We start from the raw sequence: 55,903 nt of genomic DNA on the forward strand, positions 1-55,903 counted from the left end.
CTCGCTTAACCCACGCATGACGATCGGCCAGATCATCGAGGAAGGGCTGGTCGTCAACGGCATCGGCGCAACGCGCCGCGAGCGGGTCGAACGGGTGCGCGAGGCGTTGGTCAGCGCGGGCATGCCGGGCGATATCCTGTCGCGGTTTCCGCATGAATTTTCCGGCGGCCAGCGGCAGCGCATCGCCATCGCCCGGGCCATCGCGCTCGAACCCGAATTCATCCTGCTCGACGAGCCGACATCGGCGCTGGATCTCTCCGTCCAGGCGCAGATCATCGACCTGCTGCGCAAGCTGCAGGACGAGCGTGGCTTGAGCTATCTCTTCATCTCGCACGACCTGAAGGTGATGCGGGCGCTCTGCCACCGCGTCATCGTCATGCAGCACGGCAAGATCGTCGAGCAGGGACCTGTCGACCAGGTCCTCACCCATCCCAAGACCGCCTACACCGAACGGCTCGTCAGGGCCGCTTTCGACGTGGCCTGAACATATGCCGGAGGTTAACGTGGCAAGACATCCCAGGATCACTTTCATCGGCGCCGGCTCGACGGTGTTCATGAAGAACATCGTCGGCGACGTGCTGCAGCGCCCGGCGCTTTCGGGCGCCACGATCGCGCTGATGGACATCAATCCGCAGCGGCTGGAAGAAAGCGCCGTCGTCGTCAACAAACTGATCGCCACACTCGGCGTCAAGGCGATGGCCGAGACCTACACGGACCAGCGCAAGGCGCTGGCGGACGCCGATTTCATCGTCGTCGCCTTCCAGATCGGCGGCTATGAGCCCTGCACCGTCACGGATTTCGAGGTGCCGAAGACATATGGCCTGCGCCAGACCATCGCCGATACGCTCGGCGTCGGCGGCATCATGCGCGGCCTCAGGACCGTGCCGCATCTGTGGAAGATCTGCGAGGACATGCTTGCCGTCTGCCCGCGGGCCATCATGCTGCAATATGTCAACCCGATGGCGATCAACACCTGGGCGATCTCGGAGAAATATCCCGAGATCAGGCAGGTCGGGCTGTGCCACTCGGTGCAAGGTACGGCGATGGAACTGGCACACGATCTCGACCTTCCCTATGACGAGATCCGCTACCGCTCGGCCGGCATCAACCACATGGCTTTCTACCTGCAGTTCGAGCATCGCCAGCCGGATGGATCCTATCGCGACCTCTATCCCGATCTCGTGCGTGCCTATCGCGAAGGCCGCGCGCCCAAACCCGGCTGGAATCCGCGCTGTCCGAACAAGGTGCGCTATGAGATGCTGACGCGGCTGGGCTATTTCGTCACCGAGAGCTCGGAGCATTTCGCCGAATACACGCCCTATTTCATCAAGGACGGCCGTCCCGATTTGATCGAGAAATACGGCATTCCGCTCGATGAATACCCCAAGCGCTGCGTCGAGCAGATCGAGCGTTGGAAGGACCAGGCGCAGGCCTACCGCTCGGCCCAGCGCATCGAGGTCGAAGAGTCGAAGGAATATGCCTCCTCGATCATGAATTCGGTCTGGACCGGCGAACCGTCGGTCATCTACGGCAATGTGCGCAACAATGGCTGCATCACCTCGCTGCCGCGTGATTGCGCCGCCGAAGTGCCGTGCCTGGTCGATGCGTCCGGCATCCAGCCGACCTATATAGGCGACCTGCCGCCGCAATTGACGGCGCTGATCCGCACCAACATCAACGTACAGGAACTGACGGTGCGGGCGCTGATGAGCGAAAACCGCGACCACATCTATCACGCGGCGATGATGGATCCGCACACCGCGGCCGAACTCGATCTCGACCAGATCTGGTCACTGGTCGATGATCTCCTGGCCGCACATGGCGACTGGCTGCCGGCCTGGGCGCGCGTCAAACGCAAGAACGAAGCCGCCTGACCGGCGCTCGTCTACTTCGGCTCGTCGGCGTCCGGTTCTTCCTCGTCGTCGCGGGCCGAGATGACATAGGCACCCTTCAGCCAGCGGTTGAGGTCGATGTCCTTGCAGCGCGTCGAGCAGAATGGATAGGTCTCGCGCGCCGATGGCTTGCCGCATTCCGGGCACGGGCGCTTGGGCCGCAGGGGCGTGACCTTGTCGTCGAGGCTCATGGTCGCGCGGACAACCAGTTTTGATGCGTCTTGAAACCTTCGCCCGACAGCAGCGCCACCGTCTCGTAGAGCGGCAGGCCGACAATGTTGGTGTAGGAGCCGACGAGCTTGACGACGAAGGCGCCGGCCAATCCTTGCACGGCATAGCCGCCGGCCTTTCCGCGCCATTCGCCGGACGCGACATAGGCGTCGATCTCCTCGCGCGGCAGCCGCTTGAAACGCACCCGCGTCTCGACCAGTCGCTGGCGCAGTTTGCCGCCCGGCGTGATCAGGCAGATGCCGGAATAGACCCGGTGCGAACGTCCGGACAACAGCCCGAGGCAGTTGGCGGCGTCATCCAGCGTCTCGGCCTTGGGCAGGATGCGCCGCCCGACGGCGACCACCGTGTCGGCCGCCAGCACGAAGCTCGGCGCATGGTCCGTCTCGGACTTCAGCGACGCGAACGCCTTCTCGGCCTTTTCCTTCGACAGCCGTTTGGCCAGCGAGCGCGGATGCTCGGCACGCAGCGGCGTTTCGTCGATATCGGCTGGCAGGATGCGGTCCGGCTCGATGCCGGCCTGCTGCAGGAGTTCGATGCGGCGCGGCGAACCCGAGGCAAGCACCAGCTTTTGCAAAATGCTCATCGCTTTACCGGCCGGGTCTTGATCTTACTTGAAGCGGTAGGTGATGCGGCCCTTGGTCAGGTCGTATGGCGTCATCTCGACCAGAACCTTGTCGCCGGTCAGCACGCGGATGCGGTTCTTGCGCATGCGGCCGGCGGTATGGGCGATGATCTCGTGTTCGTTTTCGAGCTTCACCCTGAACATCGCGTTGGGCAACAATTCCGTGACGATACCCGGAAACTCGAGGACTTCTTCCTTCGGCATTCGATACCTTTGCTTGGATGGCAGTTCCAGCGCCCCGGCTGGAATTTCGGCGGAACCTATATGATAATCTGTCGCTTGTGAACACGCTTAATCGCCAGGCCTCGGAACGGTGAACCGGCTGTAGATCCGGGCTTTCAGCCGCTCGCGCACGTCGCGATAGCTGGCCATGATGTGTTCGCGCGTGCCGCCGGCATCGGTCGGATCCGGCGTCGGCCAGTATTCCACCTCGACGGCAAGCGAGCGCGTGAGTTCGAGCGCGGCATGGTGGGCCTCCGGCGCCAGTGTCACGATCAGGTCGAAATAGTCGTCCTCGAGATCGTTCAGCGTCCTTGGATGACGCTCACCCAGCGACAGCCCGTCCTCGGCAAGCACGGCATCGACGAACGGGTCGCGCTCGCCGGCGCGCACGCCGGCCGAGGCGACGAAGACGGTGGTGGGCAGCATCCGGCGCGCCAGCTGCTCGGCCATCGGCGAGCGCACGGCATTCATGCCGCACAGGAACAGAACCGAGCGGGGCAGGGCGCCGGGGGCCAGGATCAGCCCCGCCAGTGCAGCACGCAGACCAGCGTGAACAGCCGTCGCGCCGTGTCGAAGTCGATGTCGATCTTGCCGGAGAGCCGATCCATCAGCGTCTGCGAGCCCTCATTGTGCAGGCCACGGCGGCCCATGTCGATCGCCTCGATATGGCTCGGCGTCGAGGAGCGGATGGCGTCGTAATAGCTCTCGCAGATCATGTAGTAATCCTTGACGATGCGCCTGAGCGGCGTCAGCGACAGGATGTGGGTGACGACGGCGGTGCCGTCCTCGCGTGCCACGGCAAAGACCAGGCGGGACTCGGCCAGCGACAGCTTCAGCCGGTAGGGACCCGCACCGCTGTCGTTGACAGGCTGAAAACTATTCTCCTCGATCAGGTCGAAGATCGCCACCGCCCGCTCATGCTCGACATCGGGCGTCGAACGGCCGATCGACTCATCGAGTTCGACATCGATCAGTTTTGCGCGGGTTTGACCGGAGCCCGTCATACTGGCCTACATGTTCAGCCGTATGGCGACAGAGCGGCCATGCGCGTCAAGCCCTTCCGCCTGCGCGAGTGCGATCGCCGCCGGTGCCAGCACGCGCAACTGCTCCGGTCCGAGTTTGAGGACCGAGGTGCGCTTGACGAAGTCGAGCACGGACAGGCCGGACGAGAAGCGCGCCGAGCGCGCCGTCGGCAGCACGTGGTTGGAGCCGCCGACATAGTCGCCGATGACCTCGGGCGTGTGGCGGCCGAGAAAAACCGCGCCCGCGTTGCGCATCTTCGCCAGGAAGCCTTCGGCATCCTCGATGGCCAGCTCGACATGTTCGGCGGCGATGCGGTCGACCAGCGGCAGCGCGGCCTCGACGGTCGGAACCACGATGACGGCGCCGAAATCGCGCCAGCTCTGGGCCGCCGTTTCCGCGCGCGGCAGGCTCCGCAGCTGGCGTTCGACCGCCCGTTCGACCGCCTTGCCGAATGCCGGGTCGTCGGTGATCAGGATCGACTGCGCCGACACGTCATGTTCGGCCTGGGCGAGCAGATCGGCGGCGATCCAGTCCGGATCGTTGTCGCCGTCCGCCACGACGAGCACTTCGGAAGGGCCGGCGATCATGTCGATGCCGACCGTCCCGAACACCTGCCGCTTGGCTGCGGCGACATAGGCATTGCCTGGACCGACGATCTTGGCGACGGGCTTTATCGTCTGCGTGCCATAGGCGAGTGCCGCGATCGCCTGCGCGCCGCCGACGCGGTAGATTTCGGAGACGCCCGATATATCCGCCGCCACCAGCACCAGCGGGTTGACGACGCCGTGCGGTGCCGGCACGACCATGACGATGCGCTCGACGCCGGCTACCTCGGCCGGCACGGCGTTCATCAGCACCGAGCTCGGATAGCTTGCCGTGCCGCCCGGCACATAGAGCCCGACCGCCTCGATCGCCGTCCAGCGCGAGCCGAGCTCGACGCCGGCGGGATCCGTGTAGCGTTCGTCCTGAGGCTTTTGCCGCTGGTGATGGGACCGGATGCGGTCGCGTGCGAATTTCAGCGCCTCGACCGTGGCCGGATCGGCCTCGGCATAGGCGCCGGCGATGTCTTCCGCCGAGACGGCAATGCCGAGCTTGGCGAGGTCGCCTCCGCCGAATTTCCGCGTGTAGTCGATCAGCGCCGCATCGCCCTCGGCACGCACGCGCGCGATGATGTCTCGCACCACGGCGTCGACGTCGGCCGACACCTCGCGCTTGGTCGTGAGAAACGCGGCGAAACGCTGCTCGAAATCGGCGTCGGACTGGGCAAGCGTGATGGCCATCGTATGCTCAAGCCCTGTGGATGGGGCGCGAGGTGGCTTCCCACGCACCGCCAATATCGGCAAGGCGGGCCTCGATGCATTCGACATCGAGCATGATCGTGCCGCCGCCCGAAAAGATCAGTTCGACGATGCCCGCGGGCTTGCTGATCTCGATAAAGCTGATCGCCAGCAAGGAAAGAATTTCGGCGGGCTTGTCGCGGGCGATGCCGTTGGTCTTGGCGCCCAGCACCCGGTCGAAATGCAGCACGGCCTGCCGTCGTTCGTTGTGCTGGCGAAACAGGCCGGATTTGGCCTCCCACACGAAACGGTTCATGGTCAGGACGAAGCGTTTGGCCTTGGGCAGGAATTCGAGGTCCGAGACCTTCATCACGGCGTCCTGGAGATGGGCCGAGACGATGCTCAGATCCTGGTCGTCGAGCGCGATAAGCTTGAGGGCGGTCATCCGGATTTTCGACCTACAGGTTGGTTTCAGCCTCTGTTAGGCGGTCTTTCCGGCCGGTGCAACCACCCCACGACGTCCGCCCGAGGCATTGCCTCGGGTTTGCGCTGCGGGCAGACGGGCGGCGGCGCTATGAGCCGCCCTTTGCTGGAAGCTGCCGCCGTCCGACCGTCAGGCGGAAATACGTTCGATCACCGCGCCGCAATTGGATAGCTTTTCCTCCAGCCGCTCAAAACCGCGGTCGAGATGGTAGACACGGTTGACCGTGGTTTCGCCTTCGGCCGCCAGGCCGGCGATGACCAGCGAGACGGAAGCGCGAAGATCGGTCGCCATGACTGGCGCGCCCTTCAGCTTCGCCACGCCGTCGACGATCGCCGTCTGCCCCGAGAGCGTGATGTGGGCGCCGAGCCGAGCCAGTTCCTGGACGTGCATGAAGCGGTTTTCGAAGATCGTCTCGGTGATGCGCGATTTGCCCTTGGCCATGGTCATCAGGCCCATGAACTGCGCCTGCAGATCGGTCGGGAAGGCCGGGAAGGGGGCCGTCGTCACGTCGACGGGTGAAATGCCGGCGCCATTGCGCTTCACGCGGATGCCGGAATTGGTCTGGGTGATCTCCGCGCCCGTCTGGGAAATCACGTCGAGCGCCGTCTGCAGCAGCTCCGGTCGTGCGCCTTCCAGCACGACGTCGCCGCCGGTCATTGCCACCGCCATGGCATAGGTGCCGGTCTCGATGCGGTCGGGGATGACACGCACGCGCGCGCCCGACAGGGCTTCGACGCCGTCGATGGTGATGGTCGGCGTGCCGGCGCCGGAAATCCTGGCGCCCATCGCGTTCAGGCATTCGGCGAGATTGACGATCTCCGGCTCGCAGGCGGCGTTTTCAAGCACCGTCTCGCCCTTGGCCAGCGACGCCGCCATCATCAGCACATGGGTGGCGCCGACCGAGACTTTCGGGAAGACATAGCGGTTGCCGACAAGGCGGCCGTTCCGGGTCTTGGCGATGACGTAGCCGGTATCGACATCAATGTCGGCGCCCAGCGCCTGCAGGCCTTCGAGGAACAGATCAACCGGGCGCGTGCCGATGGCGCAGCCGCCGGGCAGCGACACCTTGGCCTCGCCCATGCGGGCCAGCAGCGGGCCGATCACCCAGAACGAGGCGCGCATTTTCGACACCAGTTCGTAAGGCGCCGTCGTGTCGACGATGTTGCGGGCGGAGAAGTTGATGGTGCGCGAATAGCCCTCATTCTGCTTCTCACGGCGGCCATTGACCGAATAGTCGACGCCATGATTGCCGAGGATGCGGATCAACTGCTCGACATCGGCCAGATGCGGCACGTTTTCCAGTGTCAGCGTGTCGTCGGTCAGAAGCGAGGCGATCATCAGCGGCAGGGCGGCGTTTTTCGCGCCCGAGATCGGAATGCTTCCGGCAAGCTTGTTGCCGCCGACAATTCTGATGCGATCCATTGGAGACTGTCCCTCTCGGCCAGAAAAGGGCCGGTTCAATCGTTTGAGTATCGGCCCGTCTAGACCATTGACCAATTTGGTTCAAGAAATAGGATTTCGCCCACCCCGGCCTGAGAGTGGCCGATTTGAGTTAATCTTTCTTCATTTCCTTGGCCGCGCCGAGCCCGTCGGGCCGCTGGTCGGCCTCGCCTGTCCGGCGTGAGCGCGACTGCGCCTTGCGCTTCTGCAGGTTGGCCCGCAACTGCTCGGCGAGCCGGTTCTTGCGGATTGTTCCGCTGTTCTTCGGTTGATTTGTCTTGTCGTTCATTGTCCCGCCACGGCTGGCGCCCAGCCAACCGCTTTCAGGGATAGCCAACATTGTGGCGCCGCCATGTCAATAAAAGCTATCCGGCAAAGCCATTCACAGAAGCGTTGTTCTTGGCCTTGCGCTTGCCGGTTCGATATGGCAGAAGCCCCGCCATCAGCGGCTGCGGTAGCTCAGTGGTAGAGCACTCCCTTGGTAAGGGAGAGGTCGAGAGTTCAATCCTCTCTCGCAGCACCAGACACCCTGCAAACAACGCGGCCTGTGACACCGTCTTTCCGGCACGGACAGGCGATGAAGTCACGGCATGCGCCGGGCACCGGATCGCGCAGTCGGACAATTCCGTCGTGTGCCGGATAGCCCGTCTCTTCCTCTCGCTGAAGATGAGGAAATTCGGCATACAAATCCCCGTGGAGACCAGCATCGGCCATGGCTTCTACATAGGCCATGGCGGCCCGTGCGTGGTCCATCATACGGCAACGATCGGCAACAACTGCAACATATCCCAGTATGTGACGATCGGGGCGACGCTTGGCAAATCCGCGTCGATAGGGGACGAGGTCTATATCGGCCCAAACGTGTGCATCGTAGAGGAGGTCACGATCGGCAGCCGCTCGCTTATCGGCGCGGGTGCCGTTGTCACCAGGAATATTCCGGCGGGGAGCACCGCGGTCGGCGTCCCCGCGAGGCCGATCGACAAGGCGCGGCAGCACAATTTCATCACCAATCGATGGCCGCCGGCAATGTGAACAGGCCTATGGTGCTTGCCGGTGGCGCGCCCTCATCGGTCGAACGCATGCGCGGCATGACACGATTCGTTAACCAAGATGCTGTTCTTCGACATGTCGGGTTGTCGGACGGCTGCCTGTCCGGCTGGTTAAGTCATTGCCGGGGAGAGTGCCGAACGAAAGCTCCTCATCTGAGCGAAGACGTCAAATCGCCTGAAACAGGAACGATGTGCAAGGCATGAATGGGATTGAAAGCGAACAAAACCCGCTCGGCGCTTCCCGTCGTTGGACATGGTTGCCGGCCATTGCGATGGCGTTGCTTTGCATGTGTGTCACCGATGCGTTCGCCGAGACGCGCGCCTTGCGGATTCAGCATCTTCATACGGGCGAGAAGGCCGAGATCGTCTTCAAGCGCGATGGGCGCTACGATCAGGCGGGCCTGAAGAAGATCAACTTCATGCTGCGCGACTGGCGCCGCAACGAGCCGACCAGGATGGACCCGCGCCTGCTCGACCTGGTCTGGCAGGCTTACCGCGCCAGCGGCTCGACGGCCTATATCCATGTGGTCAGCGCCTATCGCTCGCCGGCCACCAACGCCATGCTGCGCGGTCGTTCGAAGGGCGTGGCCCGCGAAAGCCAGCACATGGTTGGCCGCGCCATGGACTTCTTCCTGCCTGACGTGCCGCTGAAGAAGTTGCGCGACATCGGCCTGAAGATGCAGGGCGGCGGCGTCGGCTATTATCCGACCTCCGGTTCGCCGTTCATTCATATGGATGTCGGCAATGTGCGGCATTGGCCTGGCATCAGCCGCCTGGAACTCGCCAGGGTCTTCCCGAACGGCAACACGCTGCATGTGCCGAGCGACGGCAAACCGTTGCCTGGCTACGAGCAGGCGTTTGCCGCCTACGAGTCACGCAAGGCCGCCGGCACGCCCAACATCGAACTGGCCAGCGCCGACCGCGGCCAACGCAGGCCAGCGCGCGGCCTGCTGGCGACGCTTTTGGGTGGGCGCGGCGCGGATGAAGCGGACGATGCCGCGGAAGCGGCGCCTGCGCCACGCAAGCCGACCAAGTCAGTTGAACCTAAAACGGCCGGTGATCCCAAGATGCCTGGCGACTCCAAGACGGCTGGCCAGGGCATTGCTATCGTGGCGCCGGAGGCAGCCCAGCGGGCGGACGTCCAGACCCCCTCCGCCGATCCGGCCGAAGAAACGCCTGCAAAGACGCCTGAAGCGATCGTCATGGCGATGCCGCCCGGCACGGTGCCGATACCTGCTTTCGCACCGCGCACCGGGTTCGCCACCACCATTCCAATCCCGCAAGCCGTGCCGTTCGGCGTAGCCAGCAGCGCATCCACCGCGCGGGTTGAACCGGCGACGACCGGTGCCGAAATTCCCGTGGCCAGGATGAATGCCGCCCCCGCGATTGCCGGTCCGGACATGCTGGCGCTCAACATCCCTGTCCCGAGATGGCGACCGCAAGACCAGACGGGCCCCGCGCGTCAACCGGAGGCGGCCAAATCCGCCGATGCAATCGGTGCCTTGCTGGCCACGCATCACGTCGATGACAGCCTCGATCCGCTGGCTGGACAGCGGATTGCAGTCCCTGCATCGAAACCTGAAGACCGTGTCAGGACCAGCCCCAAGGCCGACCGTGTCCAGCCACGTCTCGATCCCGAAGCCACCGCCGTCATTCTGCCAGCGGCGCCGACCGCCCAATCGCTTGAGACCGGGCGCCGCATCACCGGAACCGGCTCGACAGCGGCGACCGTCATTGCCGCCAATTTCATCCGCACGGCCCCGGAGCAGGTCTATCTCGATGGCTTCCAGCCACGAGGACAGACGTCCGATCACCGCCGCTTCACCGGCTCCGCTGTGAAATTCCTGCCCACCGCCAGGTTCAGATAGGTCGACGCGCAAGTCTGTAAGATATTTTCCAAATTTGACAATCTTGTATGAAATTGTAAGGTAATCGTCTTTCCGTTGGCGAGAGGCGATGACCATGTCGATCCGCGAAGAGTTGGCCAACACCACCTTGGCTTTCACGTCGGCGGAAGAAAAGATCGTTCAGGTCCTGCTCGCCGATTATCCGATGTCGGGGCTGGGAACGGCGACCCGGCTGGCGCGACGCGCCGGAGTCAGCGACCCGAGCGTGACCCGCCTGATGACCAAGCTCGGATATGTCGGCTTTGCCGATTTCCAGGCGCGGCTGCTGACGGAAGTCGAATCAAGACTGCATTCGCCGTTGCTGATGATGGAGGCCAAGCGTCCCGGCGGCTCCAGCGAGGGCACGGCACTGGCCTACTTCCATTCGGTTTCCGACAGTCTGGAGCGCACGCGCACGGCGGTCCCCCTGCAGGCCTATACACGCGCTGTCAATTTGCTGCTCGAGACCAAGGGCCAGGTCGTCCTGCTGGGCGGCCGCTTCAGCCGCCACATCGCCTCCATGCTCGCCGGCTATCTCCTGCAGTTCCGCTCCGGCGTGCGCGACATCGGCTCGTTGAGCCCGGCGGATTTCGACTTGCTGATCGACCTCGGCAAGCGCGACCTTCTCGTCGTGTTCGACTATCGGCGCTACCAGTCGGACGTGGTTAGCTTTGCGCGGCAGGCGAAGGAACGCGGCGTCTCCCTCCTGCTGTTCACCGATGTATGGCTGTCGCCGATCGCTGACATCGCCGACCTGACGATGGTCGCGGCGATCGACGCCAACTCGCCCTTCGACACGCTGGCGACCGCCGTGGCCCAGATGGAGACCGTTTTCGCCCATGCGCTGGAAGGCCATGGCGCCGGGGTGCGCAAGCGCATCGAGGACATCGAGAAGATCCGCAGCGCCAATGCCGTCACCCTAGATGCCGCCTTGTCGCCGTCCGACAACGAAACCGCCAAACCAAGAGCCACCAGGAAATAGCATCGATGCGCCCGGCGCGGCGGTGCGAGGAAGGAATAACCATGGCTGACGCCCAGACGATCATCGATGCCGTGCAGGCTGAAATCGAGAGAGACCGCGACTGGCTGATCGGGCTTGTCCGCGACATGGTCCGAATCCCTTCGGTCAATCCTAAATTCGAAGCCAATCCGGCGATCAACCGCGAGGCGGATGTCCAGGCTCTGCTGGAGCCGATCCTCAAGCACGATGGCTTCAGGACCGAACAGTGGGACGCCTTGCCCGGCCGGCCCAATCTGGTCGGCGAATGGGCTGGAAACGAGGAGCGCAGCCTGATCCTGTGTGGGCATATCGATGTCGTGCCGGTCGGCGAGATGAAGGACTGGTCGGTCGATCCGTTTGGCGGTGAGATCACGAATGGCCGGCTCTATGGCCGGGGTGCGGTCGACATGAAGGGCGGCGTCGCGGCTTGCGTCGCCGCCGCGCACGCGATCCGCAAGGCGGGCATCACACTGCAAGGCCGGTTGGCCGTCCACTCCGTCGTCGACGAGGAGGCTGGTGGCTTCGGCGCCATGGACGCGGTCAAGAAGGGCAAACTCGCCAAAGCGGTGCTTGTCGCCGAGCCGACCTGGGGCGATGTCCTCCCGGTCGAGGGCGGGCTCGAATGGGCGCGGGTGACGATCCGTGGCCGCAACGCGCATTCGGCGCTGCGTTACAACGAAATCTACCCGCAACGGCACGACAAGGACCGGCTGAAGCCGGGTGTCAACGCCATCGAGATCGCGGCGCGGTTCATTGCCGCCGTCCGCCAATACGAGCTCGACCGGACACGGGCAAAGTCCCATCCGCTGCTGCCGGTCGGCATGAACACGATCAACATCGGTGTCATGCATGGCGGAACGGGCCTTGGCGAACACGGCCTGCCGACGGTGATGACCAACCCGGCCATCATCCCCGATGTTGCCGTGCTCGATCTCGACATGAAGTTTCTGCCGGATGAGAATTCAGCCGAATACCGCCGCGACTTCGAAGCGTTCGTCCATCATTTCGCGCAAACCGACGCCTGGTTGCGCGACAACCCGCCTGCCATCCAGTGGGAGCTCGGCGGGCTGCATTTCCCGCCGATGAACACGCCGGTCGACCATCCGTTGGTGACGTCGCTGATGAAACGCAAGGCGGCGATCGGCAAGGCGCCTCAGACAAGCGGCTTCGTCGCCGTGTGCGATGCTGCGCACTATGCCGGCGCCGGTGTCGACGGTGTCATTTTCGGTCCGTCGGGCGACGGCTTCCATGGCGCCAACGAATATGTCGAAGTGGAATCGGTGGTCGAGACCGCCAAGGTGATCGCGGCATCCGTCATCGACTGGTGCGGCGTGCGCTGAGAGGCTTGCTTTTCAGGCGGTCACGCCGGGCGGTTGATGCGCCCGGCGACGGCACCCCAAGCCGCTTTGATCATGCCGGCCAGTCCGCTGGGATAGGCCAGCATCACGCCGATGATCAGAACCGCCGTGATCATTGGGCGCCATGCGCCGAAATCAGCCATCCACTCGGCGAAAACCGTCAGCACGAAAGAGGCGACGATGGCGCCGTAGATGGTGCTGGTGCCGCCCAGCAGCACCATCGACAGGATGATGGTCGCCAGGCTCATGCCGAACACGTCGATCGAGGCGTTGCGCTGGTAGGCGGCATAGAAGGCCCCAGCGATGCCGGTAAAGAAGGCGCTTGCCGCAAGCGTCAGCATGCGCTGGCGCACGATCGAGACACCGCGGCTGACGGCGTATTCCTCATTGTCGCGCAGCGCCACGATGCTGGCGCCGGCGCGCGAGCGCACGAACACACGCAGAAACAGCGTGCTCGCCACCAGCAGCGCCAGCGCGATGTAGAAATAGGCGAATTTGGCGTCGCGGACCATATTGTGGTCGAACCAGTAGAGGCCGGGGATACGCACGATCCCTTGCGTGCCGCCGGTGATGTCGGACTGGCTGAGGATCACTTGCATGACCAATTGCGCGAAGCCGAAGGTGACCAGGATGATATAGATGCCCTTCAGGCGCAGGATCGGGATGGTCACCACGATCGCGGCAAGCGTGGCGATGATGCCGCTGGCAAACAGCGCGATCCACGGATCGAGCCCGGCCAGCTTGGTCAGCAGGCTGTAGGCGTAGACGCCGATGCCGAAGAGCGCCAGATGACCGAAATTGAAGACGCCGCCATAGCCGAGGCTGAGGTCCCAATTCGACGCCACGATGGCGTAGATAAAGGCCATGATCAGGATGTGGCGGGCATAGGTGTCGCCGAAGACGAGCGGCAGCAGCGCCAGCACGGCCAAGCCGAGCACGAATCCGATGGCTTCGTGCTTCCACGGCGTGCGGCCAGGTGCGATCGGGGTTGCCGCCGCTGTGCGGATCTGGGTGATCGGCGAGGTCGTGTCGGTCATGCGAGGCCTCGCGAGCGGCTGGCGAAAATGCCCTCGGGACGTACCATCAGGGTCAGGATCAGCACGCCGAACAGCAATGCCGGCGTCCAGTAGAGGCCGAAATAATAGCTGCAGGCGGCCTCGAAAAAGCCGATCAGATAGGCGGCGAAGATCGGTCCCGATATGCTCGATATGCCGCCGAAGACGACGACGATCAGCGCCTTGAGCAGCGGGTCTGAGCCCATCACGGGCGACATGAAGCGATAGCCGCCCATGAAGATGCCGGCGAGCCCCGCCAGCGAAGCGGCGATGGCGAAGGCCAGCCCGTAGAGCGCGGTGACATTCAGGCCGACCAGATGGCTGGCGTCCTCGTTCTGCGCGACCGCACGCAATGCCAGCCCGAGGCGCGAACGGTTGAGGAACATCCACAACGCCGCCAGGATCAGCGGCGTGATGACGATGATGGCGATCTGGTGCAGCGAAACGCCGACGCCGCCGATGGTGGCGTTGCCGTCGACCAGCGCCGGGATCTGCTTGGCGCGCGGCCCCCAGATGGTGAGCGCTCCGTTCTCGACCAGCGATCCGGCGGCAAGCGTGGTGATGACGACGACCAGCACGATGTTGGGCCGGCCGATCAGCGGCCGCACGACGCTTGCCTGCAGGATCCAGCCGACGCCGGCCATGACGACCACGGCGATGGGAAAGGCCACCCCCGCCGGCAGGCCGAGTTCCACCAATTGCCAGGCGACATAGGCGCCCAGCATCATGAACACGCCATGGCTGAAGTTGAACACGCCGATCGTCGTCCAGACCAAAGCGAGCCCGACCGCCATCATGGCGTAGAGCGAACCTTGGAACAGGCCGCCGAACAGGATTTCCGCCAATGCGCTCATACCGAGTTCCTAGTGGCCAAAATACATCGACATGATCTCGCCGTGGTCGAGGCTCTCGCCCGGCTTGATCTCGGTCGCCACCGCGCCGTGGTTGACGAGGTAGAGTTGCTGCGTCAGTTCCAGCAGGAACTCGATATCCTGCTCGACGACGATCAGCGGCACCCCGCCGCGCGAAATGTCCATGACGGAGGCGCAGAGTTCGTCCTTGATCTTGGGCGCCAGCCCAAGCGTCGGCTCGTCGAGGATCAGGAGGCGCGGATGGCTCATCAGCGCCGTGCCGATCGACACCATCTGGCGCTCGCCGCCCGACAGCGTGCGCACGCGCTGGCGCCAGCGTTCCGCCAGTTTCGGGAACAGTTTGATCACCTTCTCGCGGTTCTCCGCCTCATGCGGACGGGCGCGCGGTGAATAGGCGCCCAGCGCCATGCAGTCGGCGATGGAGAGGTCGGGAAACAGCCGGTTGCCTTGCGGCACGTGGATCAGGCCGGCGCCGACGATGGCGCGGGCGCTGAGGCCTGCTATGTCTTGCCCGTCGAACTGGATGCGGCCGTTCTTCGGCCGCAGCAGGCCGGAGACGGTGCGCAACAGGGTCGTCTTGCCATGGCCGTTGGGTCCGAACAGGCCGACATTGCCGAAGCGGCCAGCTTCCAGCGAAATGTCGTGCAGCACGGTGACGCGGCCATAGCCGGCGGTGACGCCTTCGACGGTGAGGATGGGAGTCACGCCACCGCCCTCCGGGTTCCGAGATAGGCCTCGATGACGCGCTGGTCGGCGATCACGCTTGCCGGCTCGCCAGCGGCGAGCACGCGGCCATTGTTAAGCACTAGCAGATGCTGCGACAGGCTCATCAGGAAGGTCAGCACATGCTCGATCAGGAGGATGGTGATGCCGCGTTCGGCGGTGCGGCGGATCAAACCGATCGACGTCTCGATCTCGGGCTTGGTCAAGCTCGATGCCGGTTCGTCGAGCAACAGCATACGTGGCTGCATGGCGATCGCGGTGGCAAGCATCAGGCATTTGCGCTCGAAGACGGAAAGCTCGCCGGCCAGCCGCCCGAAGGACACTGAACCCAAGCCGACAAACTCCAGTGCCTCTGCGGCCGCCTCGCGGGCGGCTGCCGCTGCAGCTTTCTCCTTTCTGCCGTAGCTGGCGCCGATCAGCGCGTTCTCGAATACGGTCAGGCCGTCGAAGCTGGTTTCGCGCTGAAAGGTGCGGGCAAGGCCGAGGCGCGCGATGGCATGTCCAGACTTGCCGTTGATCGCGGTCCCGTCAAAGCGGATGTGGCCTCTGTCCGGCCCGAACGGGATGCCGGTGATGATGTTGAACAGCGTGCTCTTGCCGCTGCCGTTCGGGCCGGCGATGCCAAAGATCTCGCCGGCCTCGACCTTGAACGACACGCCATCGACGGCCTTCAGCGAACCGAAGGCCTTCGATACGTCGTCCAGTTCAAGCAGGGCCATGCCTCACTGCATCCAGGGCTGCGGCTTGAAGGCACCGGTGGCGTATTTTTCCGGCGAGATCAGCGTGCGCTGGCCGTCCCAGATCTGGAAGAAGGTGATCGGGATATAGTCGTCGCCCTGCGTGGCGAGATGCGTGGCGGGATCGAATTTCAGCCGGCCTTCGGCGACCTGCTTGTCGGTCTCCGACAGCGCCTTCATGATCGCGGCGTGGTCGGATGCGCCGCCGACTTTCTTGACCGCGTCGAAATAGACGTTGGTCATTTCATAGAGGCCGACGCCATAGGTGCCGCTCTCGACGCCATATTTGGCCTTGAACTTGGCCGCCACCTCATCGGCGCGCGGGTTCTTCGGCGTCGTCAGCGCCCCGCCGAGGAGATTGTAGATGACGCCATTCGACTTCTTGCCGGTGAGTTCGACGAATTCCGGAACACTCGGCGCATATTGCAGGAAGACCAGGCTCTTGGTTGGCTGTTCGAGGAACTGGTTCAGGAAAGACGCCGAATTGCCCGGCAGATAGTCGGTGTTGATGACGACATCGGGGACATTCTCGCGCACCTTGGCCAGGATCGAACGCCAGTCGGTGACTTCGCCGAAGGGCACGATCTCATCGACGCTGATAGTCCAGCCCTTCTCCTTGAAAGTCTTCTTCATGCCCTCCGAGATGGTCTTCGAATAGGCGTTGTCGGAGGAGATGATGGCGACCTTCTTGGTCGGCAATGTGATCTTGCCGTCGGCCGCGAGTTTCTCGACGAACAAGGTGACGTCGGTGTTGTAGGCGTCGAAGGACGGCGTTAGCGACCAACAGCACATGTACTTGTCTGGGCTCGGCGCGATGATGTCCCTGGTCTGCTGCGAGGTGGCCGCCAGCATGTAGGGCATCTCGGCCTCGGCCATGTTGTCGATCTCGAAATTCGTCAGGCTGGCGTAGCCGGTGAGCATGAATTGCACGCCGGGATCGCCAAGCAGGCGCTCGACCGCGCTGGTGACGTTGCCGGCGGACTGATCCTTGACGTCGCCGACCACCAGTTCGAATGTGTTGCCGGCAACGCCGCCGGCGGCATTCGCCTCATCGATTGCCATCTGCACGCCGCGCTGGAATTCCTGGCCGTCCGCCGCGGCAGGGCCCGTGATCGGCGCCAGCAGGCCGATCTTGACGACATCGGCGAAAGCGGGGGCGCTTGCCGTGGCAAACGCCGCGATCAGGGCCGTGGTCATCAGCATATGGCGGAGTCTGTTGCCTGCGAATTTGGATTTCATCGTGCCGTTCCCTGTTCTCCTCCCGTTCATCGGGAGTTGGATAATTGACAATCTACGCACAATTGATGTTATTTGAAAAGGATTTTTCAACGGCACGAGACCGGGAAAATGTTATGGCAGGGCTAGGGGAGGCGGCGGCGCTTTGTTGTGCAACTGCTTCGAAACAGAGCGATTCCAGACGGAGCCAAAGATGACGATCGCGCAGAAGACCCTTGAAACCAGTCACGGCAGGATCGCCGTTCGCGAGACCGGCGGCAAAGGCACCGCCGTCCTGCTGATTCATGGCAATTCGTCTTCCGGTGCCGTTTTCCGCAACCAGCTCGAGAGCCCGCTGGGCGAGCGCTACCACATGATCGCCCCCGATCTGCCGGGCCACGGCGCTTCCGGCAATGCGATCGATCCGGACCGCTCCTACAGTATGGAAGGCTATGCCGATGCGATGACCGAAGTGCTCGGCCTGCTCGGTATCGACAAGGGCATCGTCTTCGGCTGGTCGCTCGGCGGTCATATCGGGCTGGAGATGATCGACCGTTATCCTGGCCTGCTTGGCCTGATGATATCGGGCACTCCGCCGGTAGCGCCCGAGGAGGTCGGCAACGGCTTCAAGTCGAGTCCGCATATGCACCTTGCCGGACAAGAGGCCTTCACCGCCGCTGATGTCGAGGCCTATGCGCGCAGCACTTGCGGGGAACCGTTCGAACCGTTCCTCCTCGACACGGTGGCGCGCACCGACGGGCGGGCGCGGCGCCTGATGTTCGAGAAATTCGCCGCCGGCACAGGCCGCAACCAGCGCGAGATCGTCGCCGGCAAGACGCCTCCGATCGCCGTTCTCAATGGCATCGACGAGCCTTTCGTGAACACCGATTTTGTCTCAGCGGTCAAGTTCTCTAACCTGTGGGAAGGCAAGGCGCATCTGCTCGACAAATCGGGCCATGCGCCGTTCTGGGATTCTCCCGACCGCTTCAACCCGATCTTCGCCCGCTTCCTGGAAAGCGTGGATCAGGCATAGACTCGCCGCAAGGCCACCGACCAGCCGCCATCGACCGGAATGGGTCCAGCTCTGCTGGCCTCATTGCACTGACAGGAGGAGGGCGGCCCCGACCGGCCCGTTGGCAAGGCATGCGTGTCCGGCTATGACGGCAAAGTTGCGAAGAGCAGTCAGCTTTTCCGTTGGAGTGCGACATGACCGTATTTACACGCCGCGGACTGCTGAAAACTGCCGCCGTTGCCGGCGCGAGCGGGCTCGGGCTTGCCGCCATGGGCAGGATTGGCGGCTGGGCGGCTTCCGCGCCTGAGCCGGTGGTGCTGCGGACGGCGAAAATCCAGGCGAAGCTGATGGATGTCGGCCAGACCAACAATGTGCTGACTTACGGCAACGCCGGAATGCCGCCGGTGCTCAGGATGAAAAAAGGCGAACCCTTCGCCGCGCGCCTCGACAACGCCATCGATGACCCGACGACCATCCACTGGCACGGCATTCGCCTGCCGAACAAGATGGATGGCGTGCCCTTCCTGGTGCAGCCTTACGTCTACACCGGCGATCATTTCGACTATGCCTTCACGCCGCCCGATGCCGGCACCTTCTGGTATCACCCGCACTGCAACACGCTGGAGCAGATGGGGCACGGCCTGACCGGCGTGATCGTGGTTGAAAACCCGAACGATCCGGAATTCGACGCCGAGTTTGTCCTCAACCTGCGCGACTGGCGCCTTGGCGACGACGGCCAGTTCATCGACCAGTTCCGGCCGCGCGATGCCGCGAGAACCGGCACTTACGGAACGGTGCGTACCGCCAACTGGCTCGATCAGCCGCAATATGACGCGCCCGCCGGCGGGCTGGTGCGGCTGCGCATCGCCATTACCGATGTCACCCGCATCTATGCCTTTCGCGTCGACGGCGCCGAAGCGATGGTGATGGCGCTGGACGGCAATCCGGTGCCGGAGCGCTTTGCGCCCGATGCCTTGCTGCTTGGACCGGGGCAGCGCATCGAACTCGCCATCCGCATGCCCGACGATGAGGGCGCGATCGTCAGCCTGCGGGACGTCAGGGGCACCAAGCCCAAGGTGCTGGCGACGCTGCGCGCGACGGGCAACTCGCTCAAGCGGGACGTTCGCGACGTTGCGCCGCTGGAAGTGAATCCGGTGGCGGAAGTGGATCTCGGCTCGGCCCAGCATATCTCCCTGTCGCTCAGCGCCACGGCGGAAAACGTCCCGAGCGACAGCATCTGCGGTTCTCTCGGCTACAGTTTCTGGGCAATCAACAAGGTGCCATGGCCGGGCGATACGCCCGATCCAACCGCGCCGCTGGCCGAATTGAAGCTCGGCAGGAGCTATGTCATCGACATGGAGAACCTGACGCCGCAATCGCATCCGATGCATTTGCACGGCATGAGCTTCAAGGTTTTGTCGTCCTCGGCGCGGCCGGTGCGGCCGTTGATTTCGGACACCTATCTCATCCAGCCCAACGAGAAGGTGAGCCTTGGCTTCGTCGCCGACAATCCCGGCGACTGGCTGCTGCATTGCCACATCATCGAGCACCAGAAATCGGGCATGACGAGTTACGTCAGGGTGGTCTGAGCCGGGCCCACCGAAGGCAGCATTGTCCGCGACCTACTTGCGCAGTTGCGCCTCGATCTCGTCGAGCACCTTGTCCTTGCCGATGCCGGTGAGGAAGGCGAGGCCCTTGATGACCGGCTTGGTCACCGAAGCCGAGATCGGCGTGGTGGCGACGATGAAGTCGACGCTATCGGCGAGCCTCGGCACTTCGGTTGCCTTGGCCTGCTGCGCGTTGAAGGTAAGGCCGCGCATCTTCATCGCCTCGGTAACGGCGACGTTGACCGCCGTCGAGGTGGCGATGCCGGTGCCGCAGGCAAAGAGAATTGTCTTCTGTCTGGCCATCTTTGCTTTCCCTTGATTAGCAGCCGAGCACGGTGCGCACGTCGTCAAGCGTCCTGGCCGACCTCAAGCCGTCCAATGCATCTGGATTCTGGATCGTTGCCATGACGGACTGCAGCGCTTCAATCTGCTTGTCCTTGTCATTGATGGCAAGCAGGAAGACGAAACCCACCGGCAGCTTCTCGTCGGGGTCTTCCATATTGGCGAAGATCACCGGCTTTCTCAGCGTGCCCATTGCGATGCCGGGCTTCAGCACATGCTCGGGATCGGTGTGGGGCACCGCGACATTGTCGGCGCGTTCCAGCGGCAATCCTGTCGGGATGGTCATTTCGCGGCGCACGACCGCGTCGGCATAGGAGCTCTTGACATAGCCAAGGGCCTCGAGCCGTCCCGCCAGGACGCGGATGATCTCCTCATTGGTCGACGCGTCCGACCCGAGCACGATCGCTTCGGGATCCAGAAGCTGCATGAGGGCGTCGGACATGTCTTGCTCCGTCGATAAATCGTGCGCCCGGCGAAGGCGCACGATCGTTTCAGATGAAGGCACGCTTGCGTTCAGGCCGTGCCTTCGGCCGGCTCGTCCTCGGCGCCCGCCGCCCGTTCCCAGCCGAGCGGATTGCGGCGATAGAGCACGAATAGCGCCGCGATGACCACGGCGATCACGATGATGCCGATGAGCCCAAGTCCCTGGATCGCCTCGATGATCACATAGGGCACCCACAGGAAGCCGTCGACCACCGAGGTGATCTGCAAAGCATCCGCCGGCAGTTTGAAGCCCGATGCGACGGCCGCACTGGTGAACAGCGGCGCCAGGGCGTTGGCGACATAGAAGCCGATCGCCAAGGTCACCGTGCCGATCACCACCATGCGGAACACATTGCCTTTGACCAGCGGCGCGGTCATGGCGACGATGAACGGGATGACAGCCAAATCCGCGAACAGGATGACGCGGTTGCCCGGCAGGATCACCGACAGGATGATCGCGATCGGCACCAGGATCAGCGACGACGAGATCGCGGCGGGGTGGCCGATCAGGATCGCCGAATCGAGGCCGACGAGAAGCTCGCGATCGCCGGTGCGCTTGCGCACGAACTCCTGCGCCGCGTCGGAAACCGGGATCAGGCCCTCCATCAGGATCTTCACCATGCGCGGCAGCAGCAGCATGACCGCGGCAAGTGTCATGCCGGTGCCCAGCACCTTGGCCAGCACCGTGCCGGGATCGCCGGCATTGTAGAAGGCGATGGCGCCGAGCACGAGGCCGATGATCAGGCCGAGCACGACCGGTTCGCCGAACACGCCGAAGCGGCGCTCGATGGTTTCGGTGTTGATGTTGATGCGGTTGATGCCGGGAATGCGGTCCATGATCCAGTTCAGGATGATGGCGATCGGCAGGATTTGCGCCGAGGCGAGATGCGGCACCGAAATGCCGGGAACGCCGTAGAATTGCTGCACCGCGCGCGCCGACCAATCGGCGAACAGCAGCGACAGCGCCGCAACCAGGGCCGCGATGGCAATGCCGTAGGCCAGATTGTCGGTGGCGGCGACGACGAGCGAGCCGACGAAGGCGAAGTGCCAGAAATTCCAGACGTCGACATTGAGCGTGCGCGTCATGCGCGTCAGCAACAGCACGATGTTGACCAGGATGCCGACCGGGATGACCCAAAGCCCGACCGAGGAGCCAAAGGCGATCGCGGCCGCCGAGGGCCAGCCGACGTCGATGATGTCGCGATGAATGCCGGTGTTGGTGACGATGGCCTTGGCGACGTCGCCAATCGACGTGAACATCAGGCCAAGCACAAGGTTGATACCGATGAAGGCGACGCCGATGGTGACGGCGGCGCGAAAGGCCTTGCTGACCTTGGCGCCCAAAACCACGGCAATGATGAAAATGACGATCGGCAGCAGGATTGTCGCGCCGAGCGTGTCGATGGCCCCCTTGAGGCCAGCGAGTAGAGTATCCATTCTTCCTCCCCTGGAGCCCCGAGCCTAAAGCTTCGCGGTGCTCCTTTCTCTCAGCCTCTGCCGCCAACAGCGCAAAGGCACTCCCCAGATGCCGCGAGACGAGTGCCCCTCCGAGCGGTTGTCTCGATGAACATTTGCCTTTGTTGGCAAACGAATGTTTTATTGAGACTGTTCGCAACAATGTCAATTGGCAAGCCTTTGGGCCAATCGGCCAAGGCGACGACGCTTGTCACGGGTCATTTTCGTTGGAAATCGCCGGTCGCGAGCGGTTTTGTTGGCACAGGGGAATGGTCCCTGCTAATTCGCGTCCAGACCAAGAAGCTGTGGACATCCCGCATGACCAATGTCGCCTTGACCGGGCTTGCCCGCGATCTCGCCAGACGTGCCGCCGAGGGCCGCCCGGTGCGCATCGGCATCATCGGCTCCGGCGAAATGGGCACTGACCTCGTCACGCAAGGCATGCTGATGCCCGGCATTGCGGTTTGCGCCGTCTCGACCCGGCGCCCGCACACCGCGCGTGACGCCATCCGCATCGCCTACGGTGACGAGGCGATGGCGGTCGAAGCCGACACCGCGTCGAAAGTCACTGCGGCGATCGAGGTTGGAAAAATAGCCATCACCTCGAACGAGATGCTGGTCACCAACCCACTGATCGATGTCGTCATCGACGCCACCGGCAAGCCGGGCGTCGCCGCCGATTTCGACCTGATGGCGATGGAGCACGGCAAGCACCTGGTGATGATGAATGTCGAGGCCGACGTCACCATCGGCTGTTACCTCAAGCAGCAGGCCGACCGGCTTGGCGTGGTTTATTCGGTCGGCGCCGGCGACGAGCCGTCGAGCTGCATGGAACTGATCGAGTTCGCGTCCGCACTCGGCCTTACCATCGTCTCGGCTGGCAAGGGCAAGAACAACCCGCTCAACCACGATGCCGTGCCTGACGACTATCGCGAGGAAGCGACCCGCCGCAACATGAACCCGCGCATGCTGGTCGAGTTCGTCGACGGCTCCAAGACCATGGTCGAGATGTGCGCCATCGCCAACGCCACCGGGCTGGTGCCTGACGTGCCCGGCATGCATGGTCCCAAGGCCGACCGCGATGACCTCGTCAAGGTGCTGATCCCGCGCGAGGATGGTGGCCTCCTGCTGAAAAAAGGCGTCGTCGACTACACTATCGGCAAGGGTGTGGCGCCCGGTGTCTTCGTCATCGTCGAGGCGACGCATCCGCGCATCATCGAACGCATGGACGACCTGCATATCGGCCGCGGTCCCTATTACAGCCTGTTCCGGCCCTACCATCTGACCTCACTGGAAGTGCCGCTGACGGCCGCTCGCATCGTGCTGTTCGGCAAGCCCGACATGGTGCCGCTGCCGCGGCCGGTTGCCGAGGTCTGCGCCGTCGCCAAGCGCGATCTCGCCGCCGGCGAGACCTTCGATGCGATCGGCGAGACCTGCTATCGCTCCTGGACCATGACCGTCGGCGACGCGCGTTCCCAGCGCGCCGTGCCGGTCGGCCTGCTTGAGGGCGGCAAGGTGCTGAAGCCGGTCAGGAAAGGTGCACTGCTGACCACCGACAATGCAGCGCCAGACCGGACGACCAGTCTGTTCGCGCTGCGCCGCCTGCAGGACGAGATGCTGTACGGAAACAAGCCCGTTGTGGCGCTGTCATGACAGATGCGCTATATTGTAATGGCAGATGACGCCGAGGATCGACCAATGAACCTCCAGATCAGGGACCCGCGTGCACGTGAACTGGCACAGCGGCTCGCCGCCAAACGCAAGATTTCGATGACCGAGGCGGTGATCGAAGCTCTTGAGTCCGAACTGAAACGGGAAAGTGGACGCGCTCCGTTGGCGCAGCGGCTGGCTGCCATCGCCGATGAACTCAAAGCCAGAGCTGGCCAGGGCGGCCGGCCCGTACACAAGGATGAGATCGATGAGATGTGGGGCCACTCCTGATGTTTGTCGACACCTCGGTGGTCGTCGCAATTCTTTCGGGAGAAGGAGATGCTGGCGAGTGGAGCAACCGCATCGCGGTAGCACCTCGCAGGATTACTTCCGCGCTGGTGGTGCTCGAAGCGGCTATGCGGCTCTCAACTATGCTGGCCGTCGAGCCGCTCGTCGCTGAAGTGGCGATCGAGGCTTTTCTGCGCGAGGCCGAAATCGAAATCGTTCCCATCGACGCCGGCGACGCCAAGCTCGCGGTCCAAGCTTTTTCAGACTATGGAAAAGGACGCGGGCATCCCGCCCAACTCAACCTGGCCGATTGCCTGTCCTATGCATGCGCAAAGGGCCGCGGCTCTGCTCTGCTCTACAAAGGCAACGACTTCTCGCATACCGATCTGGCCTAGGGAGTCTGCTCTATTTCCCTAGTTCGATCGACCGCAGCCGCGCCGCTTCCACCGCTTGCGTGAGGAGATTGGTCAAGCGGTCATCGCCCATCAGCACGCCAAGCGCCGCCGCCGTCGTGCCGTTGGGGCTGGTCACCTGCTTGCGCAGCATAGCCGGGTCCTCGCGGCTTTCAGCGGCGAGCGATGCCGCGCCGTAGACGGTCTGCATGGCGAGCAGCCTGGCGGTCGCCGCCGGCAGGCCGGCCTTCTCGGCGGCCACCGTCAGCGCCTCGATGAAATGGAAGATATAGGCCGGACCCGATCCGGACACGGCGGTCACCGCATCCATAAGGCCCTCGTCGTCGACAGTGGCCACTTCGCCGCTGGCCGACAGAAGGTCGGCGACGAAGCGCTTGGCGTCGGCGGAAACCAGGGGATTGGAAAACACCACCATCATGCCCTTGCCGATGGCCGCCGGCGTGTTGGGCATGCACCGCACAACGGGGGCGCGGTTGCCGAGGATGCCCTCGAAGGTGGCGGACGGCGTGCCGGCGGCGATGCTGACGAAAGTGGTGCGTCCATCGCCGAAGCGCTTGTACGCGGCGGTGACGTCGCGGATCACCTGAGGTTTTACCGCGATGACGACCAGATCGGGCACGGCATCCGCCGGAATGGCTCCGGCATCCGCCGCCGCGCCGCAGCCAAGCGCCACTGCGCGATCGCGCAGCTCGGCATTGGGCTCGACCACGAAAACCGCCGAGGGTGCAAGCTTGCCGGACTTCAGCCAGCCCGAGAGCATGGCGTAACCCATATTGCCGCAACCGGCGAGAACAAGCCTGATCGTCATCGAGATCCCTCCGAGGAAAGGCCCTGACATAGACGCTCGCGGATCGGTGGGGAAGCCCTCTCAGGACCGCTGAACAGGCGTGCGCACCGCGATCGGCCGCAACGACACTTGCCTGAGGCCCAGCACGCCGAGCACGAAGAACAGCCAGACCGGATCACCGCGATGGAAGAAGAAGCTCTCGAGAAAGGCGTTGAGTGCGGTGAACAGCACCACCATCATGAAGAAATCGCCGAGATAGATGTTCTCCTTGCGCTGCGGAATGCGCATATAGTCGCGCAATGGTGCGATGAGGAAGGTGTAGACCGCCACGCAAAGGGCAGGGATGCCCATCAGCACCGCGATGTCGAGATAGCCGTCATGGCCGTGCACGATGGTCCTGATGTCCCACGGGCGATCGAAGGGTTGGTCCTGGTTGAGCAGCAGCGGCGTGCCCCAGAAGCTCTCATAACCGTAGCCGGTCCACGGCTTCTTCGCCAGCATCGAGCCGGCGAACTCCCACAGTGTCGTCCGGCCGGTATAGGTGAGGTCGGGGAAGTAGATGGCCGCCAGATGCTTCACCGGCGGCAGGAAGACGATGCCCAGCGTGCCGACCGCCGTGGCGATGATCGCCAGCATGAACAGGATCGGCGTACCGAGCCGCATGCCCATCAGACTCGGAAACATCACGATCAGGATCGAGAACGGCACCAGCCCGGCGGTGGTCTTGGAGCCGGTGTGCAGCATGAAGATCATCGCCGCGCAGAAGATACCCGCGCCCCACCAGCGCTGGCCGCGTCGGTAGAGATAAAGCCCGGCGAAGCTGAAGCAGGCCATGATCGGGCCGGCGATGTTCTTGTGGGTGAACACCCCGCGCCACAGGCCGGCATGTTCGGGCTCCTGCGAGTCAGCCGTGTGCATCGCCTCGTGCGGAAAGACGATCAGGCCGAGATAGGACAGGCCCATGACCACGACCGCGGTGAAGATGATGACCCTGGAGAAGGACTCCGCGTCGCGGGGTAGCGCCAGAATCGTCGCCATCGTCAGGATGCCGATCATGGTGAAGGACGCCGCGCGCATTGCCGAGGGCGGATCGGTCGCCAGCACCACCGACAGGAAGAAGAAGCCCAGCATCAGTATCCAGGATGGGCTGAGCAGCGAGCGCACGACGCGCGGATCGGCGAAGGCCATCAGCGCGAAGATCGAAATCCCGCCGAGCGAGCCGAAGCCGAGCTGATTGACGATGTCGCCCCCTTCGCCGGTGAGTTCGGCGCCGGCCGGCTGGAACGGGCGGAAGGACACCATGATGACGGTGAACAGCAGCGCGGCGATCGCGGTCGCCACGCCACCGCGCGTGAACGCGGCGCTGAGCGGCGCGCGCTCAGTTCTTCTCAGGCTGGCGGTATTGCTCATTGGCATATCCGAATTCGGCCAGCACGCGGCCCAGCGCCACATGGACGGGGTAGATGGCGGCCGCCGGGGATCCCGTGCGCGCCAGCCGCATGATGCCGCGAAGCGGCGAGGCGGCAAGCAGCGCCAGGCTCCTGGCGAATACCTTGGCGCCGGCGAACGGCATCCCGGCGCGCCTCTTCTTTTCCACCAGTGTCGAGATGACACCGTTGCGTAGGCTGCGGGCGCGGATCCAGTCGGTCTCGACGCGCCGGGCCGGAACGGTCTCCCGCACCTTGGCTTCGGCGCACCAGCCCAGCACGAAGCCGCGTTGCGCCGACCGGCTGAGAAAGTCGGAATCGCCGCCGCCCATGAAATTGAATCTGAGATCGAGGAAGGGCGGCCCCATCGCGGTCAGCACGTTGCGCCCGACCAGAAGATTGCCGGACGAATAGAGCGCGGGCACCCGTCCCGTCTCCCGGTAGGGGGGTGCGAAGACGGGATGCTCGGCCCATTTGGCATGGGCAGGATCGGCAAAAACGGGCACCTGCGGGCCGCCGACGATGTCGGCGGCGAGCGTTTCGGCGGCGTGGCACATCCGCTCCAGCCATTGCGGATCGGCGGTCTCGTCATCGTCGATGACCAGAAGATGCTTGAAGTTCGGGAACTGCAGGATCGCCGTCTGCCAGCCGGCATTGTAGGCGCTGCAATTGCCGCGCTCATGCGCGATGATGACCATGCCCGGTATCTCGCCGCGCTCGAACAGCGGCAGCACCGCCTTGGCGCCCTCCCGCGCCTCGACCTCGTTTTCGATGACGATGACGGCAAAGCGCCTGTCGGTTTGCTGCGCGCGCAGCGACGCCAGTGTCTCCAGCACCTGCTGCGGCCGCTTGAAGGTCGGCAAGGTGACGATCGCTTCGACGGCCTCCACGTCGAGCAGGCGAGACCGTCCCGCGATCGATACCGAACCGTCCAATGGCAAAGGGATCATCCGTGTCCAGCCGCGCCGTGAGTCGCGTTCTGGTAGCACCACGATGATAAGGTTTCGTTAATCACCTTGCACGGAGAGGCCCGCCAGACATGGGTTTTGGGGCGTTGATCGTGCTCGTTTAATCAAGGGTTCACCGCGCTTTGCTACCGGCTACACCACAGGATAGGTAAGATGCATCTGCTGTTCGCCACCTCGATCGTGCCCGACGGTGCTCTCGCCTCGGGCTACGAGATAGCCAACGCCGCGATTATCGCCGCCCTGCGGCGCGCCGGCGCGCGCGTCACGGTCATCGGCTTCACCTGGCCCGGGAAAGCCGCGGCCGATCCCGAAAATACCGTGGTGCTGGGGGCGGTCGACGTGCGCACCGAAAGTGCTTCGCCGCTGCAAAAGCTTGCCTGGCTCGGCAAGGCGATGTTTTCAGGCCTGACCTTCGCGTCGGTCAAGTTGCGTGCGGTGTCCAGCCACGATGTTCAGGCCGCCCTCGAACGAGCCGGTCCGTTCGATGGCTATGTGCTGAATTCCGTGCAGTTCGCCGGCGCTTTCGAACGGGTCTTCGAAGACCGGCCTTCGATTTTCGTCGCCCACAATGTCGAGCATCTCTCGGCGCGGGAGAACGCCGTTGCCGCCGCCGGCATTTTCCAGCGCCTGCTGTTTCGGCGCGAGGCAAGGCTGCTGAAACTGGTCGAAGAGCGCCTCTGCCGCCGCGCGCGTTTTGTCTTCACGTTGGCCGAGGAGGATCGCGGGGCACTTGGCGTCGCCTCGGATGATCGTTCGGCGGTGCTGCCGCTGGTGACCGGCGCCACGGCGCCAGTCCGGAAAGGCCGGCGCGCGATCGACTGCGACGCGGCCCTGATCGGCACCTGGACCTGGCAGCCGAACCGCATCGGCCTCGACTGGTTCCTGGGCAAGGTGGTGCCGCATCTGCGGCCTGGTTTCCGCGTCCGCATAGCGGGTCACATGCCTTCCGGCGTCACCTCCGCGCATCCGGGCGTCGAGTTTGTCGGCCGTGTCGCGGATGCCAGGGCTTTCGTGCGCGGCGCGGCCGTCATCCCGCTGATCAGCACCGCGGGCAGCGGCGTACAGTTGAAGACCATCGAGACCTTCGAGCTTGGCCTGCCCTCGGTCGCCACCAGCCGGTCGCTGCGCGGCATCGACCATCGCCCCGACAATTGCGTCGTCACCGACGATCCGGCCGGCTTCGCCCGGGCCCTGGAGGCAGCCGCGGCCGACATTCACGATGTCGATGGCAGCACCTTCCATCGCCGGCAGGTCAAGGCGTTCGACGCCGCGGTTCGTGTCGGTCTCGAAAAAATCGGCGCCGTGCGGGAGGAGGTGTTTGCATGAACATGCACGCCGCCCGCGCCGCGTTCGGCTTTGACAGCCTGAAGGCAATCCTCGGCATCCCGGTGCTGGCGATCCGCTGGGACGATGCGATTGCCTTGCTGAACCGATTGATCGCCGAGCGGCGCTTCACCAAGGTCAGTTTCCTCAACGCCCACAATGCCAATATCGCCCACACCGACCCGGTGTTCGCCGAGGCGCTCGACGATTTCCTCATCCTGCCGGACGGCATCGGCGTCGATCTCGCCGCGAAGCTTCTCTACGGCGCGCCGTTTCCCGACAATCTCAACGGCACCGACTTCGTGCCGGCCTTCCTGCAGGCTTCCAAGAGGCCGCTGACGGTGGGGCTGCTCGGAGCGACCCGTGTCAACGCCGAGGCGGCGTCCGTGAAGCTGGCGGCGCTTGCCGTACAGCACAACTTCGTGGTCATTCACGACGGTTATTTCTCCCCCGCGCAGGAGCCGGAGATCATCGACCGGATCGCAAAGCTACGGCCTGATATGCTGCTGGTCGCGATGGGCGTGCCGCGCCAGGAATTGTGGATTGAACGTCACATCGACGAACGCCATTGCACGCTGCCGATCGCGGTCGGCGCGCTGCTCGATTTCCTGAGCGGCTCGGTGCCGCGCGCACCGCCGTGGATGCGCCGCCTGCGGTTGGAATGGCTGTTCCGTCTGGCGGTCGAGCCCGGCCGGCTCTGGCGCCGCTACGTGGTCGGCAACCCCCTGTTCCTGTGGCGGGTCGTCAAGCAGAAATGGGCGCGCGGCGCCGAAGCCGTCGCAGATGCTCCCGGAGAGTTTCGTTGAACAAGCGGTTCGTCCCAGACCCGCTGGTTGGCCCACGCCTGTTGCCGAAGGCGCCGACGGCAGCGGTTGTGACGGCAAGCTACGCCCCGGATTTCGAACGCTGCCGACTGCTGTGCGAAACGCTTGACCGGCATGTCTCGGGTGCCGCGCACCACTACATTCTGGTCGAACATCGCGACCTTGCGCTTTTCCGTCAGTTGCAGACCAGCCGCCGTTCGGTCGTCGATGAGCGGGATCTCCTGCCGCGCTGGCTGCGCGCCTTCGACGATCCGCTCAGCCTGTTTCGCCGCCGCGTCTGGCTCAGCCTGAAGACCCAGCCGCTGCGTGGCTGGCACGTGCAGCAGCTGCGCCGTATCGCCATATCGGCGCACGCAGGGGAAGATGTGCTGATCTTCTGCGATTCCGACGTCGCTTTCCTGAAGGCGTTCGATTGCGGTGCCTTCTGGCGAGATGGCAAGGCGCGTTTGTTCCGCCGGGATGGCGTGCTCGCCGATGACGGCCATGACGAGCATCGCTTGTGGTCGCGCAATGCCGGAACGGCGCTTGGCATCGATTCGTCCCGGACATCGGTCCATGACTATATCTCGACGCTGATCGCCTGGCGCCGCGACACGGTGCTTGCCATGTGCGGCCGGATCGAAAAGGTCCATGGCCGCGACTGGGTCGAGGTCATCGGCTCGGCGCGCAAATTCTCCGAATGCATGATCTACGGACGCTATGTCGACGATCTGCTGGACGGAGCCGGCCACTTCCACGGTTCGGAAGAATTCTGCCGCGTCCACTGGACGGGCGAGGCGCTGTCGGACGACGAGTTCCGCCGCTTCGTTGCCAGCATGGCGCCAGAGCAGGTGGCGATCGGCATGCAGTCCTTTATCGGCACCGATATAGGCCGGATCCGACGCCTGATCGGGCTTGATCGCTGATTTGTCCTAGATTGCCTTGGCCGGTCTGCGCAGCGCCGAATAGGTCAGCAGCATGGACGCGAGGTAGAGCAGCAGGAAGACGATGTTGAGCGACAGCACCAGATCAGATATTTCGGAAATGGTGGTCAGCACATAGATCAGCAGCAGCGCCTTGAGGGCGGCGAGCAGGCCGAGATTGAGCGCTCGCACCAGCGTCTGGCCGCGCGCGAAAAGAAGCTCGGCCTGGTATTCGACCAGATTGCGCAGTCCAGGCACGCAGATCGCCAGCGCCACCAGGGGTGCGGCCTCGGAAACATTCCTGCCGAGCGCGTTGGGAAAGAAATGCAGCACGATGCCAAGCGCTGCCAGCGCCAGCGTTGAAACGAGGAACACGCCGCCCTCGATGCCGCTCTTTATCGCAAGGCGCGACAGCAGCTCCGGCGCGCGCATCATGCGCTGCACGAGCATCATGGAGAAGGTACGGATGGGGATCGCCGTCAGGTCGACGAGCCGCATGATGATGGCATAGATGCCGGCCAAATGCGGGCCGCCGATCGCCAGCACCAGCAGCTTGTCGAATTCCGATTGCAGGTAGAACAACACCTCGGCGCCGGCCACATAGATGGAATCGGCGAGCCGCCGCAGATAGAGTTCGATGCGCAGCCGCAGCCGCTGGCGTGGATAGAACCAGCCGAAAGCCAAAAGCAGCGAGGCAGCGTTGGCCCCTATGTAGAACCACGACCACATCCAAATGCCATGCTGTGGCGAGACCATGAACAACACCGCGCCAAGCGCCCGCAGTGCGGTGGCCAGGATCGCCAGCACGGCTGCACGGCCGAATTTGCCCAGCCCGTTGTTGACGATCAGCGCCACTTCTACCGGCCGCCACAGCAGTGCCTCGGCAAAAACGATGGCCGTGAATACCGACAGCGGCACAGTGCCGGCAAAGAAGATCAGGTAGACGCCGAACGAGGCCAGGACCAAAAGCGGCAGCGAGACGGCGCCGAGCAGCAGGAAACCTGCTGTGAACGTGCCGATCAGATTGGGGCGGATGGTGGCGGTGCGGTAGAGTGCCGAAATGAAACCGAAGGCGAGAAGCCTCGACAGCATGACGCCGGCCGCCGAGGCGGTGGCGAACATGCCGAACTCTGCGATCGACAGCGTATTGGCGAGCGCGATGAAATAGGCGAGTGAAAACACCAGTCGCCCGCCGGCGCCGCTGATCGCCGAAAAATAGTCGCGCACCAGCCCCCGCCGTTCGGCCATCAAGGTGCCGATCCGCGCGAAGGTCCGCCTTTGCGGTATGTCGCTGGCCTCAGTCATACGTCGAGGAAAATGCATAGGCTGGAAAGTTTAACGCGCCGTTCTGAAGCTTTCAGTAGTGTTGAAAATTGTTGCAACCATGGCGTGAATTCTTGCCGTCCTCTTTCGAAAATTAACCTTTTGTTTCCTATGCCTGTTTAGCGTGACTTAACGAATGGCCGACCGCCGCTGCCAAGCGGCCAAGAGTAAAGCTCCACGACATGGTCGACAGGGAAAACCGTGAAGACTGGAAGCGCGAGCGCTCCTTGCTGGCGCTTGGCGAAGCCGTGCGTGGCGAGGACGATGCTTCGCTGGTGTCGATAGGAGACCGCGCGGACCCCTCATGGCGCGAGGATGCCGCCACGCGCCATCGCCTGGCTCGTTCCCGTCGCGAGACGAAGGCGAGCCCGCCTCGGTCGGCAGCCGATAACGCCGAACGGTCTCGCCTGGACGAGGAGCAGCCGTTTGTATCCGAGGCCGCCTGGCGTTCGCGGGGGGAAACCGGCACCGGCGATTTGCCACCCGACATGCCGCAAGCAAGGCCCGCCCCCGAGGAACCTTCGGGCACGGGTGGCGCCCACGATGCAATCGGGTCCCGCGCTGCGGGCAGAGCCGACCCGTCCTCCAATGGCGGGGCGGACAGTCAGCAGTGGAAGCCGCTGATCGATCCGATGCTGGTCGTTCGCGGCGTTGCCAGGTCGAAGCTGCTGATCGTTGCGACCACGATACTGGGCGCTGGACTTGGCGTTGCCATCGCCTTGTCGATGCCGAAGAAATACGAAGCCACGACCGAACTGATCATCGAGCCGGGTGACCTGAAGCTCTCCGACCGCGATCTCACCCAACCGGTAGGCCAGCCCGATGCCGCGCTGGCCGTCGTCGAAACCCGGATCAAGATGCTCACCTCGGGCACCGTTCTCGATCAGGTCGTCAAGAATCTCAACCTCGTCAACGATCCGGAATTCAATGGCCAGGGCTCCGGCGGCCTCGGCGTCATGTCGCTCATCCGCTCGATCGTGTCGCGCAACGATGGGCCTGGCGGCGTCGATGAGGTTCGCCGCCAGGCTCTGGCTGTCGGCAATCTGGCCAAGAGCCTGTGGGTCGAACGCAGCGGCAAGACTTTTGTCATTTCCGTCAGCGCCGTAACCCAGAACGGCGACAAATCGGCGCTCATTGCCAATACGACGAGAACCGTCTTCCAGCAGGAAGCCGCCAAATACCAGTCCGACATGGCCGGACGCGCGACGAACGAGTTGACGTCCAAGCTCGACGATCTGCGCAAGGGGGTCGAGGCGGCCGAGCGCAAGGTCGAGGATTTCAGGGCCACGCATGGCCTGATCGACGCGCAAGGCCATCTGATCAGCGACGATCAAATGCTGAAGCTCAACGAGCAGCTCTCGGTCGCCCGCGCCCGCACGCTGGAACTCAATGCCCGGGCGGCGTCGGCGCGTTCGCTGGACGTCAATTCCGTTCTGACCGGCACGTTGCCGGAAGAGATCAACTCCAACGCCATGAGCGATCTGCGCTCGCAATATGCAACGCTGAAGCAGGAGGCCGATCGTGCCGCGGTCCGGCTGGGACCGCGTCATCCAGAACTCCAGGCCCTCAACGCCCAGATCGCCGGCGCGCGCGAGCGCATCGCGGCTGAACTGCGCCGCATCGCCTCTTCGCTGCAGGTCGACTTGAAGCGCGCGGTTCAGCTCGAACAGGACCTCGCTTCCGGGCTGGCCCAGGCAAAGGTCCAAAGCGGCGACGTCAACAGCGACCTGGTTGCCCTGCGGGAGCTGGAGCGCGAGGCCACCGCCAAGCGTTCCGTCTACGAACAATATCTCCTGCGCGCCAAGGAGACTGGTGAACAGACGGGCATCAACACGACCAACATCAATGTGATCACTCCCGCCCAGGCTCCACTCGAGCCAAATGGACCCTCACGGGCCTTGGTGGCGCTGGCCGGCCTGCTGCTTGGCCTTGCTGCCGGTGTTGGCCTCGGCGCTCTGCGTGGCACCTATGACAGCCTGCGCGAGACGGCAAGCGCGCGCTCACGCCGCGAGCGCAAGGTGGACGAACGCAAGTTGGCTGACCAGAGAGCGCCTCGCGAGGAGCAAGCATTCCGGGCGGAGCCTCCGCCAGAGCCACCGATGGCGGCAGCGCCTGTGCCGCCGCCGCCCGCACCACCGCCGCCGGTCACGCGGACCGAGGCCGCTCCCGCCGAAAGCTCCGGGAGGATCGGCGCACTTATGTCGAGAATGCGCAAGGCCATGTCCCGCAAGCCGTCCGCCGAAGCCGACGACGACATCTCCAGCGGGTTCGGCCTGCCCGCCTTCGCCGACAACGGACGGCCTGTCAACGCTCCGCTATTTCCTGGCCATCCGGAGTCCGGTTTCGGGCCTCGGCAGGCGGCCGGCCTGGATTATTCGCAGTCACCCTTCCAGCCGGGCCCCGATGCGGGGTATGGGCAGCGGATGACCTTGCCTTCGCGCTCGCCCCTAATGCCGCAACAGGCAACGTACCCGGCTCCCCCGTTTCCGTCCTCTCCCTATGCACAGCCGTTGGGCTACCCCCAGGCGCAGCCCTGGTCGCAAGCGGGCCATCCCTCCACGCAAAGCTCAGCGGGACCTTATGCGGCGCAGATGCCGTATCCGCCGCCGCCCGCTCCTCCGGCGCAGCCACCGGCCGCCCCGCCCGCGAGGCCGACCCCGGTCGAGGAGGGTGGCGAACAAGCATCGGTCGAAGAGATTCGCGCCAGCCTGCGTGAATTCCGCGAAGCGGTCCGCGAACTCACGGAAAACCGCACCCGCCGCCGCTACTTCTGAACCATCAGATAGGCTGCGGAGGCCGAACAAAACCGTGCCGGTTTCGCGTAAACGGCATGGGAAGGCGCTTTGACGGGATTGCGAGCTTGTATTTTCGTGACAATGCCGCGCTGCAGATTGCCTGCGCCGCGGCATTATGTTCTCGAAGCGGCGTTGGGCGGAACGATGTTGAGGGTGGCATGGCCGAAGTGATTGACGGAAAAAGCGTTGCCGAAGACGTGGTGCGGACGGTCAAGGCGTTGACTGCCGAGCTGGTCGCCAAGGGCCAGGCCAAGCCAGGTCTGGCCGTGGTCATCGTCGGCGAGGATCCGGCGAGCCAGGTCTATGTCGCCTCCAAATCCCGTACCGCCAAGGAATGCGGCTTTCATTCGCTTCAGCACACGCTGCCGGCGGAAACGTCCCAAGAGGCGCTGCTCAAGCTCATCGCCGAACTCAACGCCGATCCTGAAATCAACGGCATCCTGGTCCAGCTTCCGCTGCCAGCCCATGTCGATGCCGGCAAGATCATCCAGGCGATCGCGCCGCACAAGGACGTCGACGGGTTCCATTTTATCAATGTCGGCAAGCTCGGCACCGGTGAACTCGACACGGCCTTCGTTCCCTGCACGCCCGCCGGCTCGATGCTTTTGATCGAGCGCGTGCGCGGCAAGGATCTGTCCGGCCTCAACGCCGTTGTCGTCGGCCGCTCCAACATCGTCGGCAAGCCGATGGCCAATCTGCTGCTTGCCGCCAACTGCACCGTCACCATCGCGCATAGCCGCACCAAGGACCTGCCGGCGCTTGCCCGCACGGCCGACATCCTGGTCGCCGCTGTCGGCAGGCCGGAAATGATCAGGGGTGACTGGGTCAAGCCTGGCGCCACCGTCATCGATGTCGGCATCAACCGCATTCCCGCGCCCGAGAAAGGCGAGGGCAAGTCGCGTCTCGTCGGCGATGTCGCCTATGCCGAAGCGGCCAGGGCGGCCGGCGCGATCACTCCGGTGCCCGGCGGCGTCGGGCCGATGACCATTGCCATGTTGATGGCCAATACGTTAGCTTCGGCCTACCTTGCGGCCGGACTGAAGCGGCCTTCCTTCTGAGCCCGGGTTGACCCTGAAAGCCGCAGCTTTGCCGAACCCCACTATTTCCCCGGAACGGCCGGTCACGAATGATCCCGTTCAAGGCGGCCGGCAGTTCGCTTTCCTGCTGGTCGACAAGTTTTCGATGTTCTCGCTGGCCGCCGCGATCGATACGTTCCGGTCGGCGAACCGCCTGCTCGGTCGCGACTTCTACGGCTGGACAACTGTGTCGGCCGATGGTGACCCGGTGATGGCTTCCAACGGCCTGCCGCTCAAGATCGACTACGCCGTCGCCGACCTGCCGCCGGTCGATATTCTCTTCGTCTCGGTCGGCTTGACTACGGAATTTCCGGGCAAGAGCAAGGTTCTGGCCGCCTTGCGCAGCTGGGGCCGGCGCGGCAACGCGCTTGGTGCCTTGTCGGTCGGATCCTACCTGCTGGCCGAGGCCGGCCAGCTCGAAGGCTATCGCTGCACCATTCATTGGGAAAACCGCGCCGGCTTCGTCGAGCGCTTTCCCGACATCAACTGCACGGGCAACGTCTTCGAGATCGACCGCAAGCGCTACACCTGCGCCGGCGGCACCACCTCGATCGATCTGATGCTGGAGATCGTGCGTGGCGATTTCGGCTCCAACCTCGCCAATGGCGTCGCCAACCAGTTCCAGCACGAGCGCATCCGCTCCGCCGGAGACCGCCAGCGCGTCGGGCCGGAGCGTGATCTCACCGGCAAGTCGGAGAAGTTGCGACGCATCGTCGAACTGATGGCCGACCATCTCGACGAACCGCTGTCGGCGGTACAGCTCGCCAAATCGGCGGGCCTCTCGGTGCGCCAGGTGGAGCGGCTGTTTCTGCGCCATCTCAACGTCACGCCCGGACGCTACTATATGCGGCTGCGGCTGGAGCGCGCGCGCGAATTGCTGCGCCAGACCAACATGCCTATCCTCGACGTGGCGATCGCGACGGGCTTCACCTCGCATTCCTATTTTGCCCAGAGCTATCGGCTGCAGTTTGGCCGCCCGCCCTCGGAAGAGCGCCGCACGACATACTGAATTGGGTACGCACGGGCCTATGCGAGCTATCGTTGATAGCGGCGGCTTGTGTCCCTGCACGCGCTCAAATAGCTTCGGCCAGCGGACGGGGTGGCTAACTCAGGAGATTTCGATGGCGATACTTGCGCGGAGCGTCGCTGCGGCGTTCCTCCTGTTTTTCATGACGACGTTCGGCTTTGCCGCCAACAAGGTCATCATCATCCTCGACGCGTCGGGATCGATGTGGGCGCAGATCGACGGAATGCCCAAGCTCGAAATCGCTCGCGAATCGCTGAGGACCGTGCTTCAATCGGTTCCCGCCGACGACGAGATCGGCTTCATGGCCTATGGCCATCGCGAAAAAGGCAGCTGCGACGACATCCAACTGATCGTGCCGCCCCAGGCGGGCTCGGCAAGCGCCATCTCGGCAGCCGCCGACAGCATGAAGTTCCTCGGCAAGACGCCGCTGACGGCAGCCGTCAAGCAGGCGGCCGAAGCGCTGAAATACACCGAGGACAAGGCAACTGTCGTTCTTATCACCGATGGGCTGGAAACGTGCGGCGGCGACCCTTGTGCGCTGGGCAAGGAACTCGAAGCCTCCGGCGTCGATTTCACCGCCGACGTCGTCGGCTTCGGCCTGACCGCCGACGAAGGTAAGCAGATTGCCTGCCTCGCCGACAATACCGGCGGCAAATACATCCAGGCTTCCGATGAGAAGGCGCTGCAGGAGGCGCTGGTCGAAACCGTCGCGGCGCCGGCACCGGCGCCCGAGCCAGCACCAGCCCCCGCTCCGGCGCCAGCGCCCGAGCCGGCAAAGCCCGAGTTCAATTTCATGCCGACGGTGGTGCTGGCCGAGGGCGGCGATCCTGTCACCGACGGCAATGCCTGGGAAGTCTACAAGGCCAAATCGGACGGCACGCGCGGCGACAACGTCACCACCGAATACGGCGACTACAAAGCCAATCTGGAACCGGGCGACTACATCGTCGTCGCGCGCGACGGCGAGGTCAAGACGGAGCAGAAGATCAAGATCGACTCGGGCCAGGTCTACAAGCCGCTGTTCACCTTGAATGCCGGCACGCTAATCCTGCATCCGCGTCCGAGCCAGGGTGCCGATGTGGCCAGCGGGGCGGCTGTCGTGGTCGCCTATCCGGGCGTCGACAACCCTCCAACCTATTATGGAGACACGAAAGTCGTGTTGCCGGCCGGCGACGAGAAAGTGACCGTCACGATCGGGCAGGGCGTGGTCACCGAAACGATCCCGCTCGCCGCGGGCAGGGTGATCGACAAGGACATCATCGTCGGCGTCGGCCATGTCGTTGCCAACGCATACTATGTGGCCGGCGGCGACAAGGCTGACGGTTCAGGCACCGGCTTCAAGGTGCTCAAGGCCAAGAAGAAGATCGATGGCACCCGCGACGAGGTCACCTATGCCTATGGCCCCGACAGCAAGTTCGATCTACCGCCCGATGACTATGTGCTGATCGCGACGGTCGATCTCGCCGTCGTGGAACAGCCTTTCAGCGTCAAGGTCGGCGAGTTCCAGGACCTCAAGGTCGCCATGAATGCCGGCGTGCTGGCAATCACGGCGCCTGGCACCTCCAAGATCGAGATCTTCGAGACGAAGAAGGACATCAATGGCAATCGCAAGTCGATCGGCTATGCCTATGACGAGAAGTATCAGGCCGCGATAGCGGCCGGCGATTACGCCGTGGTTTCGGAGAGGTCGGACAACAGCAAGAAGGAAGGCGCCGTGACCGTGAAGGCCGGAGAGCGGGTTGAACTGACGGTGCAATGAGGATTGCGATTTCGACCGGCAAAAAGGGCGGCCACGAGCCGCCCTTTTTCATGCCGGACAGAATGCGTCAGGCAGTGCCGAACGCGCTGGCGCCGTGATCGGCGCGGCCCACCAATTGGCGGAAGCCGGCGAACAACTCGCGTCCGAAGCCGAATTCATTGCCGATGAGATCGACTTCGGCTGTGCGGCGCAGCGCGAATTCGGTGCCTGGCACCAGCACTTCCAGCGTGCCGGCGTCGGCGTCGAGGCGGATGATGTCGCCGTCATGGATCCGCGCGATCGGCCCGTCCTCGACCGCTTCCGGCGTCACATGGATTGCCGCCGGCACCTTGCCGGAGGCACCCGACATGCGCCCATCGGTGACCAGCGCCACGCGCTGGCCGCGATCCTGCAGGATGCCGAGCACGGTGGTCAGCTTGTGCAGTTCCGGCATGCCGTTGGCCTTCGGACCCTGGAAGCGGATGACGGCGATGAAGTCGCCGGTGAGTGTGCCCGCCTTGAAGGCGTCGTTCAGCCCCTGCTGGCTGTCGAACACCTTGGCCGGCGCTTCGATGATACGCCGCTCCGGTTTGACGGCCGATGTCTTGATGACGGCGTGGCCGAGATTGCCCGCCAAAACCTTCAGGCCGCCCGTCGCCTGGAAGGCCTTGTTGAACGGCGCCAGCACCTTTTCGTCGCCGCTTGCGCGCGGCGAAGCCTCGCGCAGCACGCCGCCGTCGGCGCCGAGCTTTGCCTCGACCGCATAGGGCCGCAGGCCTTCGCCCCACACCGTCTGCACATCCTCGTGCAGGACGCCTTCGTCGAGCAGTTCGCGGATCAGGAAGCCGAGGCCGCCGGCGGCATGGAAATGGTTCACGTCTGCAAGCCCGTTCGGATAGACACGTGCCAACAGAGGCACCGCTTCCGAGAGGTCGGAAATATCCTGCCAGGTCAGCGCGATGCCGGCGGCGGCGGCCATGGCGATCAGGTGGATGGTGTGGTTGGTCGAGCCGCCGGTGGCATGCAGGCCGACGACGCCATTGACGAACGAACGTTCGTCGATCATCCGTCCGACCGGCGTATAGGCGTTGCCGAGCGCGGTGATCGCCAGCGCCCGTTTCGTCGCTTCGCGGGTCAAGGCGTCGCGCAGCGGCGTGCCGGGATTGACGAAGGACGCGCCCGGCGTGTGCAGGCCCATGATCTCCATCAGCATCTGGTTGGAGTTCGCCGTCCCGTAGAAGGTGCAGGTGCCCGGGCCGTGATACGACTTGGACTCGGCTTCCAGGAGTTCGGCGCGTCCTGCCTTGCCCTCGGCGTAGAGCTGGCGGACCTTGGCCTTCTCATCGTTGGGCAGGCCTGTCGTCATCGGGCCGGCAGGAATGAACACCGCCGGCAGATGGCCGAAGGTCAGTGCGGCGATCACCAGACCCGGGACGATCTTGTCGCAGACGCCGAGATAGACGGCGGCGTCGAACATGTTGTGCGACAGGCCGATCGCGGCTGCCATGGCGATCACGTCGCGCGAAAACAGCGACAGCTCCATGCCGGGCTGGCCTTGGGTCACGCCATCGCACATCGCCGGCACGCCGCCGGCCACCTGGGCGATGCCGCCCGCCTCGCGCGCGGCGTCCTTGATCAGGGCAGGGAAGGTCTCGAAGGGCTGATGCGCCGACAGCATGTCGTTGTAAGAGGTGATGATGCCGAGATTGGGCACCTTGTCGGCGCCAAGCGCCAGCTTTTCCGAGGGGCTGCAGACCGCGAAGCCATGGGCAAGGTTGCCGCAGGACAGCATCGACCGGTTGGCGGTCTGGTTCGACGCTTCGGCGATACGGCTGAGGTAGCGCTCCCGGCCCGGTTTGGAGCGCTGGCGTATCCGTTCGGTGATGGCTTCGATATCGCGTCTTGCGGTCATGGGATCAGGTCCTTTCAGGCGAGGTCCCGGAAACATCCTCCCGCCGTTGCCGGGACCACATGTAAACTTGAAATCAGGGCGCCCAGAAAACCTCCACGGGCTTGGGCGATGCGTCGAGCACGGCACGGATAGGCTTTCGCGGCCCGGGCGCGGCCGCGCCGTCGAAGGCGGTGCGCTTGTCCTCGCCCTCGATGTGCAACGCGATGAAACCGGCGTCGATGATCCGCGCCAGGGTCAGGGTCAGCCGAGGCTCACCCGCACTTGCCGCGTGAACCGGCAGGATGATCCTGTCCGAGGCGGGGTCGAGCAGCTTCGGCAGATCGTCGGCGTCGGGAAAGAAAGAGGCGGTATGGCCGTCAGGCCCCATGCCGAGGATCACGACATCGAGCGGCCAGGGCAGGGATCGCAGGGCCGCATCGTCGGAAGCCGCGGCATCCTCGATGCCGACCGCTTCGTGGTAGAGCGGAACGAAGCGGGCCACTTTGGCCGCGTTCTGCAGCAGGTTGGCGGCAACCAGCCCGGCATTGGATCGCGGCGAGGAGGCCGGCACGAAACGTTCGTCGACCAGCGTCACGATCACCTTATCCCAGGCGATCGGCGCCGCGGAGAGCGCGGCAAAGAACTTTGCCGGTGTCGTGCCGCCGGAGACCGCCAGCAATGCCGTGCCGCGCCCGGCGATCGCCTTGGTCAGGGCATCGGCGACGCGGCCAGCCAGCGCCGAGGCCAGTTGCGGACGGTCGGGAAAAGCGTTCCAGTTGTAGCTGGCGCTGTTCAATTGCTCTCGTGCCATGTCCGCCCGTCACGTTCGATCAGCGCTATCGAGGCCGACGGCCCCCATGTGCCTGCCGTATAGCCCTGCGCTTCCTGCTTGGCGCCTTCCCAGGCATTCTGGATCGGGTCGATCCACTTCCAGGCGGCTTCCACCTCGTCGCGACGCATGAACAGCGTCTGGTTGCCGCGGATGACATCCATGATCAGCCGTTCATAGGCGTCAGGCGCGCGGCCGTCGAACGACTGCGCGAAACTCATGTCGAGCGAGATCTGGCGCAGCCGCATGCCGCCCGGGCCTGGGTCCTTGATCATGATGAACTGCTTGACGCCTTCGTCCGGCTGCAGCCGGATGACCAGCTGGTTGGCAAAGATCGGCCCCGCGCCGCTGTCGCCGAAGATCGAATGCGGGATCGGCTTGAACTCGATGACGATTTCCGAAACCCGGGTCGCCAGCCGCTTTCCGGTCCTGAGGTAGAACGGAACGCCGGCCCAGCGCCAGGTGCCGATCTCGGCCTTGATGGCGACGAAGGTCTCTGTGTTGCTGTCCTTGCCGAGTTCCTCGACATAGCCTTTCACCGGTCCCCCGGCCGAGGCGCCGGCGCGGTACTGGCCGCGCACGGTGTGCTTCGGCGCCTCGTTGCCGTTGATGCGCTTCAGCGCCCGCAGCACCTTGAGCTTCTCGTCGCGCACCGCGTCGGCGTCCATCGACGAGGGCGCTTCCATGGCGACGAGGCAAAGCAGCTGCAGCATGTGGTTCTGCACCATGTCGCGCAGCGCACCGGCCTTGTCGTAGTAGGTGACGCGGTCTTCCAGGCCCACGGTCTCGGCGACGGTGATCTGCACGTGGTCGATGTGGGCGGAATTCCACAGCGGCTCGTACAGCGCATTGGCAAAGCGCAGCGCCATCAGGTTCTGCACCGTCTCCTTGCCGAGATAATGATCGATGCGGAAAATCTGGCTTTCGTGGAAGTCGTCGCCGACCAGGTCGTTGAGCGCCTGCGCCGAGGCAAGATCGCGGCCGATCGGCTTCTCCAGCACGATGCGCGAATTCGGCGTGATCAGATTGTGCTCTTTGAGCTTGTGCGAGATGTCGCCGAACAGCGCCGGCGCCACGGCCAGGTAGAAGGCGCGGATGTGGTCGCTTTCGCCGATCGCCTTTTTCAGCTTGTCGAAGCCGGCGCCGCTCGTTGCATCGGCCGGGACGTAGGAAAGCCGGGCGAGGAAGGTCTTCAACTCCTTGGCATCGATATCGGCCGGCTTGACATGGTCCGAAATCGCCTGCTTGGCGAACGCCTGGAACTCCTCGTCGCTCATTTTCGAGCGCGACGTGCCGATGATCCGCGTCGGCTCGGAGAATTGATGGTCGCGCTGGCGATAGTAGAGCGACGGCAGCAGCTTGCGTTCCGACAGGTCGCCGGTACCACCGAAAATGATAAAGTCGAAAGGGTCGACGGGGATGATCTGGCTGGTCATGGTCTGTCCGCTTTGACGCCGGTCGCAAATACGCGGCTGATATATTCTAATCGATTTAAATTTTCCAGTGCCATGGTGTCACATCAAGGACCAACCGCTGGATTTTGCGTCGGTCCACGTGTGCGCTTGACACTGGCGCCGCCGGGAGGCTTGTCGGTGAACGAAGACTCCAGAGGCTTTCGCAGTTGCAGCATAGAACGTGAATGTGACGAAAGCTAAGGGAGAAATCGGCGCGCCTTGCGGCATCGATTGCATCGGTCGCCAGCCCTTGTGCAAGCTGTGCAGTGATATCGAGGAAGTCCATGAGCGGGAAAAGCATGCGTCTGGAAAACAAGGTCGCCATTATCACCGGTGCGGCATCGGGCTTCGGCGAAGGCATGGCCAAGCGCTTCGCGGAAGAGGGCGCCAGGGTCGTTGTCGCCGATCTCAACGCCAAGGGTGCGAAACGCGTCGCCGATGAGATCGGCGAGGCGGCAATCTGGACGCAGACCGACGTTTCGTTGCGCTCCGAGTTCGACGAGATGGTCTATGCCGCCAAAAGCGCCTTCGGCCGTGTCGACATCATGGTCAACAATGCCGGGTTCACCCATCGCAATGGCGACATGCTCAAGGTCGACGAGGAAACCTTCGACCTGATCACATCAGTCAACATGAAGGCGATCTATCACGCCGCCCTTGCGGTGGTACCGATCATGGAGCGGCAAGGTGGTGGTGTCATCCTGACCACGGCCTCCACCGCGGGCCTGCGGCCGCGGCCCGGCCTCACCTGGTACAATGCCTCGAAGGGTTGGGCGATCACCGCCACCAAGTCGATGGCGGTGGAACTCGCGCCCAGGAACATCCGCGTCAACTGCCTTTGCCCGGTCGCCGGTGAAACCGGCATGCTTGAAAAATTCATGGGCGCCGACACGCCCGAGATCCGCGAGGCATTCCGCGCCTCGATCCCGCTCGGGCGGCTGTCGACCCCGCTCGATATCGCCAACGCGGCTTTATGGCTGGCCTCGGACGAGGCCGCTTTCATAACCGGGGTCGCTCTGGAAGTCGATGGCGGGCGCTGCATCTGAACGCGGCGATCGTCGGATATTACGTGCCGGGCTTGACGTAGCTCTTGTACACCCAGCCATGCTTGCCGTTGTAGACGATCTCGCACCACTGCTTGCAGCCCATCAGTTGCACCGAGGTCCGGGCAGGGATCGTACCGATGGGGGTGGCCCCCTTCTTCGGAGCACTGCGCATGGTCACAGCCCTGAGAATACGGCCGTTGCCTGTCGCCGCCACCTTGCGCGGCTTCGCCTTGGCTGCGTTGTCCTCGCCTTGTGCATTCGCGGGTTTTTGGTCCGGTGCTTGCGGCTGCGTCTCCGGAATGGCGGCGGTCTGCGCGCCATCGGGATTGCTGCTATTGGCAGGCGGGCTCGGCGCGGCGACCTTGGCAAGCTCGTCGGTGGCATCGGTATCGGTAGACGATTGCGCGAATGCCGCCGCTGTTTTGTCAGGCGCCGGCTCGGGCTGCTTGGCTACCTGGCTGGGAGCCGCCGTTTGATCGGGATCAGTTGCCGCGGCAGCCTTCGGCTGCGCCCCTGTCCAGCGGGGATCATTGGCAGCAAGCGCTGGTATGTCCACCGCCGCCGCTGCCTTGGTCGGTGACACCTGGCTGGACTTGCGCTCCGCCTGCGGCGTCACGGCCGCCACCATCACCGTCGTCCCCGAGGAGGGAACTTTCGTCGTCTTCACCGGAATGGTCGGAATGCTCTGCTCGGGGCTGGCGGCTGCTTGCCTCTCGCCGGCCGGCAACGCCAGCCAGAGCGCCACTGCGGCAACGCCAAGCAGTGCCGCGGTGCCTATTGCCGCAATAACCAGGTGCGAGTTCGAACGGACTCCCTGCCAGAATGACGGGCGCATGTCATAGCCGAACTGCATGGCGAAGCGCCGACGTTCCGGAGCACCGAAACTGAAGGGCTCTCTCACTCTTGCCACCTCCATAAGCGGGCCGGTGTTCTTTCGATCAAATATCGCAAGTCACGCGTTCGATCAGCATCGGTCCCAAACGCGGGCGGGCCCGCAACAATCCCCGAACAATCGCCCAGATGCGGACCTTTCGCCCGCGATTGTGGCGTCAGTACGCCCTTAGCAAGGATTCTGCGCTTTTGCCGGCAATTCCGCAATGTGTCGCCCGGGCAACAAATATTACATGAATATTACAATATTACATGAGTTCGTGATCGCAGGGATAGCGGCGATCCAATCCCAGCCTAAGCACGTCGCGTTGGAAAAGGCCCCACGACGCACTTGGATCTTGTTTTGTGCATGTCGTTCTTCCCAAAGGTCACTTTGCGCGACGCATTAGATCCTGTCCCGCAGCGCAAACCAGTTGAGCGCAAGGAAAAGCAGCGGCGCCCGGAACCGGCGGCCGCCAGGAAATGGCGGGATTTTCAGGTCCTCGATCAGCTTCAGCCGGTCGCGGTTGCCGGTGATGGTTTCGGCATAGAGCTTGCCGAAGAAGTTCGACAGCATGACGCCGTGACCGGAATAGCCGCCGGCTGAGATCACATTCGGCATCACTTCACGCACGAACGGCTTCCTCGGCACGGTGATGCCGACATAGCCGCCCCAGCCATGGGTGATCTGGACATCGCTGAGCGCCGGATAGAGCTCCGCGATCTGACGGCGAATGTGGATGTGGATATCTTTGGGATCGTTGACGCCATAGACCTCGCGTCCGCCGAACAGCAGCCGTCCATCCCTGGATTTGCGGAAATAACGCACGACGAAGCGGGAATCGTCGACCGATTCGCCCCCCGGCAACACGTTCGAATCCGATCCCAGCGGCACGGTCGCGCCGATGAAGGATCCGATCGGCATGATGTGCGCGGCACTCACCGGCTCGAGCGTGCCGCCATAGGCGTTGACCGCGATCAGGCATTTTTGCGCCGAGATCGTCCCTCTCGGCGTGGAGACCCTGACCTTGCCGCCTGCCGAGACGATGCCGGTCGATGGCGTCCCTTCGAACAAGTGGGCGCCAGCTTGTGCCGCCGCCCGCGCCGTGCCGATCACCAGCTTCATCGGATGGATATGGCCGGTGCCGATATCGCGCGTGCCGCCGAAATAAGCGCTCGAGCCCAGCCGATCCGCCGTCTCCTTCGCATCCATGAAGGAGATGTGCGGGTATGAGAAGCGGCCGGCCATGATTTCGGCATGCGCCTTGTAGTCGTCGACATAGCGCGGCTTGTGCGCGACCGAGAGCTGGCCCGGCATGTAGTCGATATCGATCTGGTTGATGGCGGCGAAGTCGAGCAGATGCGCCTTCGCCTCTTCGGCGAGATCGAACAGCGCCCTAGCGCGGGACAGACCGTATTCGGCCTCCAGGTCCTCGGCCCAGGCACGCTGCCCGGTGCCGAGCTGGCCGCCATTGCGCCCCGAAGCGCCATCGCCAAAACGATTTGCTTCGATCAGGACAACGCTGGTACCGGCCTTGGCCAAATGTGTCGCTGCCGACAGGCCGGTAAACCCGCCGCCGATAATAACGACGTCGCAGGTCCGATCACCGTCGAGCGTTGGATATTCGGGCCGCGGCCCAGCCGTGTCCTCATACCAGGACCGGCCGGGGGAAATGGGGGATTGGTAGTTCATGATGAGCGAAGACTCGAGGGAGTTCGGGTAGTGAGTAGTGAGTAGTGAGTAGTCGCTACCAACTACTCACTACTCACTCACCATCACACATTCAGCAGCAGATATTCCCGCTCCCACGGACTGATCACTTCCATGAACGTTTCGAATTCCGCCCGCTTGATCGCCGCATAGGTGGCGGCGAAGGACTTGCCCAGCAATGCGCAGAGTTCCTCGTCGCCCTCAAACAGGTCGACGGCTTCGAGCAGGCTGCGCGGCAGGTCGATCTCGTGTGCGTTGGCGGTGGTCAGCACGGGAGGCTCGGCCTTTATCTTCCTGGTGATGCCAATCAGCCCGCAGGCAAGCGAAGCCGCCAGCGCCAGATAGGGATTGGCATCGGAGGACGGGATGCGGTTTTCAACGCGCCGCGCCGCAGGGTCGGAACGCGGCACGCGGAACGCCGTTGTGCGGTTGTCGTAACCCCATTTGTTGTTGACCGGGGCAGAGGCCGCCTGCGTCAGCCGCCGGTAGGAATTGACGTAGGGCGCGAACATAACCAGCGCATTCGGCACGTGTTTCTGCATGCCGCCGATGAAATGGAAGAAATCCTCGGTCTCCGAACCATCCTCGGCCGAAAAGATGTTCCTGCCCGTCTTCTTGTCGACAATCGACTGATGGATATGCATGGCGGAGCCCGGCTGGCCCTGAATCGGCTTGGCCATGAAGGTCGCGTAGATCTCATGCTTGAGCGCGGCTTCACGAATGGTGCGCTTGAACATGAACACCTGGTCGGCGAGCTCGATCGGATCGCCGTGGCGCAGATTGATCTCGAGCTGGCCGGCGCCCTCTTCGTGGATGAGCGTGTCGATCTCCAGGCCCTGGCTTTCGGAGAAATGGTAGATGTCGTCGATCAGTTCGTCGAACTCGTTGACGCCGGCGATCGAATAGCCGGCGCCGCCGCCGATCGCGCGCCCCGAGCGGCCGACAGGCGGGGTCAGGGGATAGTCCGGGTCCGGATTCTTGCGCACGAGGTAGAACTCGATTTCGGGTGCCACGACCGGCTTCAGCCCAAGCTTGTCATAGGCCGCCAGCACGCGCTTCAGCACATTGCGCGGCGTGAACTCGACCGAGCGGCCGTCCTGGTGGACGAGGTCGCAGATGACGGCGGCCGTTGGGTCTTCCTCCCAGGGCACCACGGTCAATGTCGACAGGTCCGGCATCAGCTTGAGGTCGCCGTCGTCTTCCGGATAGTGAAAGCCGTTACCGTCCTCCGGATAGCCGCCGGAAATCGTCGTCATGAAGACCGCCGAAGGCAGCGCCAGTGAGGTGTTGGAAGTGAATTTCTTCGACGGCATCATCTTGCCGCGCGCCACGCCGGCCTGATCAGGCGTGATGCATTCGATATCCTCGATGCCGCGCCATTCCAGCCAATCGCTGACTTCCTTCCAGTTCTTCACACCTCGCAGGTTTTTCACGAAGGCAGGCGTGCGCGCCCGTCCTCCGCGGCTCGACGGACGGACTTCCTTTTTTGCAGGCGGCATCATTCACCAGATTGGGTTGCGGATTTTCAAGTATAGCCGTGCCGTGCGACCGAAGGGAAGGGGAGCCGCCGCGGGCATTTGCCGTTGCGGGTTGAAAACCGGGTGCCGGTCGGCATAGGTTTGGCGTCTTCCCGCACTCGAGAAGCCGGCGATGAGATCCAGCAACGAACTGACCACGATCGGCTTCGACGCCGACGACACGCTTTGGCAGAACGAACGGTTCTTCCGCATGACGGAAAAGCGCTTTGCCGCCATGCTGGCCGATCATGGCGAGGGGGAGCAGATCTCGGCTCGACTGTTGGAAGCCGAGAGGCGCAATCTCGCGATCTACGGTTTCGGCATCAAGGGATTTACGCTCTCGATGATCGAGACGGCGATAGAGGTCACCGACGGGCGCGTGCCGGCTTCCGTCATATCGGAGATTCTCGACGCCGGCCGCGAGATGCTGGGCCATCCGATCGAGCCCTTGCCGCATGCACGCGAGACGGTCGAGAAGCTCGCCGGCACCTTCCGCCTCGTGCTGATCACCAAGGGCGATCTGTTCGATCAGGAGCGCAAGCTGGCCGGCTCCGGGCTGGGCGAGTTGTTCGACGCCGTCGAGATCGTCAGCGACAAGACCGCCGCGACCTATGCGCGCCTATTCGACCGCCATGGCGATGGCCCGGCAAGGAGCATGATGGTCGGCAATTCGCTGAAGTCGGACGTGGTGCCCGCCATCGAGGCCGGCGGCTGGGGTGTCCATGTGCCGCACGAATTGACTTGGGTGCTCGAACATGTCGAGGCGCCGGTCGCCGAGCCGCGGTTCCGCCAGATATCGGATCTCAGCCAATTGCCCGCGCTTGTCGAAAGCATCAGGAACAGAGTTTGATCGTAGACCTCCGGCTGCTTTTTTCGCGCAATTCTGGATGGAGAAACGGTTTTCGCCTTTTTGGACTCGTTTAGCGGCCGGTCAGGCGATCGATGACCGGTTGCAGCCGTTCGGGCGTGATCGGCTTGGCCACCACCGCGTCGACAACATGCGCCAGGCCCAGGCTCTCGGGCGTGCCATTCTTGGTTGAAAGCAGGATCACGGGAGGAAGTGCCTTGCCCGCGGCTCGCCGCAACGTGTCGATACTGGACATCAGCGTGTCGCAGTCTTTGTTGTCGGGGCCACCATCGAGGACAACCGCCCCGGGGATAAGCGAACGTAAGGTCTTCACCGCCATTTCAGGCGATTCCGAGATTGGTTTGAGCCCGGAACGCTCGACGATTTTAGACACCACGACGCGATTGATCGGCGACTTCCCGACAACAAGCACCCGCGAAGGATCTCGGATCGTCTCAATGTTTGAACCCCGGGTCACCCGATTCAGATGTTTTGTACTCTCCCCCTCGTCACTCACTAGGCACCCAAGTCGGCCAAGAATCTTGCCCCTATTTCAATGCAGAGTTGAATCTGCGGACAATTGGCGTGAGATCGCACCCTATGTCAAGTTGAAATAAAAGACTTCTGAAACCGTCTCCCACACAGTGGATTCAAGCAACAGTACTGTACTGCCCTGTCCATAGCTTGGTTGCGTGAAAATAAAATTCACCTACGCATACGCGGCGCGGGCAAATGGCCGGTTGTAGCGCTTCCGGGTCAGCCATGGCTTTGTTGTGTAACGATGACCGGGATCAGCAGGTCGCCCCAATTGCCGTCGCCGCCATGGTGCCTCGCGGAGCGCACGAGCTCCACCGAGACGCCCGCCTCGACCGCCTTCATCACCGATTGGTTGAGCCTGTGCAGGTCGTTGGCCAGCATGCGGATTGTCGCCTGCTGGTCGACGCTCATCGTGGTCGATTGCTCTTCGGCCCGTTCCTTGACGCGGCTTATCGATGCCATTGGTCTTCTCCTGTGTCTGAGGCCCTGTTGGGCGTTTCCTCTGTATTTCCTGGTCGCTATTCCGCGGCCGGCTTGAACTGCGCGTGCTCGGTCGATTCATGCATGGCCGTGGTCGACGACCGGCCGCCGGTGATCGCCATAGAGACCGCGTCGAAATAGCCGGTGCCGACCTCGCGCTGGTGCTTGGTCGCGGTATAGCCATTGGCTTCCGCCGCAAATTCCGCTTCCTGCAACTCGGAATAGGCCGCCATCTGCCGCGCCTTGTAGCCGCGGGCGAGTTCGAACATGCCGTAGTTGAGCTGGTGGAAGCCGGCCAGCGTGATGAATTGGAACTTGTAGCCCATGGCGCCCAGTTCCCTCTGGAACTTGGCGATTGTCGCGTCGTCGAGATTCTTCTTCCAGTTGAACGACGGCGAGCAATTGTAGGCGAGCAGCTTGCCTGGATGGTGCCTGCGCACCCCCTCGGCGAATTTCTTGGCCTGCGCCAGGTCGGGCTTCGAGGTCTCGCACCAGATCAGGTCGGCGTGCGGCGCATAGGCAATGGCCCGCGCGATGCAAGGCTCGATGCCGTTCCGGACCTGGTAGAAGCCTTCCACCGTGCGGCCGGCATCATAGTCGACGAAGGGCTGGTCGCGCTCATCGATATCGGAGGTCAGCAGCTTTGCAGCTTCCGCGTCCGTGCGTGCCACGACCAAGGTGGGCGTGGCCATCACGTCGGCCGCGAGCCGCGCCGCGTTGAGGTTGCGGATATGCGCCGCGGTCGGGATCAGCACCTTGCCGCCGAGATGGCCGCACTTCTTCTCCGACGCCAACTGGTCCTCGTAATGGACGCCAGCGGCACCGGCCTCGATGAACGCCTTCATGATCTCGAAGGCGTTGAGCGGACCGCCGAAGCCGGCTTCCGCGTCGGCAACGATCGGCGCGAACCAGGTCTCGACAGAAAGCCCCTTGCCTTCGGAGGTTTCGATCTGGTCGGCGCGCTGCAGCGTGCGGTTGATGCGCTTGACCAGTTCGGGCGCCGCATTGGCCGGATAGAGCGACTGGTCCGGATACATCGCCGAGGCGGTGTTTGCGTCGGCAGCGACCTGCCAGCCCGACAGGTAGATCGCCTTCAGCCCGGCGCGCACCTGCTGCATCGCCTGGTTGCCGGACATGGCGCCGAGCGCGTTGACGAAGTCCTCCTCGTGGATAAGCTTCCACAGCCGGTTGGCGCCCATTTCGGCAAGGCTCTGACGAATCTGCACCGAACCGCGCAGCCGCTTCACGTCCTCCGGCGAATAGGGACGTTCAATGCCGTCGAAGCGACCTTCAGGCGCCGAGGGGACGAGGTTGTAAAAATCAGTCATTGGTCACTCCGAAGATTTCTGCACAGCCAATTCTCGGGCCGCTTCTATGTGACTGAATTTACATTTTGGCGCCGCATGAGCTAGAAAAATCAGCAGAACCGAGTGGATATAACGGAAAATCTGTGTTGTGTTTGACAGCAAGGCACTGTAAATTTGTCAATCCTGTAAAGCGAAGAGAGGCGGGATGCAGCTGGCGGCGTGTAAACTCCTGTCAAGAATTGGCGATGGCTGACCAGAAGATTTTCGCTGGGCCGCGCATCCGCCGCATCCGTGGCGCCAAGGGCCTGACCCAGACGGCGATGGCCGAGGGACTCGGCATCTCGCCGTCCTACCTCAACCTGATCGAGCGCAACCAGCGGCCGCTGACGGTGCAATTGATCCTGAAGCTCGCCTCCGTCTACAAAGTCGATCCGCATGAGCTTCAGGGCGAGGCAAGGGGATCGGTCGCTGCCCTCAAGGAGGTGTTCACCGATCCGCTGCTGGTCGGCGAACTGCCGGGAGACCAGGAATTGATCGAGTTTGCCGAGGCGGCGCCCAACGCCTCCGCCGCGGTGATAAAACTGTTCCGCGCTTATCGCGAGCAAGCCGAGCGGCTGTCCGATCTCAACGAGCTTCTGGCCCGCGAGGGCCGGGCGACCGCCCTCTCTGGCGCCCGCCTGCCGATCGACGAGGTGCGCGAGATTTTCGAGCGGCGACCGAACCATTTCGCCTCGCTCGAGGAAGAGGCCGAGGCGTTCACGTCGGTGCTCGATCCCGGCGACGACCTGCTTGGCGCCTTGAAGGCATGGCTGAAGCGCGAATACGGCATCGTGGTCAAGGTTCTCCCGGTCGCCACCATGCCGAACTGGCGCCGCCGCTACGACCGCCACTCGCAGCGCCTGTTCCTGTCCGAGCGTCTGTCGCCGTTCGACCAGTTGCGTGAAGTCGCGATGGAGGCCTGCCTGATCCGCATGTCGGTTGCGGTCGCCAGTGAGATCCAGGCACTGAGGCTGACCACGGACGAGGCGCGCCGCCTTGCCCGCTTCGAACTCGGCCGCTACGCCGCCCATGCGCTGATGATGCCCTATCTGCCCTTTCACGCGGCGGCCGTTCGCTCACGCTACGACATTGATGTCCTGCGCTCGCGCTTCGGCGTTTCCTTCGAGCAGACGGCAAACCGGCTGACCATGCTGCAGCGGCCAGGTGCTTCCGGCGTGCCCTTCTTCATGCTGGAGATCGACAATGCGGGAAACCGCTTCCGCAAGGCCGGCAGCCAGGGCTTTCCGCAAAGCCGCTTCGGCGGGGGCTGTGCCAAGCTTCCCGTGCATGTCGCCTTCACTCAGCCGGGCCAGATATTCGTCGAGGCGGTGGAAATGCCCGACGGCGCCGAGTTCCTGTGCATCGCCCGCACGCTGGAGGGGCCGCAAGGCGCGTTCTCCGAACGACCGCGCCGCACGGCACTGCTGCTCGGCTGCGACATCGGCTTTCGCGACGAGATCGTCTATGGCGCGGTGCTGCCTGGCGCGGCGACCGGCGCGAAGATGGGGGCGGGCACCGTCGCGGCGACGCCTGTCGGCCCCGCCTGCCGGCTTTGCGAGCGCGCCGGCTGCCTGGCGCGCGCCGAGCCGCCGGTGACGCGACCGCTCGGCCTCGACGAGATGGTCACCGGCTTGAGTGCCTTCGACTTCCAGTAACGGCGCAGCAACGGTGCCACAATCGTCGCCGGTCTCTGGATCACTCGCGCCCAAAGTCTTTGCGTTACGCGAACACGGCAGTTTTTTGTCGTCTCTTGCGCATCGTCCCGTCAACAAAAGCTCGACAGTCGCGCCCATGACAGACACAGCATCATCGGACCTTGTTGCGTCGACCGGCCTCGCTACGTCGACAGTCTCGCCGCGCGGGGAACGCGTCGGCATGCTCCTGGTGTTCCTGTCGGCACTGATGTGGAGTTTCGGCGGCACCATCGCCCGGTTCATCACGGTCGGCGACAGCTGGACCGTGATATTCTGGCGCTCCGCGTGGGCTGCCGTCTTCCTGCTTTGCTTCATGGTCTGGCGTGACGGCTGGCGCGGCATGCTGAAATCATTCCGCGACATGGGCCTGCCAGGCATTGCGGTGGGGTTCTGCTTCGCCATTGCGTCGACCTCGTTCGTGGTGGCGCTTGCCTATACGACCGTCGCCAATATTCTTTTGATGCAAGCCGGCGTGCCGCTTCTGGCGGCCCTGTTTGCCTGGGCGCTGTTCCGCGAAAAGGTAACCGTCGCGACCTGGATGGCGATCGTCGCCGTCCTCGCCGGCGTCGCCATCATGGTGTCTGAATCTGTTGATGGCGCCGTCTCGCCCATAGGCGATGGACTGGCGCTGCTGATCGCGTTCATGTTCTCGATCGCCACCGTCATCACCCGGCGCTTCTCCAGCGTGCGCATGACGCCGGCGACCTGTCTCGGCACGATCCTGGCGGCGGGCTTCGCTGCCTCGCAGGCCTCGACCTTCGCGGTGTCGGCCGGCGACATGGGCTTTCTCCTCGTCTTCGGCGTGGTCAATCTCGGCCTTGGTCTTGCTTTCTTCGCCACTGGCGCGCGCTTGATCCCGGCGGCTATCGCGGCACTGCTCGGCACGTTCGAGCCGATCCTGGGGCCGATATGGGTCTGGCTCATCCATTCCGAGGTGCCGTCCGGGCGCACCATCGTCGGCGGCGCGGTGGTGGTCACGGCGCTGCTTGTCCATATCGGGCTCGAATTCAAGCGTCAGGCGCGGCCGCAGCGGGCTGGGGTCACCGGGGTGCCTTCGCCTAATTGATGCGGGCGCCGAAGCTTTGCCCATTGACAATGTCGCTGCCACCCGGGCAGGCTGGGAACACGGCAACAACAAGACAGGCGTATCTTGCCAAGTCTCCCCGGCGGCCCGATCGAGACCGGACCACATTCTAGTATCTCTGACCGCACGGCGGCGAAAGCTTCTGACGGCATCGCAATTCCTTCCCGCCCCGACCGTGCGGGCGGCCGTCGGCGGCGTGCCGAATGGCGGCCGTCGACCTCTGGAAAGCTCAACAGTCTAAAGCAAATGCCCGGCCGCGCGAGCATGTCGCGACGCGCCGGCTATGGAACACTCACCAAAGGAGAATAGCATGATCCGCAAAGCACTCTGGCTTTCGGCAACCTCGGTATTTCTGGCGCTTTTGACGCCCGCCGGTCACGCCGCGGACCGCGTCGTCAACGTCTTCAACTGGTCAGATTACATCGACAGTTCAATCATCGATGATTTCACCAAGAAAACTGGCATCAAGGTCGTTTACGATACGTTCGATTCCAACGAGATCCTCGAAACCAAGCTGCTCGCCGGCGGCAGCGGCTACGACGTCGTCGTGCCGAGCGGGAATTTCCTGGCCCGCCAGATCCAGGCCGGTGTGTTCCAGAAACTCGACAAGTCGAAGCTGCCGAACCTCTCCAACATGTGGGACACGGTTACGGAGCGCACCGCCAAATACGATCCCGGCAACGAATACTCGGTCAATTACATGTGGGGCACGGTCGGCATCGGCTACAACACCAAGAAAGTGCAGGCAGCGCTCGGCACCGACAAGATCGACAGCTGGGATACCTTCTTCAACCCCGATAGCCTGGCCAAATTGAAGGATTGCGGCGTCTATGTGCTGGATTCTCCATCCGACATCCTGCCGGCGGCGCTGAAGTACCTCGGTCTCGACCCCAACAGCACGTCGCCCGACGATATCGCCAAGGCCGAGGAAGCTCTTCTCAAGGTCCGTCCCTATATCAGGAAGTTCCACTCGTCCGAATACATCAACGCACTTGCCAATGGCGATATCTGCCTGGCGGTCGGCTGGTCGGGTGACGTGTTCCAGGCTCGCAACCGCGCGGTCGAGGCCAAGCAAGGCGTGGAAATAGGCTATTCCGTGCCGAAGGAAGGCGCCCAGATGTGGTTCGATCAGATGGCGATCCCCGCCGACGCGCCGCACGTCGCCGAGGCGCTTGAATTCATCAACTACATGATGACGCCGGAAGTGATCGCCAAGTCGTCGAACTATGTCCTTTATGCCAACGGCAACAAGGCATCGCAGCAATTCGTGGACAAGGCGCTGCTCGACGATCCGTCGGTCTATCCGGACGCCGCGACCTTGCAGAAGCTCTATACTACCCAGCCTTATGATCCCAAGACCCAGCGCATCGTCACGCGCAGCTGGACCAAGATCGTCACCGGCCAGTAGGCAATCCGACGCGACCCCGGCAGCCACTGCCGGGGTCGATTTCTTTTGGGGAATAAAAAGCACGGAGTGGGGATATGAAATCGCTTGGCAGCATCCGCAGGGACTTCGCGCCATGGAACGACCCGAACGCCAAGCCATATATCCAGTTCGACAATGTCACCAAGAAGTTTGGTGACTTTACCGCCGTCAACAATCTGTCGCTGACCATTTTCGAGCGTGAATTCTTCGCTCTGCTTGGCGCATCGGGTTGCGGAAAGTCGACGCTGCTCAGGATGCTTGCCGGCTTCGAGGAGCCGACGGCCGGGCGCATCCTGCTCGACGGCCAGGATCTGCGCGGCATTCCGCCCTATCGCCGGCCGGTCAACATGATGTTCCAGTCCTATGCCTTGTTCCCGCATATGACCGTCGAGAAGAACATCGCCTTCGGTCTCAAACAGGAAGGCATGCCGAAGCCGGATATCGAAAAACGCGTCGCCGACATGCTGAAGCTGGTCAAGCTCGAGCAGTTCGCCAAGCGCAAGCCGCACCAGCTTTCCGGCGGCCAGCGCCAGCGCGTCGCGCTTGCCCGCTCGGTAGCCAAGCGACCGAAGGTGCTGCTGCTCGACGAGCCGCTCGGCGCGCTCGACAAGAAACTGCGCGAGGAAACTCAGTTCGAACTGATGG

At 63.5% G+C, this 55,903-nt stretch carries 54 protein-coding genes and 1 tRNA gene (2 of these 55 cut by a window edge); 25 read left to right on the forward strand and 30 right to left on the reverse strand.

Translation table 11 applies throughout. The features are described 5' to 3' along the window. Together FJ936_RS03515 and FJ936_RS03520 are read left to right on the forward strand one after the other, a co-directional pair. On the forward strand, positions 1-484 hold the 3' portion of the coding sequence (locus FJ936_RS03515; RefSeq protein ID WP_141906103.1) for an ABC transporter ATP-binding protein. 1,184 nt of this gene lie to the left of the window's left edge; only the last 484 of its 1,668 coding nucleotides appear in the window; its start codon lies off the left edge, out of view; the stop codon is at positions 482-484. Between the two features lie 19 nt (positions 485-503). Beyond that, positions 504-1,874, forward strand: coding sequence for an alpha-glucosidase/alpha-galactosidase (locus tag FJ936_RS03520; RefSeq protein ID WP_141906104.1), 1,371 nt, complete (start codon positions 504-506; stop codon positions 1,872-1,874). An 11-nt stretch (positions 1,875-1,885) separates the two neighbouring features. Here the strand turns inward: FJ936_RS03520 and yacG are convergent, their stop codons facing one another. The 9 genes from yacG to FJ936_RS03565 form a co-directional block, all read right to left on the reverse strand. Further along, positions 1,886-2,083 (reverse strand): DNA gyrase inhibitor YacG, encoded by a 198-nt coding sequence (gene yacG / locus FJ936_RS03525; RefSeq protein WP_023772777.1) that lies wholly within the window; start codon positions 2,081-2,083, stop codon positions 1,886-1,888. After that, positions 2,080-2,706, reverse strand: coding sequence for a Maf-like protein (locus tag FJ936_RS03530; RefSeq protein WP_015316264.1), 627 nt, complete (start codon positions 2,704-2,706; stop codon positions 2,080-2,082). The genes yacG and FJ936_RS03530 overlap by 4 nt, the downstream gene beginning before the upstream one ends. A gap of 24 nt (positions 2,707-2,730) precedes the next feature. Beyond that, positions 2,731-2,949, reverse strand: coding sequence for a translation initiation factor IF-1 (infA, locus tag FJ936_RS03535; RefSeq protein WP_006329283.1), 219 nt, complete (start codon positions 2,947-2,949; stop codon positions 2,731-2,733). 87 nt (positions 2,950-3,036) lie between these two features. Next, positions 3,037-3,498 (reverse strand): low molecular weight phosphatase family protein, encoded by a 462-nt coding sequence (locus tag FJ936_RS03540; protein ID WP_141906105.1) that lies wholly within the window; start codon positions 3,496-3,498, stop codon positions 3,037-3,039. After that, positions 3,486-3,971, reverse strand: coding sequence for a UPF0262 family protein (locus FJ936_RS03545; RefSeq protein WP_015316266.1), 486 nt, complete (start codon positions 3,969-3,971; stop codon positions 3,486-3,488). Before FJ936_RS03545 ends, FJ936_RS03540 begins: the two co-directional genes overlap by 13 nt. Positions 3,972-3,977: 6 nt before the next feature. After that, on the reverse strand, positions 3,978-5,270 hold the full coding sequence (gene hisD, locus FJ936_RS03550) for a histidinol dehydrogenase (protein ID WP_141906106.1): 1,293 nt from the start codon (positions 5,268-5,270) through the stop codon (positions 3,978-3,980). A 7-nt stretch (positions 5,271-5,277) separates the two neighbouring features. Next, entirely contained in the window at positions 5,278-5,712 is a 435-nt protein-coding gene (locus tag FJ936_RS03555; protein WP_015316268.1) for a DUF2948 family protein, read from the reverse strand. A gap of 168 nt (positions 5,713-5,880) precedes the next feature. Beyond that, a complete protein-coding gene (murA, locus tag FJ936_RS03560) occupies positions 5,881-7,173 on the reverse strand; it encodes a UDP-N-acetylglucosamine 1-carboxyvinyltransferase (protein ID WP_015316269.1) in 1,293 nt (430 codons plus the stop codon). 130 nt (positions 7,174-7,303) lie between these two features. Beyond that, entirely contained in the window at positions 7,304-7,480 is a 177-nt protein-coding gene (locus tag FJ936_RS03565) for a hypothetical protein (RefSeq protein WP_140790442.1), read from the reverse strand. 159 nt (positions 7,481-7,639) lie between these two features. Between FJ936_RS03565 and FJ936_RS03570 the strand changes: the two genes are divergently transcribed. The 5 genes from FJ936_RS03570 (at position 7,640) to FJ936_RS03590 (ending at position 12,466) form a co-directional block, all read left to right on the forward strand. Next, positions 7,640-7,714, forward strand: a tRNA-Thr gene (locus FJ936_RS03570). Positions 7,715-7,821: 107 nt separating this feature from the next. Then, on the forward strand, positions 7,822-8,223 hold the full coding sequence (locus FJ936_RS03575; RefSeq protein ID WP_140660769.1) for a serine acetyltransferase: 402 nt from the start codon (positions 7,822-7,824) through the stop codon (positions 8,221-8,223). 217 nt (positions 8,224-8,440) lie between these two features. Next, entirely contained in the window at positions 8,441-10,108 is a 1,668-nt protein-coding gene (locus FJ936_RS03580) for a DUF882 domain-containing protein (protein ID WP_140790444.1), read from the forward strand. 94 nt (positions 10,109-10,202) lie between these two features. After that, the gene (locus FJ936_RS03585) at positions 10,203-11,108 is read left to right on the forward strand and encodes a MurR/RpiR family transcriptional regulator (protein ID WP_140790505.1); all 906 of its coding nucleotides are present in this window, start codon (positions 10,203-10,205) and stop codon (positions 11,106-11,108) included. Between the two features lie 41 nt (positions 11,109-11,149). Further along, on the forward strand, positions 11,150-12,466 hold the full coding sequence (locus FJ936_RS03590; RefSeq protein ID WP_140790446.1) for an ArgE/DapE family deacylase: 1,317 nt from the start codon (positions 11,150-11,152) through the stop codon (positions 12,464-12,466). A gap of 20 nt (positions 12,467-12,486) precedes the next feature. Here FJ936_RS03590 and FJ936_RS03595 read toward each other — a convergent pair whose 3' ends face one another. Genes FJ936_RS03595 through FJ936_RS03615 form a run of 5 tightly spaced genes read right to left on the reverse strand, consistent with a single transcriptional unit; the run spans position 12,487 to position 17,110 of the window. Beyond that, positions 12,487-13,521, reverse strand: coding sequence for a branched-chain amino acid ABC transporter permease (locus FJ936_RS03595; RefSeq protein WP_015316274.1), 1,035 nt, complete (start codon positions 13,519-13,521; stop codon positions 12,487-12,489). Continuing rightward, on the reverse strand, positions 13,518-14,393 hold the full coding sequence (locus FJ936_RS03600) for a branched-chain amino acid ABC transporter permease (RefSeq protein WP_140790448.1): 876 nt from the start codon (positions 14,391-14,393) through the stop codon (positions 13,518-13,520). Before FJ936_RS03600 ends, FJ936_RS03595 begins: the two co-directional genes overlap by 4 nt. Positions 14,394-14,402: 9 nt before the next feature. Continuing rightward, positions 14,403-15,116 carry an ABC transporter ATP-binding protein gene (locus FJ936_RS03605; RefSeq protein WP_140725843.1) on the reverse strand — a complete coding sequence of 238 codons (714 nt, stop codon included), beginning with the start codon at positions 15,114-15,116 and terminating at the stop codon, positions 14,403-14,405. Next, positions 15,113-15,853: an ATP-binding cassette domain-containing protein gene (locus FJ936_RS03610; RefSeq protein WP_140614675.1), complete on the reverse strand. Its 741-nt coding sequence runs from the start codon at positions 15,851-15,853 to the stop codon at positions 15,113-15,115. The genes FJ936_RS03605 and FJ936_RS03610 overlap by 4 nt, the downstream gene beginning before the upstream one ends. 3 nt (positions 15,854-15,856) lie before the next feature. Further along, positions 15,857-17,110 carry an ABC transporter substrate-binding protein gene (locus FJ936_RS03615; RefSeq protein ID WP_015316278.1) on the reverse strand — a complete coding sequence of 418 codons (1,254 nt, stop codon included), beginning with the start codon at positions 17,108-17,110 and terminating at the stop codon, positions 15,857-15,859. 190 nt (positions 17,111-17,300) lie between these two features. Here FJ936_RS03615 and FJ936_RS03620 point away from each other — a divergent pair, with 190 nt between their 5' ends. Together FJ936_RS03620 and FJ936_RS03625 are read left to right on the forward strand one after the other, a co-directional pair. After that, positions 17,301-18,119: an alpha/beta hydrolase gene (locus tag FJ936_RS03620; RefSeq protein ID WP_140660775.1), complete on the forward strand. Its 819-nt coding sequence runs from the start codon at positions 17,301-17,303 to the stop codon at positions 18,117-18,119. A 173-nt stretch (positions 18,120-18,292) separates the two neighbouring features. Continuing rightward, positions 18,293-19,687, forward strand: a complete 1,395-nt coding sequence (locus FJ936_RS03625) for a multicopper oxidase family protein (RefSeq protein ID WP_140790450.1) — start codon at positions 18,293-18,295, stop codon at positions 19,685-19,687. Positions 19,688-19,720: 33 nt separating this feature from the next. Here FJ936_RS03625 and FJ936_RS03630 read toward each other — a convergent pair whose 3' ends face one another. The 3 genes from FJ936_RS03630 to FJ936_RS03640 form a co-directional block, all read right to left on the reverse strand. Next, positions 19,721-20,008, reverse strand: a complete 288-nt coding sequence (locus FJ936_RS03630; RefSeq protein WP_140790452.1) for a PTS sugar transporter subunit IIB — start codon at positions 20,006-20,008, stop codon at positions 19,721-19,723. Between the two features lie 16 nt (positions 20,009-20,024). Next, positions 20,025-20,489, reverse strand: a complete 465-nt coding sequence (locus tag FJ936_RS03635; protein WP_140725834.1) for a PTS sugar transporter subunit IIA — start codon at positions 20,487-20,489, stop codon at positions 20,025-20,027. A gap of 71 nt (positions 20,490-20,560) precedes the next feature. After that, positions 20,561-21,967: a PTS sugar transporter subunit IIC gene (locus FJ936_RS03640; RefSeq protein WP_015316283.1), complete on the reverse strand. Its 1,407-nt coding sequence runs from the start codon at positions 21,965-21,967 to the stop codon at positions 20,561-20,563. Positions 21,968-22,303: 336 nt separating this feature from the next. Here FJ936_RS03640 and FJ936_RS03645 point away from each other — a divergent pair, with 336 nt between their 5' ends. From FJ936_RS03645 to FJ936_RS03655, 3 genes are read left to right on the forward strand one after another with little or no spacing between them, the layout of a single operon-like run. Further along, the gene (locus FJ936_RS03645) at positions 22,304-23,638 is read left to right on the forward strand and encodes an NAD(P)H-dependent oxidoreductase (protein WP_140614672.1); all 1,335 of its coding nucleotides are present in this window, start codon (positions 22,304-22,306) and stop codon (positions 23,636-23,638) included. A gap of 45 nt (positions 23,639-23,683) precedes the next feature. Then, on the forward strand, positions 23,684-23,926 hold the full coding sequence (locus FJ936_RS03650; protein ID WP_015316285.1) for a type II toxin-antitoxin system VapB family antitoxin: 243 nt from the start codon (positions 23,684-23,686) through the stop codon (positions 23,924-23,926). Continuing rightward, entirely contained in the window at positions 23,926-24,318 is a 393-nt protein-coding gene (locus tag FJ936_RS03655; RefSeq protein WP_015316286.1) for a type II toxin-antitoxin system VapC family toxin, read from the forward strand. Before FJ936_RS03650 ends, FJ936_RS03655 begins: the two co-directional genes overlap by 1 nt. A 10-nt stretch (positions 24,319-24,328) precedes the next feature. Here FJ936_RS03655 and proC read toward each other — a convergent pair whose 3' ends face one another. The 3 genes from proC to FJ936_RS03670 are packed head-to-tail and all read right to left on the reverse strand — an operon-like array spanning position 24,329 to position 27,500. After that, positions 24,329-25,144 (reverse strand): pyrroline-5-carboxylate reductase, encoded by an 816-nt coding sequence (proC, locus tag FJ936_RS03660; RefSeq protein ID WP_140790454.1) that lies wholly within the window; start codon positions 25,142-25,144, stop codon positions 24,329-24,331. Positions 25,145-25,204: 60 nt separating this feature from the next. After that, complete coding sequence (locus FJ936_RS03665; RefSeq protein WP_015316288.1) at positions 25,205-26,533, reverse strand: O-antigen ligase; 1,329 nt, start codon at positions 26,531-26,533, stop codon at positions 25,205-25,207. Continuing rightward, on the reverse strand, positions 26,502-27,500 hold the full coding sequence (locus FJ936_RS03670; protein WP_140790458.1) for a glycosyltransferase: 999 nt from the start codon (positions 27,498-27,500) through the stop codon (positions 26,502-26,504). The genes FJ936_RS03665 and FJ936_RS03670 overlap by 32 nt, the downstream gene beginning before the upstream one ends. Positions 27,501-27,671: 171 nt before the next feature. Here FJ936_RS03670 and FJ936_RS03675 point away from each other — a divergent pair, with 171 nt between their 5' ends. From FJ936_RS03675 to FJ936_RS03685, 3 genes are read left to right on the forward strand one after another with little or no spacing between them, the layout of a single operon-like run. Continuing rightward, complete coding sequence (locus FJ936_RS03675; protein ID WP_140790460.1) at positions 27,672-28,844, forward strand: glycosyltransferase family 4 protein; 1,173 nt, start codon at positions 27,672-27,674, stop codon at positions 28,842-28,844. After that, positions 28,841-29,647, forward strand: a complete 807-nt coding sequence (locus FJ936_RS03680) for a WecB/TagA/CpsF family glycosyltransferase (protein ID WP_140790462.1) — start codon at positions 28,841-28,843, stop codon at positions 29,645-29,647. The genes FJ936_RS03675 and FJ936_RS03680 overlap by 4 nt, the downstream gene beginning before the upstream one ends. Beyond that, a complete protein-coding gene (locus FJ936_RS03685; protein WP_140790464.1) occupies positions 29,644-30,570 on the forward strand; it encodes a DUF6492 family protein in 927 nt (308 codons plus the stop codon). The genes FJ936_RS03680 and FJ936_RS03685 overlap by 4 nt, the downstream gene beginning before the upstream one ends. 6 nt (positions 30,571-30,576) lie before the next feature. Here the strand turns inward: FJ936_RS03685 and FJ936_RS03690 are convergent, their stop codons facing one another. Next, positions 30,577-31,872 carry a lipopolysaccharide biosynthesis protein gene (locus FJ936_RS03690; protein ID WP_141906107.1) on the reverse strand — a complete coding sequence of 432 codons (1,296 nt, stop codon included), beginning with the start codon at positions 31,870-31,872 and terminating at the stop codon, positions 30,577-30,579. A gap of 200 nt (positions 31,873-32,072) precedes the next feature. Here FJ936_RS03690 and FJ936_RS03695 point away from each other — a divergent pair, with 200 nt between their 5' ends. The 4 genes from FJ936_RS03695 to FJ936_RS03710 all read left to right on the forward strand — a co-directional run bounded on the left by FJ936_RS03695 (position 32,073) and on the right by FJ936_RS03710 (position 38,547). Then, positions 32,073-34,664, forward strand: coding sequence for a GumC family protein (locus FJ936_RS03695; RefSeq protein WP_140790468.1), 2,592 nt, complete (start codon positions 32,073-32,075; stop codon positions 34,662-34,664). A 179-nt stretch (positions 34,665-34,843) separates the two neighbouring features. Next, positions 34,844-35,743: a bifunctional methylenetetrahydrofolate dehydrogenase/methenyltetrahydrofolate cyclohydrolase FolD gene (gene folD, locus FJ936_RS03700; protein ID WP_140660787.1), complete on the forward strand. Its 900-nt coding sequence runs from the start codon at positions 34,844-34,846 to the stop codon at positions 35,741-35,743. Between the two features lie 28 nt (positions 35,744-35,771). Then, positions 35,772-36,770: a GlxA family transcriptional regulator gene (locus FJ936_RS03705; RefSeq protein WP_032922464.1), complete on the forward strand. Its 999-nt coding sequence runs from the start codon at positions 35,772-35,774 to the stop codon at positions 36,768-36,770. A 112-nt stretch (positions 36,771-36,882) separates the two neighbouring features. After that, on the forward strand, positions 36,883-38,547 hold the full coding sequence (locus FJ936_RS03710) for a VWA domain-containing protein (RefSeq protein ID WP_141906108.1): 1,665 nt from the start codon (positions 36,883-36,885) through the stop codon (positions 38,545-38,547). 67 nt (positions 38,548-38,614) lie between these two features. Here the strand turns inward: FJ936_RS03710 and edd are convergent, their stop codons facing one another. From edd to zwf, 3 genes are all read right to left on the reverse strand, one after another. Further along, positions 38,615-40,438 carry a phosphogluconate dehydratase gene (gene edd / locus FJ936_RS03715; RefSeq protein ID WP_140790472.1) on the reverse strand — a complete coding sequence of 608 codons (1,824 nt, stop codon included), beginning with the start codon at positions 40,436-40,438 and terminating at the stop codon, positions 38,615-38,617. A gap of 73 nt (positions 40,439-40,511) precedes the next feature. Then, positions 40,512-41,228 (reverse strand): 6-phosphogluconolactonase, encoded by a 717-nt coding sequence (gene pgl / locus FJ936_RS03720; RefSeq protein WP_140790473.1) that lies wholly within the window; start codon positions 41,226-41,228, stop codon positions 40,512-40,514. Beyond that, on the reverse strand, positions 41,210-42,682 hold the full coding sequence (zwf, locus tag FJ936_RS03725; RefSeq protein WP_015316300.1) for a glucose-6-phosphate dehydrogenase: 1,473 nt from the start codon (positions 42,680-42,682) through the stop codon (positions 41,210-41,212). The genes pgl and zwf overlap by 19 nt, the downstream gene beginning before the upstream one ends. A 317-nt stretch (positions 42,683-42,999) precedes the next feature. On the opposite strand from zwf, the gene FJ936_RS03730 reads away from it, so the two are divergent. Continuing rightward, on the forward strand, positions 43,000-43,746 hold the full coding sequence (locus FJ936_RS03730; protein WP_041163342.1) for an SDR family oxidoreductase: 747 nt from the start codon (positions 43,000-43,002) through the stop codon (positions 43,744-43,746). Between the two features lie 19 nt (positions 43,747-43,765). Here FJ936_RS03730 and FJ936_RS03735 read toward each other — a convergent pair whose 3' ends face one another. From FJ936_RS03735 to FJ936_RS03745, 3 genes are all read right to left on the reverse strand, one after another. Beyond that, positions 43,766-44,647 (reverse strand): SH3 domain-containing protein, encoded by an 882-nt coding sequence (locus FJ936_RS03735; protein ID WP_181171283.1) that lies wholly within the window; start codon positions 44,645-44,647, stop codon positions 43,766-43,768. Between the two features lie 375 nt (positions 44,648-45,022). Beyond that, a complete protein-coding gene (locus tag FJ936_RS03740; protein WP_141906109.1) occupies positions 45,023-46,309 on the reverse strand; it encodes an FAD-binding oxidoreductase in 1,287 nt (428 codons plus the stop codon). Positions 46,310-46,392: 83 nt separating this feature from the next. Further along, a complete protein-coding gene (locus FJ936_RS03745; RefSeq protein WP_015316305.1) occupies positions 46,393-47,829 on the reverse strand; it encodes a glutamine synthetase family protein in 1,437 nt (478 codons plus the stop codon). 148 nt (positions 47,830-47,977) lie between these two features. On the opposite strand from FJ936_RS03745, the gene FJ936_RS03750 reads away from it, so the two are divergent. Beyond that, a complete protein-coding gene (locus FJ936_RS03750) occupies positions 47,978-48,694 on the forward strand; it encodes an HAD family hydrolase (protein ID WP_140614657.1) in 717 nt (238 codons plus the stop codon). A gap of 70 nt (positions 48,695-48,764) precedes the next feature. Here FJ936_RS03750 and FJ936_RS03755 read toward each other — a convergent pair whose 3' ends face one another. From FJ936_RS03755 to aceA, 3 genes are all read right to left on the reverse strand, one after another. Next, positions 48,765-49,178, reverse strand: coding sequence for a response regulator (locus FJ936_RS03755; protein ID WP_167331149.1), 414 nt, complete (start codon positions 49,176-49,178; stop codon positions 48,765-48,767). A gap of 269 nt (positions 49,179-49,447) precedes the next feature. Next, positions 49,448-49,690 (reverse strand): hypothetical protein, encoded by a 243-nt coding sequence (locus FJ936_RS03760; RefSeq protein WP_006202762.1) that lies wholly within the window; start codon positions 49,688-49,690, stop codon positions 49,448-49,450. A gap of 56 nt (positions 49,691-49,746) precedes the next feature. Beyond that, positions 49,747-51,036 carry an isocitrate lyase gene (aceA, locus tag FJ936_RS03765; RefSeq protein ID WP_023772829.1) on the reverse strand — a complete coding sequence of 430 codons (1,290 nt, stop codon included), beginning with the start codon at positions 51,034-51,036 and terminating at the stop codon, positions 49,747-49,749. Between the two features lie 224 nt (positions 51,037-51,260). Between aceA and FJ936_RS03770 the strand changes: the two genes are divergently transcribed. From FJ936_RS03770 to FJ936_RS03785, 4 genes are all read left to right on the forward strand, one after another. Next, the gene (locus FJ936_RS03770) at positions 51,261-52,709 is read left to right on the forward strand and encodes a helix-turn-helix domain-containing protein (protein ID WP_141906110.1); all 1,449 of its coding nucleotides are present in this window, start codon (positions 51,261-51,263) and stop codon (positions 52,707-52,709) included. A gap of 136 nt (positions 52,710-52,845) precedes the next feature. Continuing rightward, a complete protein-coding gene (locus FJ936_RS03775) occupies positions 52,846-53,814 on the forward strand; it encodes a DMT family transporter (protein WP_141906111.1) in 969 nt (322 codons plus the stop codon). Between the two features lie 328 nt (positions 53,815-54,142). After that, positions 54,143-55,240, forward strand: a complete 1,098-nt coding sequence (locus FJ936_RS03780) for a polyamine ABC transporter substrate-binding protein (RefSeq protein ID WP_023772832.1) — start codon at positions 54,143-54,145, stop codon at positions 55,238-55,240. 74 nt (positions 55,241-55,314) lie between these two features. Beyond that, positions 55,315-55,903, forward strand: partial view of an ABC transporter ATP-binding protein gene (locus FJ936_RS03785; protein WP_015316313.1) — the 5' portion only. Its footprint extends 554 nt past the window's final position; only the first 589 of its 1,143 coding nucleotides appear in the window; the start codon lies at positions 55,315-55,317; the stop codon falls past the right edge of the window.

This window comes from Mesorhizobium sp. B2-4-13 (assembly GCF_006658535.1).
GTDB lineage: Bacteria > Pseudomonadota > Alphaproteobacteria > Rhizobiales > Rhizobiaceae > Mesorhizobium > Mesorhizobium australicum.

What these genes read in the sequence shown, in the direction of transcription:
- yacG (WP_023772777.1), bottom strand. Translation starts at nt 2,083, where the DNA reads ATGAGCCTCGACGACAAGGTCACGCCCCTGCGGCCCAAGCGCCCGTGC.
- FJ936_RS03530 (WP_015316264.1), bottom strand. Translation starts at nt 2,706, where the DNA reads ATGAGCATTTTGCAAAAGCTGGTGCTTGCCTCGGGTTCGCCGCGCCGC.
- infA (WP_006329283.1), bottom strand. Translation starts at nt 2,949, where the DNA reads ATGCCGAAGGAAGAAGTCCTCGAGTTTCCGGGTATCGTCACGGAATTG.
- FJ936_RS03545 (WP_015316266.1), bottom strand. Translation starts at nt 3,971, where the DNA reads ATGACGGGCTCCGGTCAAACCCGCGCAAAACTGATCGATGTCGAACTC.
- hisD (WP_141906106.1), bottom strand. Translation starts at nt 5,270, where the DNA reads ATGGCCATCACGCTTGCCCAGTCCGACGCCGATTTCGAGCAGCGTTTC.
- FJ936_RS03555 (WP_015316268.1), bottom strand. Translation starts at nt 5,712, where the DNA reads ATGACCGCCCTCAAGCTTATCGCGCTCGACGACCAGGATCTGAGCATC.
- murA (WP_015316269.1), bottom strand. Translation starts at nt 7,173, where the DNA reads ATGGATCGCATCAGAATTGTCGGCGGCAACAAGCTTGCCGGAAGCATT.
- FJ936_RS03565 (WP_140790442.1), bottom strand. Translation starts at nt 7,480, where the DNA reads ATGAACGACAAGACAAATCAACCGAAGAACAGCGGAACAATCCGCAAG.
- FJ936_RS03580 (WP_140790444.1), top strand. Translation starts at nt 8,441, where the DNA reads ATGAATGGGATTGAAAGCGAACAAAACCCGCTCGGCGCTTCCCGTCGT.
- FJ936_RS03585 (WP_140790505.1), top strand. Translation starts at nt 10,203, where the DNA reads ATGTCGATCCGCGAAGAGTTGGCCAACACCACCTTGGCTTTCACGTCG.
- FJ936_RS03590 (WP_140790446.1), top strand. Translation starts at nt 11,150, where the DNA reads ATGGCTGACGCCCAGACGATCATCGATGCCGTGCAGGCTGAAATCGAG.
- FJ936_RS03595 (WP_015316274.1), bottom strand. Translation starts at nt 13,521, where the DNA reads ATGACCGACACGACCTCGCCGATCACCCAGATCCGCACAGCGGCGGCA.
- FJ936_RS03600 (WP_140790448.1), bottom strand. Translation starts at nt 14,393, where the DNA reads ATGAGCGCATTGGCGGAAATCCTGTTCGGCGGCCTGTTCCAAGGTTCG.
- FJ936_RS03610 (WP_140614675.1), bottom strand. Translation starts at nt 15,853, where the DNA reads ATGGCCCTGCTTGAACTGGACGACGTATCGAAGGCCTTCGGTTCGCTG.
- FJ936_RS03615 (WP_015316278.1), bottom strand. Translation starts at nt 17,110, where the DNA reads ATGAAATCCAAATTCGCAGGCAACAGACTCCGCCATATGCTGATGACC.
- FJ936_RS03620 (WP_140660775.1), top strand. Translation starts at nt 17,301, where the DNA reads ATGACGATCGCGCAGAAGACCCTTGAAACCAGTCACGGCAGGATCGCC.
- FJ936_RS03625 (WP_140790450.1), top strand. Translation starts at nt 18,293, where the DNA reads ATGACCGTATTTACACGCCGCGGACTGCTGAAAACTGCCGCCGTTGCC.
- FJ936_RS03630 (WP_140790452.1), bottom strand. Translation starts at nt 20,008, where the DNA reads ATGGCCAGACAGAAGACAATTCTCTTTGCCTGCGGCACCGGCATCGCC.
- FJ936_RS03635 (WP_140725834.1), bottom strand. Translation starts at nt 20,489, where the DNA reads ATGTCCGACGCCCTCATGCAGCTTCTGGATCCCGAAGCGATCGTGCTC.
- FJ936_RS03640 (WP_015316283.1), bottom strand. Translation starts at nt 21,967, where the DNA reads ATGGATACTCTACTCGCTGGCCTCAAGGGGGCCATCGACACGCTCGGC.
- FJ936_RS03645 (WP_140614672.1), top strand. Translation starts at nt 22,304, where the DNA reads ATGACCAATGTCGCCTTGACCGGGCTTGCCCGCGATCTCGCCAGACGT.
- FJ936_RS03650 (WP_015316285.1), top strand. Translation starts at nt 23,684, where the DNA reads ATGAACCTCCAGATCAGGGACCCGCGTGCACGTGAACTGGCACAGCGG.
- FJ936_RS03655 (WP_015316286.1), top strand. Translation starts at nt 23,926, where the DNA reads ATGTTTGTCGACACCTCGGTGGTCGTCGCAATTCTTTCGGGAGAAGGA.
- proC (WP_140790454.1), bottom strand. Translation starts at nt 25,144, where the DNA reads ATGACGATCAGGCTTGTTCTCGCCGGTTGCGGCAATATGGGTTACGCC.
- FJ936_RS03665 (WP_015316288.1), bottom strand. Translation starts at nt 26,533, where the DNA reads ATGAGCAATACCGCCAGCCTGAGAAGAACTGAGCGCGCGCCGCTCAGC.
- FJ936_RS03670 (WP_140790458.1), bottom strand. Translation starts at nt 27,500, where the DNA reads ATGATCCCTTTGCCATTGGACGGTTCGGTATCGATCGCGGGACGGTCT.
- FJ936_RS03675 (WP_140790460.1), top strand. Translation starts at nt 27,672, where the DNA reads ATGCATCTGCTGTTCGCCACCTCGATCGTGCCCGACGGTGCTCTCGCC.
- FJ936_RS03680 (WP_140790462.1), top strand. Translation starts at nt 28,841, where the DNA reads ATGAACATGCACGCCGCCCGCGCCGCGTTCGGCTTTGACAGCCTGAAG.
- FJ936_RS03690 (WP_141906107.1), bottom strand. Translation starts at nt 31,872, where the DNA reads ATGACTGAGGCCAGCGACATACCGCAAAGGCGGACCTTCGCGCGGATC.
- FJ936_RS03695 (WP_140790468.1), top strand. Translation starts at nt 32,073, where the DNA reads ATGGTCGACAGGGAAAACCGTGAAGACTGGAAGCGCGAGCGCTCCTTG.
- folD (WP_140660787.1), top strand. Translation starts at nt 34,844, where the DNA reads ATGGCCGAAGTGATTGACGGAAAAAGCGTTGCCGAAGACGTGGTGCGG.
- FJ936_RS03710 (WP_141906108.1), top strand. Translation starts at nt 36,883, where the DNA reads ATGGCGATACTTGCGCGGAGCGTCGCTGCGGCGTTCCTCCTGTTTTTC.
- edd (WP_140790472.1), bottom strand. Translation starts at nt 40,438, where the DNA reads ATGACCGCAAGACGCGATATCGAAGCCATCACCGAACGGATACGCCAG.
- pgl (WP_140790473.1), bottom strand. Translation starts at nt 41,228, where the DNA reads ATGGCACGAGAGCAATTGAACAGCGCCAGCTACAACTGGAACGCTTTT.
- zwf (WP_015316300.1), bottom strand. Translation starts at nt 42,682, where the DNA reads ATGACCAGCCAGATCATCCCCGTCGACCCTTTCGACTTTATCATTTTC.
- FJ936_RS03730 (WP_041163342.1), top strand. Translation starts at nt 43,000, where the DNA reads ATGCGTCTGGAAAACAAGGTCGCCATTATCACCGGTGCGGCATCGGGC.
- FJ936_RS03740 (WP_141906109.1), bottom strand. Translation starts at nt 46,309, where the DNA reads ATGAACTACCAATCCCCCATTTCCCCCGGCCGGTCCTGGTATGAGGAC.
- FJ936_RS03745 (WP_015316305.1), bottom strand. Translation starts at nt 47,829, where the DNA reads ATGATGCCGCCTGCAAAAAAGGAAGTCCGTCCGTCGAGCCGCGGAGGA.
- FJ936_RS03750 (WP_140614657.1), top strand. Translation starts at nt 47,978, where the DNA reads ATGAGATCCAGCAACGAACTGACCACGATCGGCTTCGACGCCGACGAC.
- FJ936_RS03760 (WP_006202762.1), bottom strand. Translation starts at nt 49,690, where the DNA reads ATGGCATCGATAAGCCGCGTCAAGGAACGGGCCGAAGAGCAATCGACC.
- aceA (WP_023772829.1), bottom strand. Translation starts at nt 51,036, where the DNA reads ATGACTGATTTTTACAACCTCGTCCCCTCGGCGCCTGAAGGTCGCTTC.
- FJ936_RS03770 (WP_141906110.1), top strand. Translation starts at nt 51,261, where the DNA reads ATGGCTGACCAGAAGATTTTCGCTGGGCCGCGCATCCGCCGCATCCGT.
- FJ936_RS03775 (WP_141906111.1), top strand. Translation starts at nt 52,846, where the DNA reads ATGACAGACACAGCATCATCGGACCTTGTTGCGTCGACCGGCCTCGCT.
- FJ936_RS03780 (WP_023772832.1), top strand. Translation starts at nt 54,143, where the DNA reads ATGATCCGCAAAGCACTCTGGCTTTCGGCAACCTCGGTATTTCTGGCG.